The organism is Isoptericola sp. NPDC058082 (genome assembly GCF_042885055.1).
Taxonomy (GTDB): Bacteria; Actinomycetota; Actinomycetes; order Actinomycetales; family Cellulomonadaceae; genus Isoptericola.
In genome coordinates, this window is record NZ_JBHVSQ010000006.1 from 172,351 (window position 1) to 228,201 (window position 55,851).

Below are 55,851 nucleotides of genomic sequence, written 5' to 3' on the forward strand. Positions count from 1 at the left end.
TAGTCCTGGAGCCCGCGACGTAGTCGGATCCATCGCGAGGTAGTTCTGGCCGCGACGTCCTCGAGGTCTCGAACTACCTCGGCGAGTTCTGAACTACCTCGGCGCGATCGCGACTACCTCGGGGGTTCTCGACTACCTCGGCGCGATCGTGACCTCAACGTTGCAGACGCCTGTTGACGGGTGAAGTCCCGAGCCCTACGGTGAATCCATTCAACGCGGGGAATCGCTTTCCCGTACCGGGTCGACGACGCCGCCGTCCCGGAGGCTGACCGGGCCGACGACGTGTCCGGACATCGACGGAGATGGGACCGGGCCATGGCGCACGAGGGCACACGCGCGGACGCCGCGACCGCGGCGCGCACCGTGGCCTACGCCGACGGCGGCGCCCGGCTCGATCGGTGGTTCGGCTGGGTCGACACGCTGGCGTTCCTGGGCCTGCTCAACCTCCTCGTGCTCGCGGGCACCCTGGCCGGGGGAGCGGTGCTCGGCGTCGCGCCCGCGCTGGCGGCGGCGACCGTCGTCAGCCGCACGCGGCTGCGGGGCGACACCCAGCGCGCCGTGCGCGTCTTCGTCCGCACCTGGGTCTCCGGCTTCGGCCGCGCCAACCTCCTCGCGGCGCCGGGCCTGCTGGCCCTCGCGCTCACCGGCACGAGCCTGCTCCTGCTCGACGACGCGCCCACGGTGCTGCGCGTCGCGCTCGCCGTCGTCGCCGGCCTCGGCGTGGTCCACCTGCTGCTCTCCCTGACGATGGACGCCCACTACGACCTGCGCCGCGGCGACGTGCCGCGCCTGGCCTGGGCGTTCCTGCTGCGCGCCCCCGGGGCGCCCCTCCTGCTCGCGGCGACGACGGCGCTGGTCGGGGTCGTCACCGCGTTCGTGCCCGGACTCCTGCCCGTCGTCTCGATCGGCGCGTGGGCGTACCTGTGCACGGCCCTCTGCCTGTCCTTCTACGCCGCCAACGACCGCCGCCTCGGCGACCCGGCGGCGACCCTCCCCCTCGACGAGTGAACGACGACGTGCACTCCGACGAAAGGAACAGCATGCGCACACGACGGCTGGCCCCTCTGGCCCTTCTCGCGGTCGGGAGCCTCGCGCTCTCGGCCTGCGGCAGCGGCGGCTCCGGCGACGGCGGCGACGGTGGTGGCGGCGAGGCGCTCGACTCGCTGTCCATCATGGCGCCGTACTTCTCGACGACGCCGCCCGAGGACGACGACCCGGTGGGCGCGAAGCTCTCCGAGCTGGCGGGCCTGGACCTCGACATGCAGTGGGTGCCCAACGCGGAGTACGGCGACCGCACCAACGTGGTGCTGGCCGGCGACGAGATCCCCGACGTCATGGTGATCCAGCAGAAGAGCCAGGGCTTCGTGCAGACGGCCGAGGCCGGCGGCTTCTGGGACCTCACCGAGCACCTGGCCTCGGGCGACTACCCGAACCTCGTCACGGAGAACCCGGACGTCCAGGAGGCGTCGAGCGTCAACGGCAAGGTCTACGGCGTGTACCGGGCCCGCGACGTCGTGCGCACGTCCATCACGATCCGCAAGGACTGGCTGAAGAACCTCGGCCTCGAGGAGCCCACGAACACCGACGAGCTCATGGCGCTCGCCAAGGCGTTCACCGAGGACGACCCCGACGGCAACGGCAAGGACGACACCTACGGGATGATCATCCCCGCCTGGGGCGCGTCGATCGGCACGGGCAGCCCGTACGACGCGATCGAGACCTGGTTCGGCGCGGGCAACGTCTGGAAGGAGGACGGCGGCCAGCTCGTCCCGTCGTTCACCACCCCGGAGTGGAAGCAGGCGCTGGAGTACGAGAAGCAGCTCATCGAGAACGGCTACGTCAACAAGGACTACGCCACGCGGGACGGCTCCACGCAGTGGAACGAGCCGTTCGTCAACGGCAAGGGCGGCATCATCATCGACGTCCAGTCGCGCGCCTCCCAGCTCGCGGGCCTGTTCAAGGAGGCGGACCCGAAGACGTACGACCAGTTCGTCGCGCTCCAGGGCAACATCGCCGGCCCGAACGGCGACTTCGCGCTCCCGACGCCCGGCTACAGCGGCTTCCTCGCGGTCCCGAAGGCGTCGGTGCAGACGGAGGACCAGCTCGAGCAGGTGCTCACCGCGCTGGACAAGCTGGCCGCCAAGGACGCGCAGATCCTCGAGAACAACGGCATCGAGGGCGACAACTTCACGGTCGACGGCGAGTTCGCCGTCTTCGACACGTCGAAGCAGGACTACACGGACCTCGTCTCGGGCTCGTGGGCGCAGATCGGCACGAACATCGCCGGCTACGAGGCGTACAAGGCCAAGCCCGAGACGGAGTTCGACGCCGAGCTCGAGCAGGAGCGCATCGACCTGCAGGCCAAGGACCTCGAGAGGGCCGTCTTCAACCCGGGGGCGGCGCTCGTCTCCGAGACCTACATGACCAACGGCGTGCAGCTCGACCAGGTCATCGCCGACGCCCGCATCCAGTACATCAGCGGGCAGATCGACGAGGCGGGCCTCGACGCCGCGATCGCGCAGTGGAAGTCCAGCGGCGGCGACGCCGTGACCGCCGAGATGAACGAGCTCTACGGCCAGCTCGGCTGATCCCCTCCCGGCGCGGGGCCGGCCCGTCGGCCCGCCCCCGCGGGCCCTGCGGCCCGGCCCCGCGCCCCGTCCGAGAAGGAGGCTGCGATGACCGCCGTCGTCGACGTCGAGCAGGCCGGCACCCCCGTGCCCGCCGCCCCTCCCGCGCCCCGCCGGCCGCACCGCGGCTGGGCTCGGGTGGTGCGCTACCGGTGGCTGCTGGTGATGCTGCTGCCGGGCATCCTGTACTTCCTGCTGTTCCGCATCTGGCCGATGTGGGGCGCGCAGATCGCGTTCAAGAACTACGTGCCGTTCCTGGGGATCCAGGGGTCCGAGTGGGTGGGCTGGCACCACTTCCAGGAGTTCTTCTCCAACCCCGACTTCCCGCGGCTGCTGGGCAACACGCTGATCCTGGCGGCGCTGAGCCTGTTCGTCGCGTTCCCGCTGACCATCGTGCTGGCGCTGCTGCTCAACGAGGTGCGGCTGTCGGTGCTCAAGCGCACGGTGCAGACGCTGGTCTACATCCCGCACTTCCTGTCCTGGACCGTGGTCGTGTCGCTGACCGCGCTGCTGTTCGCGATCGGTACGGGCCCGCTGTCGTCCTTCCTGGACGGGCTCACCGGCACCGAGACGAACTACCTCGCCGACCCGGACTGGTTCCGGCCGCTGATCCTGCTGCAGACCGTCTGGAAGTCCACCGGCTGGGGCACGATCATCTTCCTCGCCGCCCTGGCCAGCGTGGACCAGGAGCAGTACGAGGCCGCCGTCATCGACGGCGCGGGCCGCTGGCAGCGCACCTGGCACATCACCCTGCCCGCGATCCGCCCGACGATCATCGTCATGCTCATCCTGCAGACCGGGGAGATCCTCAACACCGGCTTCGAGCAGATCTACCTGATGTCCAACGCGCTCAACCGCACCGTCGCGGACGTGTTCGACACGTACGTGTACTTCACCGGCATCCAGCAGGGCGCGTACTCCTACTCCACCGCGGTGGGCCTGTCGAAGGCGATCGTCGGGCTGGTGCTGATCTTCGGCACCAACTGGCTCGCCAAGCGCTTCAACCAGCAGGGGATCTTCTGATGGCCACGACCGAGACCGTTGTCCCCGCGCCCGCGCCCGTGCCGACGCCCCGCGCCCGGCGGGCCTCGAAGCCGTCCACCCAGCACCAGCGGTTCAACACCCGCGCGGGGCGGGCGTTCGACGTCGTCAACGTGGTGCTGCTCGTCGCCGTCGGGCTGCTCGCGCTGCTGCCGTTCCTGTACGTGCTCGCGGGCTCGTTCGCGACCGAGCTCGAGATCACCACGCGCCCGTTCTTCCTGTGGCCGCGCGAGTTCACGACCGACTCCTACGCCTCGATCCTGTCCTCGGACGCGTTCGTGCGCGCCTTCGTCACCACCGTGCTGGTCACGCTGGTGGGCACGCTCGTCCAGCTCGCCCTGACGGCGCTGATGGCCTACCCGCTGTCGAAGGTCGACCTGCCCGGGCGGCGCACCATCATGACCGTCGTCGTGTTCACGATGGTGTTCTCCGCGGGCATGATCCCCACGTTCCTCGTGGTCAAGGAGCTCGGCCTGCTCGACTCCTACTGGGCGCTGATCCTGCCCGCGGCGATCAACCCCTTCAGCCTCATCATCATCAAGAACTTCTTCCAGCAGCTGCCGCAGGAGCTGGAGGAGTCCGCCAAGATCGACGGCGCCCACGAGCTGCAGATCCTGCGGCACGTGGTGGTGCCGCTGTCCAAGCCGGTGCTCGCGACGTTCGCCCTGTTCTACGCGGTGGGGATCTGGAACGACTACATGTCCCCGCTGCTGTACCTGAACGACCAGGACATGTGGACCCTGCAGATGTTCCTGCGGCAGGTCACCGCGTCGGCGTCGATGTCCGCGCAGGACATGGGCACCGAGCTGCCCCCGCCCGCGCAGGGCATCAAGTTCGCGGTGGTCATCGTGGCCACCATCCCCGTGCTGCTGGCCTACCCGTTCCTCCAGAAGCACTTCGCCAAGGGAATGCTCATCGGGAGCGTGAAGGGCTGACATGACCATCCACCTCGCGGGCGACTCGACCGTCGCCCCCACCGACCACGGCCGCACCTCCGGGTACGCCGCGATCCCCCTGCTGGGCTGGGGCGACGAGCTCGCCCCGTTCACCGGCGACGTCGTCCGCAACCACGCGATCGGCGGCGCCACCACGGCGTCGTTCCGGGCCGAGGGGCGCTGGGACGCGCTGCTCGCCGAGCTGCGCCCCGGCGACACGGTGGTGATCCAGTTCGGCCACAACGACCAGAAGCAGCCGGACGAGCTCGCCGCCGAGGGCGGATACACCGACCGGCTCGCGCAGTTCGTGGCGGAGGCGCGCGCGAACGGGGGGCGGCCGGTGCTGGCCACGAGCGTCGAGCGCCGCCTCTACGACGGCGACGGCCCCGACGCGCCGCTGCGCTGGTCGCACGGGCCCTACCCCGCGGCGGTGCGGACGCTCGGGCACGAGCTCGACGTGCCGGTGCTCGACCTCACGGCGTTCACGCGCTGGCTGTACGGGTGGCTGGGTCGCGACGCCTCGGCCGCGCTGTTCCCGCACGGCGCGGCCGCGGCGGACGGGCTTCCCGTCGACGACGCGCTGAGCAAGGACAACACCCACTTCACGACGGCGGGGGCGCGCGCCGTCGCCCGTTACGTGGGCGAGGCGCTGGCGTCGCTCGACGGGGTGCACGACGCCGAGGAGCCGCTCGGGGCGTGGGTGATGCAGCCGTGACGGCGCCCGTCGCCGGCCAGCACGTCACGGTGGCGGGGACCTACCGCAACGCCCTGGCCGACCCCGCCGACCTCGCCGGGTGGGTGGCGGAGGGCCCGGTCGGCGTCGAGCACGGCGACGACGGCCTGGTGCTGCGCAGCACGGCCGACGAGGCCGCGCTGGTGGCCGACGGCCGCGGGGACCACGCGCACGTCACCTACTGGTGCCCGGAGGTCTTCGCGGCGGACGTCGAGATCTCCTGGGACTTCCGGCCGTTGGCCGGCGACGGCCTGGCGATGCTGTTCTTCGCCGCCACGGGCACCGACGGCCGCGACCTCTTCGACCCGTCGCTGGCCGAGCGCACCGGGTTCTACCCGCAGTACCACTCGGGCGACGTGTCGACGCTCCACGTGAGCTACCTGCGCCGCAAGTGGGCGTCCGAGAAGCGGTTCCGCACCTGCAACCTGCGCAAGAGCCCCGGCTTCCGCCTCGTCGCGCAGGGGGCCGACCCGCTGCCGGGCCCCGACGACGCCGACGGCCCCTACCGGGTGCGCGTGACCAAGCGCGGCGCCGACGTCGCCTTCGCGATCGACGACCTCACCCTCTTCACGTTCCACGACGACGCGCCGCTGGGCGCCGGCCGGATCGGCTTCCGGCAGATGGCCCCGCTCGTCGCCCACTACCGCAACCTCGAGGTGACCCCGCTGTCATGACCACCGCTACCGCCGTCCACACCGCCGACCCCGCCGACGCCCCGCGGGCGGTCGACGTCCCGCTGCGCTGGCTCGACGACGTCGCGCCGGACCTCACGGTCGGGGGCGTCACCTGCGGCGTCCCGTTCCGCCCGGGCGCGGTGCGCGACGCCGCGGCGCTCGCCGTCGTCGACGCCTGGGACCGCACCGTCCCGGCGCAGACGTGGCCGCTCGCGACGTGGCCCGACGGCAGCGTGAAGTGGTCGGGCGTCGCGCTCGGGGCGGCGACGCCGCCCAGCGCGTCGTACCGCGTGGTCGCCGCCGAACCGGGGGACGCGCAGGACGGCACCGGGCCCGCCGTCACGGTGACGGAGCACGCCGACGAGGTCGTCGTGGACACCGGCGCGTGCACGGTGGTCGTGGGGCGTTCCGGGCCGGACGTCGTGCGGTCCGTGCGGGTACGGGGCGCGGAGGTGGCCCGCGCGGGGCGGCTGGTGTCCAGCCGCCAGGACCGGCCGGAGCCCGACCACCGGGCGCGGCGCGGGTCGGTGGGCGTGGTGCGCGACGTCGTCGTGGAGCAGGCCGGCCCGGTGCGCGCCGTCGTGCGGGTGACGGGCGCGCACCGCGACGTCGACCGCGCCCACGAGGACGGCGCGCCCGCCTGGCTGCCGTTCACGCTGCGGCTGGTGCTCGCGGCCGGGGCGCCGACGTTCCGGCTGGTGCACTCGTTCGTGTGGGACGGCGACCCCGAGCGCGACTTCCTGTCGTCCCTCGGCCTGCGCTTCGACGTCCCGCTGCGTGCCGCGCCCTACGACCGGCACGTGCGCCTCGCGGGGGCGGACGGCGGGCTGGTGCGCGAGGCGGTGCAGGGGATCACCGGGCTGCGTCGTGACCCGGGCGAGGAGGTGCGTGCCGCGCAGGTCGCGGGCCGCGCCACCCCGCCGCCGGAGGAGTGGGACGAGAGCGTCTCCGGGCGCCTGCGGTGGGTGCCGACCTGGGAGGCCTGGTCGCTGCGCCAGCTCTCCGCCCACGGCTTCACGGTGCACAAGCGCACCGCCACCGACCGGCCGTGGATCGACGTCGCGCAGGGCACGCGGTCCGAGGGCCTGGGCTACCTGGGGGACACCGGCGGCGGCCTGGCCGTGGGGCTCACCGGGTTCTGGCAGTCGCACCCCACCGGGATCGACGTCGAGCGCGCGACCTCCGACGTCGGCTCCCTCACGACCTGGCTCTGGTCGCCCGACGCTGCGCCGATGGACCTGCGCTTCTACCACGACGGCCTCGGCCAGGACACGTACGACGACCAGCTCGACGCCCTCGAGATCACCTACGAGGACTACGAGCCGGGGTTCGGGAACGCGCACGGCATCGGCCGCACGCACGAGCTCACCGTCACCGCGTTCGCCTCCACGCCCGACGCCGACGCGCTGGCCCGCCTCGCCGCGGGCACCGCGGCCCGGCCCCAGCTCGTGCCCGCCCCCGAGGCGCTGCACGCCGCGCGCGTGCTCGGCGACTGGGACCTCGTCGACCGGGGCACCCCCGAGCGGGCGGCGCTGGAGGACCGGCTCGCCACGATGCTCGACTTCTACGTCGGACAGGTGGACCAGCGGTCCTGGTACGGGTTCTGGAGCTACGGCGACGTCATGCACGCCTACGACCCCGACCGGCACGTGTGGCGCTACGACGTGGGCGGCTACGCCTGGGACAACTCCGAGCTGTCGCCGGACCTGTGGCTGTGGACGTCGTTCCTGCGCACGGGCAGGGCCGACGTCTTCCGGCTCGCCGAGCGCATGACCCGCCACACGGGGGACGTGGACGTCTACCACGCGGGCCCCTGGCAGGGCCTGGGCAGCCGGCACAACGTGCAGCACTGGGGGTGCAGCGCCAAGCAGGTGCGCATCTCGACGCCGGCCTACCGGCGGCCGCACTACTTCCTCACGGGTGACGAGCACACGCGCGACCTGATGCTCGAGCTGCGCGACTCCGACCGGAGCTTCCTCGGGCTCGACCCGACGCGCAAGGTGCGGCCCGACGCCGCGACCTACCGTCCGCGGCCGGAGGCGCTCGCCGTCGGGCTCGGCACGGACTGGAGCGCCCTGGCCGCCACCTGGCTCGCGGACTGGGAGACCACGGGGAACGAGCGGTCGCGCGACCGGCTGGTCGGCACCATGACCGACATCGGCGCGCTGAGGCACGGCTTCTTCACCGGCGAGGCGCTGTACGACCTGGGCACCGGCCGGTTTGCCACCGACCGCGACCGGGTGACCGTGTCGCACCTGTCCGCGGTCTTCGGGCTCGTGGAGATCTGCTCGGAGCTCGTGTCGCTGGTCGACGCGGGCCTCGTCGACGCGCCCGGCTTCAAGGAGGCATGGCTGCAGTACTGCCGCCTGTACCTCGCGACGCCGGCGGAGCAGGAGGCCGAGCTCGGCGTCGCGCCGTCGGGCACGAACCTCGAGCAGGCGCACTCGCGCCTCGCCGCGTACGCCGCGGCGCAGCTCGGTGACGACGCCCTGGCCGACGTCGCGTGGCGGGCCTACTTCCGGGGCGGGGAGTTCATGGGGGAGGAGGCCTTCCACCCCGTGCCGGTGCTGCCGCCCGAGACCCTGGTGCGGATCGACGAGGCACGGACGCTGTCCACGAACGACGCCGCCCAGTGCAGCCTCGCCACGATCCAGAACCTCGCGCTCGTCGGCCACCGCCTCCCGCCGAGGTAGCTCCGGTCCCGCCGAGGTAGTTCGTGACACCGTGTCACGAACTACCTCGGCAGGAGGTGAACTACCTCGGCGTCCGGCCAGTACGCTGTGCGGCGGCAATCTTCACCGGACGTTCACGGGCGAGCGACAGCGGTGAGCACGACGGCCCGCACGCGGGCCCGACGGACGGAGCACCATGAGCCTCGGCTGGACCAAGCACGGTGACGGCAGGCACGTCGCCCCCGGCGACGTCGTCGCACCCGACGAGCGGCTGAGCTGGCCGCGCACCATCGGCATCGGCATGCAGCACGTGGTGGCGATGTTCGGCTCCACGTTCATCGTGCCGCTGATCACCGGGTTCTCGCCCGCGACGACGCTGTTCTTCTCGGCCATCGGCACGGCGCTGTTCCTGCTGATCACACGGAACCGCCTGCCCAGCTACCTGGGGTCGAGCTTCGCGTTCATCGCCCCCATCACCGCGGCGACGGCCTCGCACGGCGAGTCCGTGGCCGTGGGCGGCATCCTCGTCACGGGCGTCGTGCTCGCGGCGATCGGCGCGCTGGTGCACTTCGCCGGCGCCCGCTGGATCGACGTCGTCATGCCGCCGGTCGTCACCGGCACGATCGTCGCGCTCATCGGCCTGAACCTGGCGCCGGCGGCCTGGGGCACCTGCACGGAGTCCGTCGTGGACGGCGAGATCGTGCAGGCGTGCGACAGCGGCTTCCGCGCCGCGCCGCTCACGGCGACGATCACGCTGGCGGCGATCATCCTCGTCACCGTGCTGTTCAAGGGCATCATCGGCCGCCTGTCGATCCTGGTCGGCGTCGTGATCGGCTACGTGGCGGCGCTGCTCCAGGGCCAGGTGAACTTCGCCGAGGTCGCGAAGGCCGGCTGGTTCGGCTTCCCGCACTTCGTCACGCCGTCGTTCGACCCGGCGGTGCTGGGCCTCTTCGTGCCCGTGGTGCTGGTGCTCATCGCGGAGAACGTGGGGCACGTGAAGTCGGTCGCGGCGATGACCGGCAAGAACCTCGACGACGTCGCGGGCCGGGCGCTTTTCGCCGACGGTCTCGCGACCACGTTCGCGGGCGTCGGCGGCGGCTCCGGCACCACGACCTACGCCGAGAACATCGGCGTCATGGCCGCGACCCGCGTGTACTCGACGGCGGCGTACTGGGTGGCGGCGGCGACGGCGCTGCTGCTGTCGATGTCGCCCAAGTTCGGCGCGCTCGTCGCCACGATCCCCGCGGGCGTGCTCGGCGGGGCGACGACGATGCTCTACGGCATGATCGGCATCCTCGGCGCCCGCATCTGGGTGCAGGGCAAGGTGGACTTCGGCAACCCGGTGAACCTCACCACCGCCGCCGTCCCGCTGATCATCGGCATCGCGAACTTCACGTTCGCCGCCGGCGACCTCACCTTCGAGGGCATCGCGATCGGCACCGCGTCCGCGCTCGTGATCTACCACGGCATGCGCGCGATCGCCCGGTGGCGCGGCACCGGCCAGGAGCCGGCCTCGCCGGCGTCGGCCCCCGCCGCGGCCGACGTGACGGACTGACGTCCGCCCGGGTGGCCCGGCCCTACTTCTTGGGCAGGGTCACCTGGGGGATCGGCGTGATCTCGTCGGCGGGCTCGCACCCCTCGGCGTCCTTCATCGGGGTCTCGGCGTCGAGCAGCACGCTGTCCTCGCTGAGCGGCGGGCTGTACTCCTCGCCGACCAGGAGGTCGACGGTGTTGCCCTTGCGGTCGTCGAGCACGAGGCGGACGTCGGGGTACTGGGCCGCGAGGGTGTAGGCACGGGTGATGCCCTTGGTGCCGAAGCGCACCTCCGACTGCCCCAGCTGCTCCACCCAGTTGCCGGTGTCGACGATGTTGAAGCCGCGCTCGCTGAGCACGTCCTCGTTCGCGCCGGCGAGGGGCTCGCTGCCGTCGGCGGCGTTGTAGACGCGCACCTTGACCTTGGAGTACGCCACGGGCAGGGCGCCGTCGGGCTGGCCCTTGACCTGGGGCAGGCACGGCTCGGGCTGCGGGGCCTCGGCGACGGGCGTGTGGATGGGCCGCGAGAACGGCGAGCTGAACGCGCCCGAGTACATCGCGGCGGCCGCCAGGCCCGCGAGCAGCAGGAACGCGATGATGAGCCCGAAGACCACGGCCTGCCGCTCGTGCTCGCGCTTGCGGCGCGTCTCGCGGACCGGGTCGGGGGCAGGTGATGTCACGCGAAGAAACTACCCGAGTTCGCGGGAACGTTCGCGGGAGCGCCGCCGGTCGTGGCGGGAGTCACCGGAGCACGAGGACCCGGGCGTGCAGCACGGGCCGCTGCTGGAGCGCGGCCCGCACGGCGCGGTGCAGACCGTCCTCGAGGTACAGCACGCCCTGGTACTCGACGACGTGGGCGAAGAGATCGCCGAAGAAAGTGGAGTCCTCCGCGAGCAGGTGGTCGAGGTCCAGCGTGCGCTTGGTGGTGACGAGCTCGTCGAGCCGTACCTGGCGCGGCGGCACGTCCACCCAGTCCTTGGCGGTGACGTGCCCGTGGTCGGGGTAGGGACGGCCGTCCCCCACGGCCTTGAAGATCATGGCTGCCATCGTAGGGGTGGGCCTGTGACCGGCCGTCTCGTTGCCTCGCGATACGGACACGATCCCGTCACGATCCCGTCACGGGCGCCCGGCGGGGCCGCGACGCGTGCCCACCCTGGCCTCGGTCGGAACCCTGTGGCACGCTGGGACCGACAGCAGCGTGGGAGCGCTCTCATCGCGCGGGCGCCGATCAAAGGAGATCGCCGTGGTCCTCGGTTCCTCTCGTCGTCCCTCCAGCCCGACGGTCCGGGCGGTCGCCGTCCTCGCCGCGGCCGCGGGTCTCGCCCTGGGCGGGCTCTCGGCGTCCGCGGCGCCGCCACCGCGGCCGGACCCGCAGCTGTGGGTGGACCCGGACAGCTCGACGATCGGCCACGTCGAGGAGCTGGGTCTGACCGGGGACGCGCGCGACGACGCGCTCGCGCTCGCGGGCGTCCCCACGGCGACCTGGTTCACCGGGGGCACGCCGCGCGAGGTGAGGCAGGACGTCAAGGACGTCGTCGTGCACGCGCACGCCGACAAGGCGGTCCCCGTGCTGGTCGCCTACAACCTCCCCTTCCGTGACTGCGCGCAGTACTCCGCGGGCGGCGCCACGTCCCTCGCGGAGTACACCGCGTGGATCGACGGGTTCGCACGTGGGATCGGGAACAAGCGGGCGGTCGTGGTCCTCGAGCCGGACGGGCTCGGCATCATCCCCTGGTACACGACCGTCGAGGGGAACCAGGAGTGGTGCCAGCCGGAGGAGGCGGACCCGGCGACGGCCGCGGCGGAACGGTTCACCATGCTGCGCCACGCCGTCGACACCCTCGGCGCCCTGCCGGGCACGAAGGTCTACCTCGACGCCGGCAACAGCAAGTGGCTCAACGTGGGCGACAACGCCGACCGGCTCCTGAAGGCGGGCGTCGAGCGCGCGGACGGGTTCTTCCTCAACGCCTCGAACTACCAGTACACCGAGAACTCGGTGGCGTACGGGCGGTGGATCTCGTCGTGCCTCGCGCTCGTCACCCAGGCGGGCGGGGCGTTCGGCGACTGCGGGAACCAGTACTGGAACGGCGGCCCCGCGAACGGCTGGTCGGGCGTGGAGATGTCGCCGTACGGACGGTGGTCGGCCGACGCGGCCGACCCGGCCCTGAGCACGGCCGGCGTCGACTCCCGGTACGCCCAGCAGCTCGGTGACGTGCGGGCCACGACGCCGTTCGTCGTCGACACGTCGCGCAACGGGTTGGGGCCGTGGGATCCGGCGACGTCCGAGAACGTGTACGCGGACGCCGAGGACTGGTGCAACCCGCCCGCGCGCGGTCTGGGCCTGCGGCCCACGCTAAACACCGGCGAGCCGCTGGTGGACGCCTACCTGTGGATCAAGGTGCCGGGGGAGTCCGACGGCCAGTGCTTCCGCGGCACCGGCGGGCCGCTCGACCCCGAGCGCGGCACGGTGGACCCGCCCGCCGGGCAGTGGTTCGTGGAGCAGGCGGACGAGCTGGTCGAACTCGCGGTGCCCGCCCTCACCTGAGCGGGCCGCCCGGGGCGCGGCCGGGGCCCGGGCTACCGGCGCAGCTCCACCAGGTGCCGGGCCGAGTGCGCGACGAACGGGCCGTCGGCCACGATCCGTTCGTGCAGGTCGCGCAGCTCGGTCCGGTAGGCGTCGACGGTGAAGCCCGGCACCATCCACACCACCTTCCGCAGGAACCAGACGACGGCGCCGACGTCGTGGAACTCGATCCGCAGGCGTTCCGCCCGCAGGTCGACGAGCTCGAGCCCGGCCGCGCGGGCGGCGGCCGCCTCGTCCTGCGGGTCGCGGCCGCGCCGGACGTCCTCGGGCTGGGGGCCGAGGAAGAGCTCGACGAGCTCGAAGACGCTCGCGGGCCCGACGTGCTGGGCGAGGTAGGCGCCGCCCGGGCGCAGCACGCGGGCGATCTCCGCCCAGCGGGGGACGACGGGGTGCCGGCTCGTGACGAGGTCGAACGAGGCGTCGCCGAAGGGGAGCGGCGACTCGTCGTCGTGCGCGACCAGCGCGATGCCGTGCGGGTGCAGCCGCGCGGTCGCCGCCGCGACGTTCGGGGGCCACCCCTCGGTGGCGACGAGGAGACGGGGGAGCGACGGCGCGGCGGCCAGCACCTCGCCCCCGCCGGTCTGCAGGTCGAGCGCGGCGTCGACGGTGCCCAGTCGTTCGTGCAGGAGGCGGGAGTACCGCCAGCTCGGGCGCTCCTCCGTGGCGCGGCCCTCCAGCCAGGAGAAGTCCCAGCCGGACATCGGTGCGGCGTCGGCCTCGGCGACGAGCTCGTCGAACGTGCGGTCCATGCCGCACATCCTGCCCAGAGCCACCCTGCCCGGGCACGGGAATTCGGCGCGGACGGGGAGCCGGGTCAGGCCCGCGCGGCGGCCGGCCGCGGGGCGTCGTCGGCCTCGGACTGCCGGTCGTACCGGGTGCGGGCGACGGCGATCTCCCGCTGGTGCTCCTCCGTCCACGTGACGAGCGCCTTGATCGTGGAGTGCAGGCTCGCGCCGAGGGGCGTCAGGTCGTAGTCCACGCGGGGCGGGACGACGGGGTACACCGTGCGACGCACGAGGCCGTCGCGCTCGAGGTGCCGCAGCGTCTGGGTGAGCATCCGCTGGCTGATGCCGTCGATCTCGCGCTTGAGCTCGGTGAACCGCAGGCTGCGGCGCTCGAGCAGCGCGATCACCAGGAGCGACCACTTGTCGGCGACGCGGTCGAGGATCTGGCGCACCTCGCAGTCCTCGCGGGAGTCCCAGTTCATGACGTCGAACTCCCCGTCGGTTCCCTCGCAGGAACCGGGTGCGGGAAAAGTGCCTTCTTCCATACCCGTCGATGCTGCCCCAGGGTGAGGTCAGTTACAAGAGGGAACCGACAGGTCGAATAGGAACCGAACCCTCGGACAGAACGGAGCCGCCCATGTCACGACCCGCAACGGACGCCGCCGCGAGCCGCCCGGCGGCACCCGCCCGCCCACCGGGCCGACCGGCGGGCCGCGAGCTCGCGGTGCTGGTGGTCGTCAGCGGCGCGATCTTCCTCGAGGGGATCGACATCGGCATGCTCAACGTCGCGCTGCCGACGATCCGCGCCGACCTCGGGCTGTCCACGGCCACCCTCAGCGGCATCGTCAGCGCGTACGTCCTCGGCTACGGCGGGTTCATGCTCCTCGGCGGGCGGGCGGCCGACCTGCTCGGGCGCCGCCGGATGTTCCTCGTGTGGTTGGTCGTCTTCCTCGTGTTCTCCGGTCTCGGCGGGCTCGCGGACAGCGGCGGGGTGCTGCTGCTCTCCCGGTTCGTCACCGGCGTCGCCGCGGCGTTCCTCACCCCGGCCGGGCTGTCGTTGCTCACCACGACGTTCCCCGAGGGGCCCCGGCGCGACCGTGCGGTGCTCGTGTACTCGGGGATCGCGGCGGGTGGGTTCTCGCTGGGGGTCGTGGCCGGCGGGCTGCTGACGTCGCTCGGGTGGCGGTGGGTGTTCTTCGCCCCGGTCGTGCTCGCGGCCGTCCTGCTCGCGACCGCCGTTCGTGTCCTGCCCCGCGACCCCGCGCGTGCCACGACGCGGGCCGGCTTCGACCTGGCCGGCGCCGCGACGATCACGGCAGGCATGCTGCTCCTCGTCTACGGCGTCGTCCGGCTGGAGCACCCGGGCGACGGCGTGGCCACCACCGTCGGCGTCTTCCTCGGCTCCGCCGCGCTCCTGGCCGCCTTCGTCGCCGTCGAGCGCCGGTCGGCGTCGCCGCTGGTGCGGCTCGGGATCCTGCGCTCGTCGCCCCTGGTCCGGGCGAACCTGGGCGCGGCGCTGCTCACGGCGTCGTTCTTCGGCTTCCAGTTCGTCGTGACGCTCTACCTGCAGGAGCTGCGCGGCTGGAGCAGCCTGGAGGCCGGCCTCGCCTTCCTGGTCCTCGGTGCGGACGTCGTCCTGGCCCCGCTGCTCACCCCGGTGCTGGTACGTCGGTTCGGCAACGTCCGGGTCGTGGAGGGCGGGTTCGTCATCGCCACGGTCGCCTACGTGATCTTCCTGGGCGTCGGTGCCGACTGGCCGTACGCGGCGATGCTCCCGAGCTTCCTGCTCGTCGCGCTGGCCATCGGGCTCACCTACGGGCCGCTGGTGAGCGCGGCCACGGACGGCGTGGCGGCCGAGGAGCAGGGGCTGGCCGGCGGGCTCGTGAACACGTCCTTCCAGCTGGGCGCCGCGCTCGGCATCTCGGGCGTGACGGCCGTCCAGGTGGCGGCGCTCGGTGCGGAGACGTCGTCGGCCGCGCTCCTGGGGTCGTACCAGGCCGCACTGGTGGTACCGGCGGTCGCCGCGGCCGTCGGCGTCGTCGTCGCCGTGGTCGGGGTCCGGGCGGTGCGGGCCCGATGACGCGCGTCGTGACGGACTTCGCGGGGGTCCGCCCCCAGGTCGAGGCCTACGTGGGCGACATCATCTGGCGACCCGCCGACGAGAAGGGCGCGTGAACGACGACGGGGCCCGCACCGTGTGGTGCGAGCCCCGTCGGTCGGCGGAGGATGGGGGATTCGAACCCCCGAGGGCGTGAACCCAACACGCTTTCCAAGCGTGCGCCATAGGCCGCTAGGCGAATCCTCCTGGAGCGCGACCCGCATCCTGCGCGGGCAGCCCCAGAAGAATAGCCGACACCCCGCCGTGGCTCCGAATCCTGCGGGGGTGACGGCGGTCTCGCCCCCGAGTTTCGGGACGGGGCGGGGTCTCGGTTAGGCTGTCGGGCAGACCCCTCGTGCGGCACCATCTCGCCGAACTCCCCCAGGGCCGGAAGGCAGCAAGGGTAAGTGAGCTCTGGTGGGTGTGCGGGGGGTCCTCTACGTCCCGGCCGGTCGGCTGGTCCCGCCCTCGCAGCGTCGCGACAGTGCCGCGGGTCACAGAATCCATGATGTGGACGCAGAATCGTCCACTGCGTGAGATTCTCCCCGCGTCGGCTTGGTGAACCGGGCCGCGGGTGGTCACTCTGATGGCATGCCCCGCATCGCTCCCGCAGCCACCTCGACCGCGCGCACCCGCCGTCGCGGCGAGATGTGCCGCCCCGCGATGATCCCGGGCCGAATGTGTGAGCTCGGCTGACGCCGCACCGGCATCGCCCGACGACGTCGTCGTCGCCCTCCCCGGCCCGCCGGGGGACCACTCTTCCCGCCGCCTCGAGCTGATGGCCGTGGCTGCCGCACCCCACCCCTCACCGGCGCCGTACCCGGCGCCCGCCCGGAAGGACCCACCCGTGTCCCGTACCACCCGCACCCGCCTCCTCGCCGTCACCGCGATCGCGGCGGCCACCACCCTCACCCTGTCCGCCTGCGGCGGCGGCTCCGGCAACGCCGAGGGTGACGGCACGCTCCGCATCGGCGTCGTCGGCGCGTCCGACGACAAGTGGGCCGTCTTCACCGACAAGGCGAAGGAGGAGGGCCTCGACATCGAGCTGGTCGACCTGCAGGACTACACGCAGGCCAACCCCTCCCTCTCGCAGGGCGAGCTGGACGCGAACCAGTTCCAGCACCTGCAGTTCCTCGCCGGCTACAACGTCGACGCCGACGACGACCTGACGCCGATCGGCGCCACGGCCGTCTACCCGCTGGGCCTGTACTCGGAGAAGCACACCTCCGTCGACCAGATCCCCGCCGGCGGCGAGGTCGCCGTGCCGAACGACCCGACCAACCTGGCCCGCGCGCTCCTCGTGCTGCAGGACGCCGGCCTCATCGAGCTCAAGGACGGCGGCAGCGCCGTCTCCACCGAGGCCGACGTGCTGCCCAGCTCCAAGGTCACCGTGACGCCGGTCGCCGCCGAGCAGACGCCGATCCAGCTCAAGTCGGTGGACGCGTCCATCGTCAACAACGACTTCCTCGAGGACTCCGGGCTGTCCGCGGACGACGCCCTCTTCCAGGACGACCCCGACTCCGAGGCCGCCGCCCCCTACATCAACGTGTGGGTGGCGCGGGCCGAGGACTCCGGCGACCCCGACCTGGCGAAGCTGGTCGAGATCTCGCACTCCGACGAGGTCGTCGCGGCCGAGCAGAAGCAGTCCGGCGGCACCGCCGTCATCAAGGACAACTCGCCCGAGGAGCTGCAGGAGATCCTGGCCGGCCTCGAGGACGACATCCGCAACGCCTCCTGACCCGACGACGGCCGGGGAGCGCGGGCCAGCCCGCGCGCCCCGGCCGTCGTGCTGGGCACGATGGGCAGCACGACCGGTCGAGCGGACGACGGGCCGACCACGGGCGACGACGAGCGAGCGCAGACCAGTGAGGACGAACAGGTGAGCGACAACCAGGCCGGACCGGCCCCCGGGACGCCGGCGATCGAGCTGCGCGGGGTGTCGAAGACGTTCGGCGAGGGCGACCGAGCAGTGCACGCCGTCGACGACGTGTCCCTCACGGTGCGCGCGGGCGAGATCTTCGGCGTCATCGGCTACTCCGGCGCGGGCAAGTCCACGCTGGTGCGCCTCGTCAACGCGCTGGAGACCGTCACGTCGGGCTCGGTGCTCGTCGAGGGCACGGACCTCACCGGCCTGCCGGAGCGCAAGGTCCGCGGGATCCGCGCGCGGATCGGCATGATCTTCCAGCAGTTCAACCTGCTGAGCTCGCGCACCGTCGCGGGCAACGTCGCCTACCCGCTCAAGGTGGCGCGCTGGCCGAAGGAGAAGCGCGCGGCCCGGGTGGCCGAGCTGCTCGAGTTCGTGGGGCTGTCCGACAAGGCGCGGGCGTACCCGCGTCAGCTCTCCGGCGGGCAGAAGCAGCGCGTGGGCATCGCCCGCGCCCTGGCGACGTCGCCCACCATCCTGCTCGCCGACGAGGCGACGTCCGCCCTCGACCCCGAGACCACCCGCGACGTGCTGGCGCTGCTGCGCCGCGTCAACGCGGAGCTCGGCGTCACCATCGTCGTCATCACCCACGAGATGGACGTCGTGCGTTCCCTGTGCGACCGCGTCGCCGTCATGGAGCACGGCAAGGTGGTCGAGGTCGGCGACGTGTACGACGTCTTCTCCGCGCCCAGCGCCGACGCCGCCCAGCGGTTCGTCGGCACGTCCATGCACGACCGGCCCTCGCCCGACGCGCTCGCCCGCCTGCGCGAGCGTCACCCCGGACGGCTCGTCACCGTCGGCGTGCGGGAGGGCGCGAGCTCCGGCACCGAGCTGTTCCGCCTGCTGCGCGAGCACGAGGTGGACGGCGCCGTCGTCTTCGGCGGCATCAGCGAGGTCGGCCAGCGGCCGTTCGGCTCGCTCACCGTCGAGCTCGTCGCGCCCGACGACCGCATCGCGGCGCTCCTCGCCGCGCTGCGCGAGCGGGCCGACGTCGTGGACCTGGGCACGGCCGAGCACCCGGTCGACGACCCGCGGGCGATCCGGGCCGACCGCGGTCCACAGGGCGGCACACCTGCGCCGGACGAGGATGACGAGCTCGGCGACCCGTACCGCGAGGCGCGTGACGCGATCACCCGCCACGGCTTCTTCGGCAACCTGGGAGGTCGCTCATGAACCGCGACTGGTCCACCCTGTGGCCGCTGCTGTGGGAGGCGTTCGGCCAGACCCTGCAGATGGTCACGATCGCGCTGCTCACCGGCGGCATCGCCGGCCTGGCGCTGGGGCTCGCGCTCTACGTGACCCGGCCGGGCAACCTGCTGGCCAACAAGGCCGTGTTCGGCATCCTCAACGTGATCGTCAACATCGTCCGCCCGATCCCGTTCATCATCTTCGTGACGCTGCTCGGGCCCGTGACGCTGCAGGTCGTGGGCACGACGCTCGGCACCGAGGCGTTCATCTTCCCGTTGTCGGTCATGACGGCGTTCGGCACGTCGCGGATCGTGGAGCAGAACCTCGTCGGCATCGACCCCGGCGTCGTCGAGGCGGCCCGCGCGATGGGGGCGTCGTCGTGGCGCATCATCACCACGGTGCTGGTCCCCGAGGCCCTCGCCCCGCTGATCCTCGGCTACACCTTCCTGTTCATCGCGGTGCTCGACATGTCGGCGATCGCCGGCCTCATCGGCGGTGGCGGGCTCGGTGACTTCGCCCTGCGGTACGGCTACCAGCGCTACAACTGGATGGTCGTGCTGGTCACCGTCGCCGTGATCATCGTCATTGTGCAGGTCGTGCAGTGGGTGGGGAACCGCCTGGCGCGCAAGGTGCTGCACCGCTGACGGCCTCGACGTAGTACCTGGTGACGGTTCACCGGCCTGAATTGTCACCAGGTACTACGTCGATCCCCGGGGCTGGCGCGACGGGGCGTGGCCCGGGAACAATCGGGTCGTGCCTGACGACGACGGCGGTGCGCGCTCCAGGTGGGACAGAGTCGGTGCGGTGGTTCTCGGCGTCGTGGCCGGGATCGTCGTGCTGGTCGTCGTCGTGCCCGTCGTGGTCCTGTGGGCGGCGACGCGCTCGGCCGACGGAGGGCGGGTCGCCGAGGACCACGTGGACCGGATCGTCGAGGGGCTCGCCGACGACGTCAACGACCTGCGCGACCCGACCGGCGCCACGACCGCCCCCGACCGGATCGCAGCGTGGATCCCCGACCACGTGCGACTGCCCGACGACGTGCGCGACGCCGAGTACGTCGTCGCGCCGTTCGGGTGGGGTGACGACCCCACGTCGGTCGACGTCCTGATCCGTGCGGACGTCCCTGCGGAGCCCACCACCCTGTTCGGGAGGCAGCGCACGGCCGGGTCGGCGGAGTCGTGCTGGCGCCTGACCGTGCGCGTCGACCGGAGGATCGCCGACCGCGAGCATCTCGAGTGCGGCGGGTCGAGTCTGTCCGTCGAGCCGGTCCCGGTCCCGTCGCTGGGCCCGTACGCGGAGGGCGCGGTGCTGTCGGCGCTGGGCGCGCTGGGGGACGGGGCGTCCGCGGCAGACGCCGAGGCAACGCTGCGGGAGCAATTCGAGGAGCCGCTCACCGTGCGCGCCGAGCGTCAGGGTCGCGACCTGGTCGCGGCGGTGGGGTCGCCCGACGCCGGTGACTGCATCGTCGGGGTGCGCCCGGACGGCGCACCGGTGTGGCGCTTCTCCGACTTCGACCGGATCCTGCTCCAGCCGGGCGAGCTCGGGTGCGTGCCGAGCCTCTACACCCACCCCGTGACGACCCACTGACGCGCGTCGTCCACCGCCTGAGCAGCGGCCTCGTCGGTGTCGGCTGCGGCGTCTAGGGTTGGCCGGGTGACGACAGCCCTGTACCGCCGCTACCGGCCCGAGACGTTCGCCGAGGTGATCGGCCAGGAGCACGTCACCGCACCGCTCATGCAGGCCCTGCGCAGCGGGCGCGTCAACCACGCCTACCTCTTCTCCGGCCCGCGCGGCTGCGGCAAGACGACGTCCGCCCGCATCCTCGCGCGGACGCTCAACTGCGCGCGCAACACCCCGGAGACCCCGCTCGACACCCCGTGCGGCGAGTGCCCGTCGTGCGTCGAGCTGGCGCGCGGCGGCCCCGGCTCGCTCGACGTCGTCGAGATCGACGCGGCCAGCCACAACGGCGTCGACGACGCCCGCGACCTGCGCGAGCGCGCCACGTTCGCGCCCGCCCGCGACCGGTACAAGATCTTCATCCTCGACGAGGCGCACATGGTGACGCCGCAGGGCTTCAACGCCCTGCTCAAGATCGTCGAGGAGCCGCCGCCGCACGTGAAGTTCGTCTTCGCGACGACGGAGCCCGACAAGGTGATCGGCACCATCCGGTCGCGCACCCACCACTACCCGTTCCGGCTCGTGCCGCCGGACGTGCTGGGCCCCTATCTCGAGCAGCTCACCGCGGCCGAGGGGATCGAGCTGGGCGGAGGCGTCGTGCCGCTCGTGACCCGCGCGGGCGGCGGCTCCGTGCGTGACACCCTCTCCGTGCTGGACCAGCTCATCGCGGGCGCGACCGGCGGGGTCGTCGCGTACGACACCGCCGTCGGCCTCCTCGGGTTCACGCACGCCACCCTGCTCGACGACGTCGTCGACGCGCTCGCCGCCGGTGACGGCGCGTCGATCTTCCGCGTCGTCGACCAGGTGATCGCCACCGGGCACGAGCCGCGGCGGTTCGTCGAGGACGTACTGGAGCGGCTGCGCGACCTCATCGTCATCGCCGTCTCCGGCGACGCGGCCGAGGCCGTGCTGCGGGGGCTGCCCGCCGACCAGCTCGAGCGGATGCGCGCGCAGGCCGGGCGTCTCGGCGTGTCCGAGCTGTCGCGGGCGGCCGACCTCGTCAACGCCGCGCTCACCGAGATGACGGGCGCCACCTCGCCCCGGCTGCACCTCGAGCTGCTCTGCGCGCGCCTGCTGCTGCCCGGCGCCGACGACGGCGTGGAGGGTCTCGCCGCGCGCATCGACCGCCTCGAGCGGGGCAGGATCGCGGCCGGTCCGGCCGCTCCGGCAGGTCCGCCCGCTCACGGTGACGCCGCACCGACTCCCGCTCCGCCGGTGTCCGAGGGCGGGGGAGGAGGGCTGAGCGGGGCCGCCGCTGCCCGGGCCGCCCTGCAGGCGAGCCGGCGTCCGGTCGCCGAGCCCGAGAGCGCCGGCGAGCCCGAGCCCGCGGTGGCCGAGCCGGTCGGGGACACCTCGCCCGTCGAGCCTGAGCCTGCGGTGGTCGAGCCGGTCGATGCCGCGCCGTCCGCGGAGCCCGAGCCTGCGGTGGTCGAGCCGGTCGAGCCGGTCGATGCCGCGCCGTCCGCGGAGCCTGAGCCTGCGGTGGTCGAGCCGGTCGAGGCCGCGCCGTCCGCGGAGCCCGAGCCTGCGGTGGTCGAGCCCGTCGAGGCCGCCCCGGCGGTTCAGCCGGAGCCGGAGTCCGCGCCGTCCGCTCCCGCCAGCGCCGTGACCACCGAGGTGGTCCGACGCCGGTGGCGCGAGGTCCTGGGCGCCATCCAGAGCCCGCAGGCCGCCGCGTTCCTCGGCGAGAACGCCCAGGTGCTGACCCTCGAGCGTGACGTGCTGCGCCTCGGGTTCGCGCCGGCCGTCGTCGGGCTGGCGCGTCGCGGGCGTCCGGAGACCATCTCGGACGCCGTCTACCAGGCGCTCGGTGTCGCAGTGCAGGTCGAGATCGTCGAGAACGAGGCCGGCGCGCGTCCTCGGGAGGCCGGCAGTTCTCCTGCGCCGTCGGACCCGGGCGGAGACGCCGCTGAGGAGCCCGACGACTCCGAGCGGTCCGACGACTCCGAGCGGTCCGACGACGCCGCATGGCCCGACGTCCCGCCGCCCGGCGAGGGGCGTTCCGGCGGTGGGGGAGGCGGTGCCACCGACGGCGGGGAATCCGGCGCCCGCCCCTCCGCCGCCACCGTCGCGGCGAGCGAGCCGCGCCCGGACACCGCCGTCGCGGTCGTCGAGCCGCCCGCTCGTCGTGCGCCGCAGGACGCCCCGCAGCGGTCTCCGCAGCCGCAGCAGCAGGCGAGGCAGGTCGCCTCGGTCGACGAGGCGGATGCCGCCTGGCTCGCCGGCGTCTCCTTGCACGAGCCCCCGCCCGACGACGAGCCCGAGCCGCCGCTCGACGAGCCCGCCGCGGCCCGGGTCGGCCGGCCCGTCGCGTCGCCGCGGCCCCAGCCCGACGTGCCGGCGAGCGCGCCGGCCGCGAGCCCGCCCGCCCCGGCCGGTCCGGCAGTGTCCGCCCCGGCGGCCCCGCCTGCGCGCGAGACCCCGCGGCAGGCCGCCGAGCGCCGGGTGCGCGAGGCGCAGCAGTCGGAGGGCCGGTCGTCCTGGGCGCCCGCGTCCGGCCGGAACCCCGCGGACGACGAGCCCTCCGCCGACGACCCCGACATCACGTCCGCCGGGCTGGTCGGCGTGCAGCTCGTGGTGCAGGTGCTGGACGGCAAGGTCATCGAGGAGATCGCGGAGCAGCCCTGACATGACCGGTCACACCCCCACCGACAGCACGGAGCACGCCCGCCCGGGCGTCACCACCCTGCACATCGTCGCCGCCGTCATCGTGCGCGAGGACGGCCGCGCGCTGCTCGTGCGCAAGCGCGACACCACGGCGTTCATGCAGGTGGGCGGCAAGATCGAGCCGGGCGAGGAGCCTGTCGCCGCGCTCGTGCGCGAGTGCGCGGAGGAGATCGGGCTGGTCGTCGACCCGGCCGCCGCCCGCCCGCTCGGGCGCCGCACCGCCGTCGCCGCCAACGAGCCGGACCACGTGGTCGACGCGCACGTCTTCGAGGTGGTCCTGCCCGCCGGGTTCGACGTCGAGACGCGCGCCGAGCTCGCCGAGCACGTCTGGGTCGACCCGGCCGAACCGGCCGCGCCGCACCCGCTCGCGCCGCTGTCCGCCGACCTCATGGCCGACGTCGCCGCCCGATGACCGGTCGACCGCGCCGCGGGGCCGTCCACCACGTCGAGCTGTGGGTGCCCGACCTGGCGCGCGCCGAGCGCTCCTGGGGATGGCTCCTCGGCGAGCTCGGCTACCGGACGCACCAGGCGTGGGAGCACGGGCGGTCGTGGCTGCTCGACGACGGCTACGTCGTCGTCGAGCAGAGCCCCGCCCTGTCGGCCTCCACCCACGACCGTCGGCGGCCGGGCCTGAACCACCTGGCCCTGCACGCGGGCTCGCGCGCGCAGGTCGACGCGCTCGTCGCTGCCGCGCCCGCGCACGGGTGGTCGCTGCTCTTCGCCGATCGGCACCCGTTCGCCGGCGGCCCCGACCACTACGCCGCCTACCTCGAGGACGCGGACGGCTTCGAGGCCGAGCTCGTCGCGGGCTGACCGCCCGTCCCGGTGCTACCTCGCGGTCGCTCGGACTACCTCGCGGCCGCCCGGACTACCTCGGCAGGGTGGCGCGCAGGTCGTCGAGCCAGCCGGCGAGGTTGGCCATGGAGTCGGGCATGAACGGCACGTCGTCGATCATCCGCAGCAGGCGGGCGGGCGGCACCCACGCGCCCCACGCGACCTCCTCCTGCTGCCAGGTCACGGGCCCGTCGTAGGTGCACTCGTAGAGGAACTCGCGCATCCGGGTGCGGTCGTCGGCGTAGTCGGCGACGCCGAGCGGCACCAGCTCCACCCCGGTCACGCCGAGCTCCTCGGCCAGCTCGCGGCGCGCGGAGTCGGTCGGGTCCTCGCCGGCGCGCAGCACGCCGCCCGCGCAGAAGTCGTATCGGCCGGGATACAGGTCCTTCGTATCGGTGCGGCGGTGCACGTAGACGTCACCGGCCCGGTTGCGCACCACGACGGCGGTGGCCGCGTGCCGCAGGTTCTCCGCCCGCACGCGCGCCCGCGGCGCCGTGCCGCACGGGCGCCCCGACTCGTCGTACAGCGCCACGACCTCGGATCCCGCGACCTCGCCCATGCGAGCATCCTGCCGCAGACGACCCCTCAGGGGAGGGGCGGGACGTCGTCGTGGTCGAGCGGCGACCCGAAGATCCGCGCGGCGCGCTTGATCACCTCGAGCCCGTCCGTCACCTCGACCGCGGCGACGCCAGGGATGCTGCCGACGTCGCTCGTGAGGAACCGGTAGAGGGCCTCATCGTCGGCCACGGCGATCTCGCCGCACAGGTTGTGCTGCCCGGTCGTGGCGGCGACGCTCAGGACGTCGGGATGGGCGGCGAGCGTGCGTCCCGCGACCTCCAGCCGGGACGGCAGCACCCGGAGCCAGACAAGGGCTACCACGGGCCGCCCCACGAGCGCGGGGTCCACGACCGCGCGCACCCGCAGCGGACCGCGGCGCATGAGCGCCTCCACCCGCCGGCCGGCGGTGGCGGGCGCGACGGCGGCGCGCTCGCCGAGCTCGCGCCAGCTCAGCCGGCCGTCCGCCACGAGGGCGTCCACGAGCCGGGCGTCGACCTCGTCGAGGGACACGCTGCGCGGTTCCCGCCCCTCGTCCCAGGCGTCCCAGCGCCCGGTCCGCAGCCGGGCCGTCTCCTGCGGGGCGAGGATCCCCGCGGTCCACCCGTGCGGGGTGGCGAAGCGCCGCAGCACGCGGAGCGCGTCGCCCGTCACCACGCCGGTCATCGACCGCAGCCGGTGGTGGGTCACGCCCAGCAGCTCGCGGGCGTTGCGCACCGCGACCTGTGCCGCGCAGTCGAGCTCGCCGCCGGTGACCGCCACGTACCCGGCCTCGTCCCACGACGCGATCTGGCGCGCCACGTCGCGGCTGTGGCCGGGCGCGCAGCGCACCCGCAACCACACGGTGAGGCCCGCCCGGGCCCACTCCCGGTCGAGCACCCCCGTGACGCGCACGTCGCCCCGGGAGAGGAGCGCCGCCAGCCGGCGCGACGCGGTCGGCGAGGTGACACCGGCCGCCGTCGCGAGGGCCGCGACCGTCGCGCGTGGGTGGGCGAGCAGCGCGCCGACGATCCGTCGGTCGGGCCCCGTCAGGGCGGACGATCCGTGCACGGGGTCCCTCAAGACGGAGGTTCCGTTCGTCATCGCCCGGATTCTTGCAGCCGGGCGTGCCCCCGGCGAGTCTCGTGACGCATCAGCGGCGACGAGGGTGAGGAGCAGGGCGTGCGACCAGTGACGATCGCCGTCGTCGGGGCGGGGCACCGTGGCGCCGAGGCGTACGCGGACTACTGCCTGCGGCATCCCGACGAGGTGCAGGTCGTGGCGGTCGCCGAGCCCGACGACGGCCGTCGTGCCGCCCTCGTCGCCGCGCACGGGATCGCGGCGGACCGGGCCTACTCGGGGTGGGAGGACCTGCTGGCGGCGGACAGGATCGCGGACGCGGTGGTCGTGGCCACCCCGGACCGGCTGCGCACCGGGCCCCTGCTGGCCGCAGCCCGGCGGGGGTACGCCATCCTCGTGGAGAAGCCGGTGGCCACCTCCCCCGCCGAGCTGGAGGAGATCGTGCGGGCGGTGGGCGAGGCGGACGTCCCGGTCGGGGTGGCGCACGTGCTGCGCTACACGGCGTTCTTCCGGCACCTCAAGGAGCTGCTCGACGAGGGCGCGGTCGGTCGCGTCGTGCACCTGGAGCAGACCGAGGACCCGGGGTACTGGCACTTCGTGCACTCGTACGTGCGGGGAAGCTGGCGGCGCGCGGACACCTCGAGCCCGCTCCTGCTGGCCAAGGCGTGCCACGACCTCGACGTGATCACCTGGCTCCTCGGGGCCGAGCCGGCCACCGTGTACTCCACGGGGGCGCTCACGCAGTTCCGCCCGGAGAACGCGCCGGAGGGCGCCCCGGAGCGTTGCACGGACGGCTGCCCGGCGGCCGACGCCTGCCCGTTCCACGCCCCCCGGTTCTACGTGGAACGCCTGCGCGACCACCACGCCTGGCCGGTCACGGCGATCACCGGGGACACGTCCGCGGAGGCCCGGCTGCGCGCGCTGCGGGAGGGCCCGTACGGCCGCTGCGTCTACCGCTGCGACAACGACGCGGTGGACCACCAGGTGGTGGCACTGACCTACGCCGCAGGGGTCACGGCCACGCTGCGGGTGGGCGCGTTCACGGAGGCGAACACCCGCACGGTGCGCATCCTCGGGTCGCACGGCGAGATCGAGGGGCGCCTCGACACCGGGGAGGTCACGCTGCGCCGCTTCCTGCCGCGCCGGGGCGCGGAGCTCGGAGGGGCGCCCCGGTGGGACCGCGACGCCGAGGGCCGGTCCGGGCTCCCGGACGACGACGTCGTGACCGTCGTCACCGCGCCCGTGGACGACGTCGACCTGCTCGTCGAGCCGGGGCGCCGCGAGTCCGACGGTCACGCCGGCGGGGACGACGGGCTGATGCGCGAGTTCGTCGCCACGGTGCGCGACCGGCGGGTGCGACCGGGGGTGCGGGTGCCGACCCACCTCGCCGACGCCGCCGTCAGCCACCGGATCGCTTTCGCCGCGGAGCGCTCGCGCAGCACGGGGGAGGTGGTGCACCTGTGACCGGGGACGTGACCCGCGGCGCGGCCGGCGTCCGGCGGCTCGTGGAGCGTGCGACGGGCCGTCCGGCACGGGACGTGCGGCTCGACGTCGACCCGGGACTGGGGGAGGGGACGTTCCGGTACTCCGCCGCGGGCGGGACGCTCGAGGTGAGCGCGGGGGACGTCGCGACCCTGGGCGTGGGCTTCGCCCGCTACCTCGCCGACGTCGTGGGGCTCCAGGTCACCTGGGACGACCCTGTCGCGGCACGCGAGCGCCCCGACCGCTGGCCCGACGCCGCCCCCGCCACGTGCCGCACCGACGCTGCGGTGCGGTACTACCTCAACGTCGTCACCACCGGGTACTCGGCGCCGTTCTGGGGCTGGGAGCGCTGGGAGCGCGAGGTCGACTGGATGGCGCTGCACGGCGTCACCGCGCCGCTGCTCACCCTCGGGCACGAGGCGGTGCTGCACGCGGCGTTCGTCGACGCCGGGGCCACGCCCGAGCAGTCGCGGGAGTGGCTCGGCGGCGCCGCCTACCTGCCGTGGACCTTCATGGGCAGCCTCAGCGGGTTCGGCGGGCCGCTGCCCCGGCGGTGGTTCGAGCGGCGCGCCGCCCTGGCACGGCGGGTCGCGGCACGGATGCGGGAGCTCGGGATGCGGCCGGTGCTGCCGGCCTTCGGCGGGCACGTGCCGGACGCGCTCGCCCCCGCCGGCGCGCGCCGCACCCGGTGGCAGGGGTTCACGACGGCGCTCCTGGAGCCGGGCTCGGCCGAGCTGGGGGAGCTGGCCGGGAGCGTGCGACGCCACCAGCAGGCCATGGTCGGCACCGACCACCTCTACTCCGCCGACCCGCTCATCGAGTCCGAGCCGCCCTCGGCCGACCCGGACTACCTCCGGGAGCTGGGCCGCTCGCTGTGGGAGGGCATCCGCGGTGCGGACCCGGCGGCCACGTGGGTCATGCAGGCCTGGCCGTTCCACTACCACCGGGCGTTCTGGACGCGGGAGCGCGTCGACGCCTTCCTCGAGGCGGTGCCGGGCGACCGCCTGCTGCTCCTCGACCTGTGGGCCGAGCACGCGCCCGTCTGGTCGGACGACCGGGAGATCGCCCGCCGGCCCTGGGTGTGGTGCACGGTCCACAACTTCGGCGCCCGGTTCTCCCTGCACGGCGACCTGCGGGGGCTGCTCGACGGGTACGGCGCCGCGCGCCGCTCGGCGCCCGTGACGCTGCGGGGGGTCGGCCTGGCGCCGGAGGCCATCGAGCACAACCCGGCCTTCTACGAGCTCGCCACCCGGCTGCCCTGGATCGAGGACCTCGACGGGTTCGACGTCGACGGGTGGCTGGCGGGGTTCGTCGGGCGGCGCTACCGCCTCGCGGGGCACCCGCGCGTGCGCGACGCCGCGCAGGAGGCCTGGCGGGTGCTCGGCCGCACCGTGTACCGGCCGGGCGCGACGCGGTCCGCGCCGTCCCCCGTCATCGCGCGGCCCGTCGACCTCGCCCCGCCGTTCGCGACCCAGCGGCGCGCCGGGGAGGCGCTCGACCCCGACCGGCCGCCGTCGTCGAACGTGGACGTCGACGCGGACCCGCACGTCCTTGGCGATCTGCCCGAGCTCGCCCGCGCGGCCGCGCTGCTCACGGCCGTGGTCGAGGAGCTCGGGCCCCGCGGGCCGTGGGCGGAGGACCTGATCGACGTGACGACGCACGTCGCCGCGCAGCGGCTGCGCGCCCCGGTGCACCGCGCGGCCGCCGCGGGCGACGCCGCCGCCGTCCGGGCGGAGGGCGAGACCGTGCTCGCGGCCCTCGACGACCTGGCGGCGCTCGCGGGCACCAGCGGGAGCCGGCTCGCGGGCCGCTGGGTCGAGGACGCCGCCCGGTGGGGCGACGACGCGGGCGAGCGCGCCGTCCTCGCGCGCGACGCCCGACGCATCGTGACGGTCTGGGGCCGCGACGACTCGGGCCTGCACGACTACTCGGGACGGCACTGGGCGGGCCTCATGGACGGCCTGTACCGCCCGCGCTGGGCGGCGTGGTTCGCCGCGCTCGAGGCGGTCGCCGAGGGGGAGGACGCCGGGGCGGCCGTCGCACGGTTGCGGGCGGCCGTCGCCGACGCCGAGGAGACCTGGGTGGACGGCGACGTCCCGCTGCCGACCGCGCCGGGGGGCGACGTCGTCGTCGCCGCCGGCCGGCTCCTGGCGGCGCAGCAGGGAACGCACGACCGGACCGGCAGGGAGCCGGCGGAGCAGGAGGAGGCAACGAGATGACGACACCTAGGGTCATGCGCACCGCCCCGGCGTTCGCGGCGGCGGCGCTGCTGCTCGCGGCGTGCTCGGGCGGTGGTGGGGACGACGCCGCGGAGGACGTCGACACCCTCACGTTCTGGACGGCGCAGACGACACCGGAGCGGGTCGCGGCGCAGGAGGAGATCGCGTCCCGGTTCACGGAGGAGACGGGCATCGACGTCGAGGTCGTGCCCCTCGCGGGCGCGGACCAGAACACGACGCTGCTGGCCAACGCGGCGTCGGGGGAGGTACCGGACGTCATCCTGCACGGCTGGGAGCAGTCGCCGGCGTGGGTCGACCAGGGCATCCTCGACCAGGACGCCGCCGCCGAGCTCGTCGAGAGCCTCGGCCCGGACACGTTCGCCGACGGTGCCATGTCGATGGTCACGGTGGACGACCAGCCGTCCGGGGTCCCGATGGACGGCTGGGGCTACCTGCTGCTCTACCGCACCGACCAGTTCGAGAAGGCGGGCGTCGAGCCTCCGGAGTCGCTCGCCGACGTGGCCGACGCGGCCGAGGCGATGCGGGCGGCCGGCGACGGCGGCATCGCGCTCGGCACGCAGCCCGGCGACGCGTGGGCGGGGGAGACGCTCGAGGCGACGCTGCTGCCCAACGGGTGCCAGCTCGCGGAGGGCGGCACCGTGACGCTCGACTCGGACGCCTGCGTGGAGGGGCTCGAGCTCTACCAGCGCATGGCGGCGACGGCCGGCAAGGGCGAGCTCGACGTCGACGCCGCGCGCGCGTCGTACCTCGCGGGCGACTCGTCGATGGTGATGTTCTCCACGCACATCCTCGACGAGGTGGCGGGCTTCGACCCCAACAACCCGGTCACGTGCGACGAGTGCGCCGACGACCCGACGTACCTCTCCGCGAACACGGGCGTGGTGACCGGGCTGTTCGGCCCGAGCAACGACGACGCGGTCCAGTTCGGCAACGTGCTCCAGCTGTCGATCCCGGAGGGGGCGCAGACCGAGGCAGCGAAGCAGTACGTGGAGTTCCTCATGACGGAGGGCTACGCGGACTCCCTGGGCATGGCCACGGAGGGCCGGATCCCCACCCGGCTCGGCACCCCGGACGACCCCACCGAGTACGTGGACGCGTGGGCGACGCTGCCGTTCGGGGCCGACGGCGGGGACCGGTCGATCACGGACGTGTACGGGCAGGACGTGGCGAACGCGCTCGCGACGGGCGCGGAGCAGTACGTGCGCTGGGGCGCGGGCACGCCGGACGCGCTGCTGGCCTCCGTGACGATCCAGCAGCAGGTGGTGCCGCAGACCGTGGGCCCGCTGTTCTCGGACGGCGACCCCGCCCAGGTGGCGGACGACCTGCGGTCCGCCGTCGAGACGGTGCAGCAGGACCTCGAGTGACCCGCGTCGCCGCCCCGGTCCGGCGTCCTGCCCGGAGCACCCGCTCCCGGCAGGACGCCCGGGCGGGCGCCGCCCTGGTGGCGCCGACGGTGCTGGTGGTCGCTGCCGTGGTGGTGCTGCCGTTCCTCGCAGTGGTGGTGCTCGCATTCCAGGACATCAAGCTCGCCCAGCTGCCGCACCTGACCCTCGCGGACCTCGAGCTCGACCCGGAGAACGTCGTCGGGCTGTTCACGTCGGCCGGGTTCTGGACGGCGCTGCGCACCACGGTGGTGCTCTCGGTGGCGACGGCGGTGCTGTCGGTCGCGGCCGGCGTCGCGATGGCCCTCGCGCTGCGGCGGCCGTTCCCGGCCCGGGCGGTGGTGCGGGCGCTGGTGCTCGTGCCGTACGTGCTGCCCGTCGTCGCGTCGATGCAGACGTGGCGCACCCTGCTGAACACCCAGTACGGCTGGGTGAACGCGGTGGGCACGAGCCTGCTCGGCTGGGACGAGCCGGTCGCCTTCCTCACCACGCCCGACACGACGGTGCTCGGCGTCACCGTCCCCGTGGCGCTGGTCAGCGTCATCGTGGTCATGGTCTGGCACACCTTCCCGCTGGCCTACCTGTTCGCGGCGGCGCGGCTGCACGCGGTGTCCGGCGACCTGGAGGAGGCCGCGGCGCTCGACGGCGCGGGACCGTGGCAGCGGATCCGTCACGTCGTCCTGCCGGAGCTGGCGGGGGTGGTCTCGATCCTCCTGCTGCTCCGCTTCATCTGGACGTTCCAGACCTTCAACGAGGTGTACCTGCTCACCGGGGGCGCGGCCGGGACCGAGGTGCTCGCGGTGCGGGTCTACAACGAGCTGGTCACCCGCTCGGACATCGGGGCGGCGTCCGGCGTCGGGGTGGCGATCACGGCGATCCTCGCCGTGTTCATCGCGCTCTACCTGGTGCTGCAGCGGCGGAGGGAGACGGAGTGAGGCAGGGTCCGGTCGAGGCGGCGGCGAGCCGTCGGAGGCGTCGACGGTCCGGGGGCGAGCGGGTCGCCGGGGCGGTGCGCGTCGTCGTGATCGCGGCGGGCACGCTGTTCGCGGCGTTCCCGCTGTTCTACGCGCTGGGGCTGTCGTTGCGCCCGTTCGCGGACGTCGCGGCGCACCCGGCCGTGCCGTGGCCCACGCAGGTGGACGTGACCCCGTACCTCACGGCGCTGCGACCCCTGGACGCCGGAGGCTTCGGGCTCGGGGGGTTCATGGTGAACTCGCTCGTGCTGGCGTCGTCCACCACGCTCGCCACCCTGCTGGTCTGCGTGCTCGGGGCCTACGCCGTGACCCGGCTGAGGTTCCCCGGGCGGGGCGTGGTGGGCGCGGTGTTCCTCGGGGTGTACATCCTCCCGGGGATCGCCCTGGCCGTGCCCCTGTACGTGCTGTTCAGCCGGCTGGGTCTGCGCGGGTCCATCGCGAGCCTCGTGCTCATCTACATGGCGAGCACGGTGCCGCTGGCCGTCTACATGCTGCGCAACTACTTCGCGTCCGTGCCGGCGTCGGTCGAGGAGGCCGGCGCGCTCGACGGGGCGAGCCGCCTGCAGGTGATCGGCCGCCTCGTGCTTCCCATGACGATGCCCGGCATCGCCGCCACCGGCCTGTACATCTTCATGATCGCGTGGAACGAGTACCTGTACGCCCTGCTCTTCCTCGTCGACGACCGGTCGCGGTGGACGGTGTCGCTGGGCGTGGCGCAGCTCGCGACGTTCGACGTGCCGGTCACGGTGCTCATGGCCGGGTCGATCGCGATCACCGTCCCCGTCGTCATCGGCTTCTTCGCCGCGCAGCGGGCGATGGTCAGCGGGCTCACGCTGGGGGCGGAGAAGGGCTGAGCCGTCGCGCGACCGGCGTCAGCCGCGCCGCAGCGCCTCCGACAGCACCCGGCCCTGGGCCCCGGCCGGCGGGTCGACGCCCAGCAGCGCGGCGATCGTCGGGGCCACGTCGACGTGCCGCGGGTCGCGCGGGTGCCGCCCGGGCAGGACGCCGGACCCGGCGAGCACGAGCGGCACCTCCAGCTCGGTGGTGGAGCCGTGCCGGCCCGCGGGCGCGGCGGGCGTGCTCCCGAACGACCAGCCCGGCTCCGGCTCGACGACGAGGTCGCCGTGGCGTGGGCTCATGCGCATCCGCCGCTGGTCGCGGTCGTCGTACACCGCCCGGACCTGGGGCAGCGCCTCGAGCGCGCGCCGGACGCGGCGCTCGGCCGCCGGGTCGTCCGCGGCGTCGCCCAGCAGCGTGAGGTCGGCGACACCGCCCACGACGATCGCGACGTCGGTGCCGGGGGCGGGCGACCTCCCGGCCGTGAGGACCTCGCCCGTGTAGCCGGCGTCGGCGATCGCGGCGAGGCCCTCCGCGGCGAACCCCTTGTCGAAGGTGGTCATGCCGTGGTCGCCGGTGACGACGAAGGTCGTGCGGCCGTAGATCCCCGCGTCCTTCGTGGCCTGGACCAGCCGGCCGAGCTGGGCGTCGAGCTCGGTGAGCGCGGCGGGGATGCCGGGGTGCTCGTCGCCGCCGGCGTGCCCGAGCGCGTCGAGCGCGTCGCAGTACACCGCGGTCAGGGCCGGCAGCCCGTCGGCCCGGACCATCTCCCCGCCCGAGCTCACCGGCTCGCCGGCGAAGACCGCCACGGCGTCGTCGACGCGCCGGCTGCAGTCGCCACCCGGCTGGGTGTACAGGCCCTCGGGGTCGCCGTACGACACGCCATGGTCCTGCACGATGAACCACTGCGACGAGAAGACGGTGCCGCCGCCGGCGCGGACCGCCTCGGCGATCGTCGGCACCGCGAGGGCCCGCTGCTGCCCCTGGGCCGTGCCCGAGACGGGGTCGAACCAGTACGCGGAGTTGAGGTGCCGCTCCGGCCACGCCCCGGTGGCGACCGACGCCCACGACGGGTTCGTGATGGAGGTCATGGCCCCGGTGGACGTCGTGACGGACCCGCGGCGCAGCAGCGCCTCGAGGTGCGGCATCGGCGCACGGCCCAGGTACTCGGCGTCGAACCCGTCGAGGGCGAGGAGCACCACGTGGTCGGCGCGCGCAGGGCCGTGCGCCGAGGTGACGGCGTCCGACGACGGTGGCGCGGACGACGCGGCGGCGGCCGGGACGACGACGGCGAGCGCGGACAGGGCGGCGACGGTGGCGCCGGCGAGAGGCCGGGCCCAGCGGTGGGTCACCCGACCGACGCTAGGGCGTGGTCGCCCGGGGCGCGCGTCCTGGGCGCAGAGTTCCCGGACCCGTCACCCGGGGGACATCAGCCCGTCACCGGGACGGCATGACAGATGTCACGGCCCGTCCGTGCGCTCCTCACGGAACCCGGTGACGGGCGGCACTACCTGCGACGACGCGCCGCCGCGAGGGTGGAGGCATGACTTCGGAACCCATCGTCCACGTCCGCGGGGCACGCCGCCGGTACGGCGCGTTCGAGGCCGTCCGCGGGGTCGACCTCGACGTCCACCGCGGGGAGCTCGTCGCCCTGCTCGGCACCAACGGGGCGGGCAAGACGTCGTTCGTCGAGCTCGTCGAGGGGCTCGCGCCCGCCTCCGGCGGCACGGTGCGCGTGCTCGGTCGCGACCCGTACCGGGAGCGGCGGCACGTCGTCCGCTCCCTCGGGATCATGCTGCAGAGCGCCGGGTTCTCCGGCGACCTCACCGTCGCGGAGACGGCGCGCACCTGGGCGGGCACCCTGTCGCGGCCGCGCCCGGTCGCCGACGTCCTCGGCGCCGTGGGGCTGGAGCACCGCGCGGACGTGCGTGTCGCCAGCCTCTCGGGCGGGGAGAAACGCCGCCTGGACCTCGCGCTCGCCACGATGGGCGACCCCGAGCTCCTCTTCCTCGACGAGCCCACCACCGGCCTCGACCCGGAGAGCCGCCGCGCCACCTGGGCGCTGGTGCAGGGCATGCTCGACGCCGGCACCACGGTGCTGCTCACCACCCACTACCTGGAGGAGGCGGAGCAGCTCGCCGACCGCATCGCGATCATGCAGGCCGGCCGCGTGGTGCGGACGGGATCGGTCGCCGACGTCGTCGCCGCGGAGCCCGCCCGCGTGGAGGCCGTGGTGCGCAACGACGGCGGCCGGGCCGTCGCGCCCGCCGTGGCGGACCTGCCCGCGCTGGCGGGCGTCGTCGGCGTCCCCGACGTCGACCGCACGGGCCGCCTGCGCCTGCGCACCACGCGCCTCCAGGACGACCTGCTCACCCTGCTCCAGTGGGCCGAGGCGCGGCGCCTGCGGCTGGACGACCTCGACGCCCGGGCGGCGTCGCTCGAGCAGGCGTTCCTCGCCCTCGACGACGGCGCCGACGCGCACCGCACGACCGACACGGAGGCAGCGGCATGACCACGACGACCACCACCCCCGCCCGCCGGCGGGCCGCGACGGGCACGGGCGGCGGCGGCCGCCGCGTCGCGGCCCTCGCCCGCGCGGAGCTGCGCCTGCTCGTGCGCAACCGCACCGCGCTGTTCAACGCGCTCGCCCTGCCGCCGATGACGGTCGGGCTTTTCGCCGCGGTCGGCGGCATCGGCGACGAGGCCTCCGCCGCGACGGGCGCCGTCCTGCTGAACCTGCTGACGTTCATGGCGCTCGCGTTCGTCGTCTACTACAACCTCACCGTCGCGTTCGTGGCCCGGCGCGAGGAGCTGGTGCTCAAGCGCTACCTCGTGGGGGAGTGCTCCCGCGCGGAGCTCCTGGTCGGCACCGCGGTCCCGGCGCTCGTGGTGGCGCTGGCGCAGACGGTGCTGGGGACGGTCGCGGTGTCGGTGTTCCTCACGCCGCCCGCGTTCGTCAACCCGCTGCTGGTGGTCGTGGCCGTGCTCGGCGGGGCCGCGATGCTCACGCTGCTGGCCGCCGCGACGTCCGGCCTGTCCCGCACCGTGGAGTCCGCGCAGCTCACCACGCTGCCGCTGCTCGTCGTCGCGATCCCGTTCGCCGGCCTGTTCGGCGCGCCCGGTGCGTCGACCGGGGTGCTCGACACGATCGGCACGTTCACCCCGCTGCGCCCGATCACGGACCTCATGCTGCTCGGCGCCGGCGGGATCGACGGGGACGGGCAGGTGGTCACGTTCGCCGAGACGTTCGGCGCGGCCGCGCTGCCCGTGGCCGTGCTCGCCGCGTGGACGGTCGTGGGTGCGCTCGCCGCCCGGCGGTGGATGCGCTGGGAGCCGCGTCGGTGACCCACCTCCCGCCGGGGCGGCCGGACCCGGCATCGTGGCAGGCTGACGGCGTGAGAACACGTCGTCGGCCCGGCATGGCCCTGGCGGGTGGTGCGCGCGGGGTCGAGACGTACACCCGCGTGAGCCTCTACTCGTTCGTCCTCCTCGAGCCCTTCTTCTACCTGTACGCGGTGGCGGCGCTGGCCGGCACGGACGAGGTGCCCGCGGTCGGCGCGGCGGCGGTCCTGGCGTGCCTGGGCCTCGTCCACATGGCGCTGTGCCTCGGCACCATCCACGTCGGGTTCGACGAGCCGCTGACCACCGGGCGGCGCCCCCGCCCGGTGGTCGTGGCGCTGCTCGCGGTGACGGGCGCCGTCTGGCTCGTGTCCGTCCTCGTGCTGCCCGCGGCCGTCGGGGGCGGCCTCATGGGCGACCCGCGCAGCATGATGATCGCGGTGGCCGGGGCGGCGACCTGCGGGGCCCTCGCCGTCGCGACCCCGATCCGGCGCGTGCTGACCGTCGGTCTCGCAGTGCCGGTCGTCGTGATCGGCGTCCGGCTCGCCTCCGACGCGAGCGCCGGGACGGTCGCGTCCGCGCTCGGCACCGGCCTGGGCGCGTACGTCTTCCTCCTGTTCTGGGCGTCGACGGTGCGGCTGTCCATGTGGATCGTCGAGGTGGTGCGCGAGCTCGACACCGCGCGGCAGGCCTCGGCGCGGCTCGCCGTCGCGGAGGAGCGGCTGCGCATCGCGCGGGACATGCACGACGTCGTCGGACGCGCGCTGTCCGCCGTCGCGGTGAAGTCCGAGCTCGCGGCCGCGCTCGCGCGTCGCGGCGACCCGCGGGGTGCCGACGAGATGGACGACGTGCGCACGCTCGCCCAGGACTCCCTGCGCGAGGTGCGCGGCGTCGTCGCCGGCTACCGGGCGGCCGACCTGTCGACGGAGCTCGACGGGGCCCGGTCCGTGCTGCGCGCGGCGGGGGTGACCGTGCGGGTCGTGGGCGAGGTGCCGGAGCTGGCGGCTCCGCAGGCCGACGCCTTGGCCTGGGTGGTGCGCGAGGCCGTCACGAACATCGTGCGGCACTCGGCCGCGCGCGAGTGCCGGATCGATCTGGACAGGCAGGAGGAGACGGGGGAGATGGTGCTGAGGGTGAGCAACGACGGAGCCCGCGTGGGCGTCGCCGGGGTGGCCGGGCTGGAGGGCGGCGCCGGCCTGGTCGGGCTGCGGGAGCGGCTCGCCGCCGTCGGGGGAGCGCTCGACGTGGCGGCCGACGGCGACCGGTTCGTCCTCACGGCCCGCGTGCCGGGGGAGGTGGACGGGTGATCCGCGTGGTGCTCGCCGACGACGAGACGCTGATCCGGGACGCGGTCGCCCAGCTGCTCGCCCTGGAGGACGATCTCGAGGTCGTGGCGGTCGCGGGGAACGGGACGGAGGCCGTGGCGACGATCGAGCGGCACGCCCCCGACGTGGCGGTGCTCGACCTGCAGATGCCGGGCGCCGACGGGATCGAGGTCGCCGAGGCGGTCCGCAGGACGGTGCCGGCCTGCGGTGTCGTCATCGTCACGAGCCACGGCCGGCCCGGGCACCTCAAGAAGGCGCTCGCCGCGGGGGTGCGGGGCTTCCTGCCCAAGTCGGTGTCGGCGGCCGTGCTGGCGGGCGCCGTGCGACAGGTCGCGAGCGGCGGCCGGTACGTGGACCCGGAGCTCGCGGCCGACGCGATCTCCGCGGGCGACTCGCCCCTGACCGCCCGCGAGGCGGACGTGCTCGAGCTCGCCGCCGACGGCGCGCCCGTGGAGGAGATCGCCGAGCGGGCCGCGCTGGCCCCCGGCACGGTGCGCAACTACCTGTCGTCCGCCGTGGCCAAGCTGGGGGTCGCGAACCGGCACGAGGCCGTCCGGCTGGCGCGTGCCAAGGGCTGGCTCTGAGAGGCCGGACCGTCCCCGCCAGCCCGTAGGCTGGACCCTTGTGTACGAGGGCGCAGTCCAGGACCTGATCGACGAGCTCGGCCGCCTCCCCGGCGTCGGGCCCAAGAGCGCGCAGCGCATCGCGTTCCACCTGCTCGCGGCGGACGCCGCCGACGTGCGCCGGCTCGCCGACGCGCTCACCGAGGTCAAGGCGCGCGTGCAGTTCTGCGAGACGTGCGGCAACGTCGCGGAGTCGGAGAGATGCCGCATCTGCGCCGACCCGCGCCGCTCCGACGACGTGATCTGCGTCGTCGAGGAGCCCAAGGACGTCGTCGCGATCGAGCGCACCCGCGAGTTCCGGGGCAGGTACCACGTGCTCGGTGGCGCCATCAACCCGATCGAGAACGTCGGCCCCGACGACCTGCGCATCAGCCAGCTCATGACGCGCCTGGCCGACGGCACGGTCACCGAGGTCATCCTCGCCACCGACCCCAACATCGAGGGCGAGGCGACGGCCACGTACCTGTCGCGGCTCATCGCGCCCATGGGCGTCACCGTCTCCCGCCTCGCGTCGGGTCTGCCCGTCGGGGGAGACTTGGAGTACGCGGACGAGGTGACCCTCGGTCGCGCGTTCGAGGGCCGGCGGGTCGTCGGCGGCTGACCGGCTCCCGCACCCGTCGGTCGAGCCTGTCGAGACCACGACGCAGGAGGAGGGGACCCCGTGGGTGAGATCGAGGCCGGATCCGAGTTCCGGGACGTCGCCGAGCAGATGTCCGCGCAGGCGCGGACGTTCCTGTCGACGACGACGCAGGTCGCGTCCGGCGCCGCACCGGGCGCGGAGATCGCGCTGCTCATCCTCGCGACGTCGGACCTGCTGTCCGCGGGGGCGCGCCTCGCCGCGATCGTGGACGTCGTCCCCGCCGAGCGGTGGGAGCCCGACGCCGGGCCCGAGACCGACGTGGACCCGCTGCGCGACGCGCTCGCGCAGATGTTCGACGGCTTCGACGACTACGTCGAGGTGTCCGACCCGGCGCTGAGCGCCGACGTCGCGCCCGCGACGCTGTCCGGCGACCTGGCGTGCGTCGCCGAGGAGATCGCCAAGGGCCTGCAGCACTTCGACGACGGGCACGAGCTCGAGGGCCTGTGGTGGTGGCAGTTCAGCTACCTGTCCTCGTGGGGCGAGCGGGCGTCGTCGGCGCTGCGCGTGCTGCAGGGGGTGCTCGCGCACCTGCGGCTCGACGTCGCGGACGACGTCGCCGCCGAGGCGGAGTACGACGCCCTGCACTCCTGAGCCGGGGCGTCAGCCCGCGGCGGTCGCCGCGCGGGCGTAGTGCTCGCGCTGCGCGGGGTAGTACGACTCCCACGCCACCGTGTCCGCACCCCGCCCCGAGCGCACCGCGACGAGCCGGTCGAGGTAGTACTCCCACCCGGGACCGATCGAGGCGGCGTCGTCGTCCGGGCCCAGCCGCTGCCGGAACGTCAGCGTCGTCACCCCGTCCGCCTCTGCGAGGTCGAGCGCCAGGTGCCAGACCCCGCCCGGCGTGGCCGTGTCGACGGCGTACCGGCGCGGCGGCTCGCACCGCGTGATGACGCACTCGGCGGCCTCGGCGTCCGGGCCCTCGGCGGTCATGAAGAACTGGACCGTGCCGGTCGCCGGATCGCCCTCCCAGCGGCCGACCCACGCCTCGAGCAGGCCCGGCTCGGTGATGCTGGCCCACACGTCGGCGGCGTCGGCGTCGAACCTGCGCACGACGACGAGCTCGCGCCGGCCGGGCCCGTGCTCGACGGTGCCGGTCGCCGCGACGGCGGGGCGCTGCTCGTCCGTCATGCCTCCCAGGGTGGCACGGGGCGGCGGTCGTGGGGCGGTGGGCGGTGGGACAGGCGCCGGTCGGCGTCGGCGGGCATGACAGGATTCCCCGGTGCCCGACCTCGACACCCTCACCATCGTGCTGCTCGTGCTGGCCGGGCTCACGGCCGGCTGGGTCGACGCCGTCGTCGGCGGTGGCGGGCTGATCCAGCTGCCCGCGCTGCTGCTGGTGCCGGGGATCTCGCCGGTGCAGGCGCTGGCCACCAACAAGCTCGGCTCGATCATGGGCACGTCCACCAGCGCGATCACGTACTACCGCCGGGTGGGCCCGGACCTCACGACGGCGGGCCCGATGGCGCTCGCCGCGCTGGCCGGGGCCTTCGGCGGCGCCGCGCTGGCCAGCCGCATCCCCGCCGACCTGTTCAAGCCGATCATCCTCGTGGTGCTGATCGGGGTGGCCACGTACACGGTGCTCAAGCCGAAGCTGGGCGCGCACGACAACCTGCGCTGGGAGGGCAACCGGCACCGCTGGACGGCCGCCGGCATCGGCCTCGTCATCGGCGCGTACGACGGCCTGCTCGGCCCGGGCACCGGCACGTTCCTCGTCATCGCGCTGGTGAGCGTGCTCGGCTACGCCTTCCTGCCGGCGTCGGCGCTGGCGAAGATCGTCAACTTCGCGACCAACCTCGGCGCGCTGCTGTTCTTCGTGCCGCACGGCGCCGTGCTGTGGGGCCTGGGGCTGATGATCGGCGCCGCCAACCTCGTGGGCGCGTACGTCGGGGCGCGCATGGCCGTGGCGAAGGGCAGCGCCTTCGTGCGCGTCATCTTCGTCGTCGTCGTGGGCGCGCTGATCGTGAAGCTGGGCTACGACGTCGTCACCGGCGCCTAGCGGTGCGAGGGGCCCGCGGGGAACTCGTTCAGCAGGGCTGACGTGACCTTCACGTCCCGCAGCTCGGTCCAGCCGACCGCGCGGGTGAGCCGCCACCAGGCGTCCCTGGTGTACACCCGCTCCCTGCGGCCGTCGTGGATCCGGTAGAGGTAGCCGGTGCGCTCGGACCTGGCGAAGAACGAGATGGGCTCGACGTCGAAGGCGTTCCTGGCCCTGTCGGGGATCCGCGGGTCGGTGCAGTCGCCACCCCAGTGGCGCACGGTGCCGCAGGCGGTCGCCCACATGAGGTCGCCGTTGCCGTCCAGCATGACGTAGCGGCCGGACGGCACCCGGGCCCAACGGGAGTCGAAGTCGGTGCCCCGCTCCAGGCTCGTCAGGAACGTGTGGCTCGCGTACGAGGCCCGGCCGAGCCGCCCCGCCAGCGCCGCACGAGCCCTGGTGCTCGTGAGGAGATGCCGCGTGCCGCCGGAGACGAACCACACCTCGCCGCGGGAGAGGTGGGGGCGGTACTCGACGAGGTACCCGGTGCTCGTGTTCCACAGGTGTCGCCACCTGTCCTGGCCGCTCGCGACCTTGCTGCGGATCTCGGCCAGGCGCCGGTAGATCGAGGCCCCCGGACAGGCGGTGCTGCCCACGTCGCGGTGCCCGGAGATCCTGGCCTCGCGCGAGCCGTCGAGGGTGGTGTGGCCGCGGGCGGGGACGCCGTGCAGGGCGAGCTTCCAGGCCAGCAGGTCGATGACGCCGCGGACGGCCGCGTCGCTGACGGTGGCCTGCTCGTAGTCGCCGAGGACCGACACCCCGACGGTCTCGTCGTTGACCCCCACGGCGTGCGCGCCGACGATCTCGAGCTCGACGCCGCCGTCGCGGCCCTCCCAGGTGCGGCCCCACCGGTCGACGAGGAAGTTGTACCCGATGTCGCCCCAGCCGCGGGTCTTCGCGTGGTACGTGTAGATGCCGCGGATGATCGACGGCACCTGCGCGGACGTGTAGCTGTTGGTGCCGGCGGTGTGGTGGATGATCGCGCCCTTGACCTGGCCCTGCCGAGGGGTCCAGGTCATGAGGGACTCGTCGGCACCCCAGTCGGCGCGGGAGCGGATCGCGGGCCCGTCGTGCTGGTCCCCGGCCGCCACGGCGCCGGCGAGCGACACGGCGCCGCCGGCACCCTTCCCGAAGGGCGACAAGCCGCCGGCGTCGTCGAGCGACGAGTCCGCGGCGGCTCGGTCCACCGCGCCCTGGCCGGGGTCGACGGCGACGAGCTGGACGTCGTGCACGTCCTCGGCCGCCACGTTCTCGACCGCCACCTCGACCTGGTCCACGTCCCCGACGACGAGGGGGGCCGACCCTCCCTCGGCCGCGTCGGGGTCGAGCGCCTCGATCTCCAGGAGGCTCCACCCCGACCAGGTGGCGCCCCCGTCGTCCGAGGTGCGGGCCCTGATGACCAGGCCGGCGCCGGCGGGACCGGCCCAGGTGACCCCGACGGTCGCGAACCCGCTGACGTCGGAGGTGGCGGCGAGGACGTCCCCGCTGGTCGTGGTCCGCGCCGGATCCGAGCCGAGGGTGCGGGCGGTGGCCGGGTCGGGTGCCCCCGCCGGGGTCGTCCTGACGGTCGCCTCGACGGCGGACGGGTCGTCGCCTGCGGAGCCTCCGGCGGGCGTCGTGGCGGACCGCTCCGCGAGGTGCGGCGTCGCCACGGCCGCGGGAGCCCCGGTGGCGACGAGCGCGAGCACCACGGCGGTGGCGGCGGCGGATGTCCAGCGGTGTGCTGTCATCGGTCGGTCTCCTGGCACGGATGGCAGGTGGACGACGCCAACATAGACCGGCTCGTGCGGGCGTGCGACGCGGTGCACGGCGGCACGGGCCGGTCGACGTGTGGCGCCGCACCCCATCCGCCAGACGGCGGATGTCCAGATGGCGAGACGTTTCCCCCGATCTCGACCAATCCGCTCGGGGGGATCTAGTTTCCGGCGCGTGCCGACGACCCGTCCGCCCGTCTCCGAGGAGTCCTCATGACCGTGCCCGCGTTCTCCGTCCGCCCCGCCCACGCCCTGCTCGGGGCGGCGCTCGTCGTCGCCCTGTCGGCCTGTTCGGCGGCGTCGCAGGCCGACACGGGCTCCGGCGAGGACGCGTCCGTGGGGACGCTCCGCGTGGGCGCCACGTCCGTCACCGGGACGCCGGCCGGCTCCCTCGGCTGGGGCGACAAGGAGGGGATCCTGCTCGACGAGCTGAAGGACGCCGGCGTCGACAAGATCGAGTACTCCTTCTTCCAGTCGGGCAAGGACGTCGTCGCCGCGCTGCTGGGCGGCGCCGTCGACGTCGCCGCGGTGGGCGACAACCCGGCGCTCACGGCCCGCGGCAACGGGGCCGAGGTCGAGCTGCTCGCGCTCGACTCGATCAACGGCGACACCTGGCTGATCGGCGCGCCCGGGGGCCCCACCACGATCGAGGGCCTCGTCGGCAAGGACGTGACGGCGCCGCAGGGCACCATCCGCGACAGGTCCGCCCACCAGCTCGTCGAGGCCGCCGGCCTGGCCGACCAGATCGAGGTGAAGGACCTCGGCACCCCGGAGTCGATCGCCGGGCTCAGCTCCGGCTCCGTCGACGCCACCCTCGTGGGCGGTGCGAGCGCCGTCGAGCTCGCCCGCAAGGGGTTCCCCGTCATCGACCGCACGTCGGACCACGGCCTCGAGAGCACCGGCGCGACGATCGCGTCGACGGAGTTCGTCGACGCCCACCCCGGGTTCCGCGAGGCCTGGCAGGGCGCCGTCGTCGCGACGAACCAGAGCATCGTCGACCGCTTCGACGAGTACACGCAGTGGGTCGCCGAGACGGACGGCGTGGACGTCGACCTCGTGCGCGAGGCGACGCACGAGGACGAGTTCACCCTCGAGCCGTACCCCGACGCCGGCCTGGACCAGCTCCAGTCCGCGCACGACTTCCTGCACGACGACGGCGCGTTCGACGAGGCCTTCGACGTCCGCGAGTGGGCAGGGGTCTCCTGATGGCGGCGCCGACGCTCGAGAGCCGACCGGCCGCCGCGACCGCCCCCGCGGGCGGGGCCCCGGACGGCCTCGTGGACGTGACCGCCGGCGGGCGCCCCCGCCGCGGGCCCTGGTCGCGGGTGCCGCGCCGCGTCCGGAGGCTGACCGGGCCGGTGGTGCTCCTCCTGGCCTGGGCCGTCGCCAGCGAGCTGGGACTGCTGAACCGCGACCTGTTCCCGCCGCCGCTGGCGGTCGCCGCCCGCACGTGGGAGCTCGTCGCGTCGGGCGAGCTCCAGACGCACGTCGGGGCCTCGCTGGCGCGCGTCGTCGTCGGCACCGTGATCGGCGTGCTGGTCGGCGGCGCGCTCGCCGTCGTCGCCGGCCTGACCCGCACCGGGGAGGACCTCCTGGACTCCACGATGCAGATCCTCAAGGCCGTGCCGAACTTCGCCCTCCTGCCCCTGCTCATCATCTGGATGGGGATCGGCGAGGAGCCGAAGATCGTCCTCATCGTGCTCGGCGTGGGCATCGCCATCTACATCAACACCTACGGCGGCATCCGGAACGTGGACGCGCAGCTCGTCGAGGTGGCCCAGACGCTGGACGTCAGCCGGTGGCAGCTGGTGACGCAGGTGGTGCTGCCGGGGGCCGCGCCGGGATTCCTCGTGGGGCTGCGGCTCGGGCTCAGCAGCGCCTGGCTGAGCCTCATCTTCGCCGAGACGATCAACACCACGCAGGGCATCGGCTACCTGATGTCCCGCGCCCAGACGATGCTGCAGTTCGACGTGTCGGTGCTCATCATCCTCATCTACGCCGTCGCCGGGCTGCTCAGCTATGCGCTCGTGCGGCACCTCGAGCACCGGCTGCTCGCCTGGCGCGCGGGGTTCACGGGGGTGGCGGCATGACGGCGGCGCAGGACGCCGTCGTCGTGCGGGGCGCGCGACGCGCGTTCGGCGAGCAGGTGGTGCTCGACGGGCTGGACCTCGTCGTCCCGCGCGGCCAGTTCGTCGCGCTGCTGGGCCACAGCGGGTCCGGGAAGAGCACGCTGCTGCGCACCCTCGCCGGGCTCGACCCCGACGTGGGCGGCACCGTGCGCGTCGTGCCGTCGCCCGCCGTCGTCTTCCAGAACCCCCGGCTGCTGCCGTGGCGGCGCGTGCTGGCGAACGTCGTCTTCGGGCTCCGCGGGCCGGACGCCGCGGAGCGCGGCCGGGCCGCCCTGGCGGAGGTCGGGCTGGAGTCCAAGACCGACGCCTGGCCGCGGACGCTGTCGGGCGGCGAGGCGCAGCGGGTGTCGCTCGCCAGGGCCCTCGTGCGCGAGCCGCAGCTGCTGCTGCTCGACGAGCCGTTCGGCGCGCTCGACGCCCTCACACGGCTCAAGATGTACGGGCTGCTGCGCGACCTGTGGGAGCGGCACCGGCCCGCCGTGCTGCACGTGACGCACGACGTCGACGAGGCCGTGCTCCTCGCCGACCGGGTGGTCGTCCTGACGGCCGGTCGGATCTCGTTGGACCTGCCGGTGACGCTCGACGCGCCGCGATCCCGGTCCGTCGACGGGTTCGCGGCCCTGCGTGCCCGGCTGCTCGCCGAGCTCGGCGTCGACGAGAAGGTCGGCACGTGAGCGGGGCGGACGCCCTCGAGGCCTGGGCCGACGTGCTCGTCCTCGGCGGCGGCCCCGCCGGCACGTGGGCCGCTCTGGCGGCCGCCGGCGCGGGGGCCGAGGTCGTGCTCGCCGACAAGGGGTACTGCGGCACCAGCGGTGCCACGGCCTCGGGCGGCAACAACCTGTGGCTCGTCGAGCCCGGCGAGGCCCGCGTCCGGGCGGCCCGGGCGCGCGCCGAGAAGGGCGGCCACCTCACCGACGACACCTGGATGGCCCGGGTCCTGGAGACCACGTGGGAGCAGCTCGACGTGCTCGCCGCCAAGGGCTACCCCTTCCCGCACGACGCCGCGGGGGCGCCCGTGCGCAGCAGCCTCCAGGGGCCGGAGTACATGCGCCGGATGCGCCGGGCCGTCCACCGCGCGGGGGTCCGACTCCTCGACCACCACCCGGCGCTCGAGCTCGTCGCCGACCGGGACGGCGTCGTCAGCGGCGCGGCCGGCGTCGCCCGCCAGGACGGCGGACGGCCGTGGCGGGTGCGCGCCCGCGCGGTCGTCGTCGCCACCGGCGGGTGCGCCGCCCTCGCCGGCGGCTTCGGCACGAACGTCGACACGGGCGAGGGCGTCCTCATGGCGGTGGAGGCCGGGGCCGAGCTGTCCGGCATGGAGTTCTCCACGGCGTACGCGCTCGCCCCGGAGTGGGGCGTGCACACCAAGGGGCGGATGCTCCAGTGGGCCACCTTCTACGACGAGCGGGGCGAGGCGCTCGGCGCGGGCGACGACGGGCCGGGCCGGCAGCTCGCCCAGTCGCTCCTGGTGCAGGGGCAGCGCGTGTACGCGCGCCTCGACCGGGCGCCGCGCGAGATCCACCAGAAGATGCGCGACGCCCAGCCCAACTACTTCGTCCCCCTGGACAAGGCAGGGGTGGACCCGTTCACGACGGCGTACCCGCTGCGGATGGTCTACGAGGGCACCGTGCGGGGGACCGGCGGCCTGCGCGTCGTCACCGACGACTGCGCCACCACGGTGCCCGGCCTCTACGCCGCCGGCGACGCCGCGACCCGGGAGCTCGTCACCGGCGCGATCAGCGGCGGGGGCAGCCACAACGGCGCCTGGGCGATCTCGTCGGGCACCTGGGCGGGCCGGGGCGCCGCCCGCTTCGCCCTCGCCCGCGGCGGCGTACCGGACCGGGTCGACGCGCTCGGCCGGGCCGGGTTGCGGCCGTCGGACGGCGCGGCGGCCGACGTCGACGCCCGCGAGGTGATCGCCGCGGCCCAGCGGCACGTGCTGCCCCCGGCGCGCACCGTGCTGCGGACCGCCGCGGGCCTGCGCGCGTCGCAGACCGAGCTCGAGACGCTGTGGGGCGCCGCCGTCCCGGGGCTGGCGGGGGAGGGGCGGGAACGGCTGCGGGCGCGCGTCGCGGCGTCGCTCGTCGCGCACGCCCGCTGGGTCACGACCGCCGCGCTCGCGCGCGGGGAGTCGCGGGGGATGCACCGGCGGGTCGACGCGCCCGCCGCCGACCCGCGGCTGCGACACCGCCTCCTCACGGGAGGGCTGGACCGCGTCTGGACCCGTCCCGAGGGGCCTCCGGCCCCGCTGTCCGCCCCGCGGCCGGCCTCGCCGTCCACCACGAGAGAGGAGGTGCCCGCGTGATCGAGGTCGTCAGCGCCGCCCGGTGCATCTCGTGCGACATCTGCATCAGGGTGTGCCCCACCGACGTGTTCGACCGCGGCGAGGACGGGGTGCCCGTCGTCGCGCGCCAGTCGGACTGCCAGACCTGCTTCATGTGCGAGGCGTACTGCCCCACCGACGCCCTGTACGTGGCGCCCCTGGCCGGGCCCGCGCCGGCGGGAAGCCCGCACGCGGACGAGGACGTGCTCGCGGCGGCCGGGTCGCTGGGCGCCTACCGTGCGCTCCTCGGGTGGGGCGGCGGGCGCTCGGCGGGGAGCCGGCGGGACGCGAACGCCGAGCTGGCGGACCACCCGCCTCTGGCCGAGGCGCGGCTCGCCGCCCCCGCGCCGACGACCGACGCCACGTGGCACAGCGGGCCGTGAGGTGTTCACGACCTGGACCACGCCCACGGCACGAGGTGACGACGACGTAGCATCGACGGGCAAGCACACGCCCCGGCGGACCGTTGAGAGAGACGGAGGCCGGCCAGCAGAAGGTTGTGACAATGGCACTAGTCGTGCAGAAATACGGCGGATCATCCGTCTCCGACGCCCACAGCATCAAGCGCGTGGCGAAGCGGATCGCCGCGACCAAGCGAGCGGGGAACGACGTCGTCGTCGTGGTGAGCGCCATGGGCGACACCACGGACGAGCTCCTCGACCTCGCCGGGCAGATCACCCCCCTCCCCCCGCAGCGCGAGCTGGACATCCTCCTCACCTCCGGTGAGCGCATCTCGATGTCCCTGCTCGCGATGGCGATCACGAACCTCGGGGTCAAGGCGAAGTCCTTCACCGGCCAGCAGGCCGGTCTCATGACCGACGCGGTGCACGGCCGCGCACGGCTCGTGGACGTGGTGCCGCACCGCATCCGCGAGACGGTGGAGAAGGGGCAGGTCGCGATCGTCGCGGGCTTCCAGGGGGTCAGCTCCACCAACGACGTGACGACGCTCGGCCGCGGCGGCTCGGACACGACGGCGGTCGCGCTCGCGGCCGGCCTCGACGCCGACGTCTGCGAGATCTACACCGACGTCGACGGCGTGTTCACCGCCGACCCGCGCATCGTCCCGAACGCCCGCAAGATCGACCGCGTCACCTACGAGGAGATGCTCGAGCTCGCGGCGTCCGGCGCGAAGGTCCTGGCCCTGCGTGCCGTGGAGTACGCGCGCCGCTACGACGTGCCCGTGCACGTGCGCAGCTCGTTCAGCAACACCACCGGCACCCTCGTCACCGGCACGCACGGCGACGCGATCGACCCGAACGCCCCGGCGGCCGAGCAGGAGGAAACCCAGATGGAAGCCCCGATCATCTCCGGCGTCGCGCACGACCGCAGCGAGGCCAAGATCACCGTCGTCGGTGTGCCGGACAAGCCCGGCACCGCGGCCCGCATCTTCGAGGTCGTGGCCGGAGCGGGCGCGAACATCGACATGATCGTGCAGAACGTGTCGGCGGCCCACACCGGGCTCACGGACATCTCGTTCACGCTGCCGCACGCGGACAGCCCCAGCACCCTGGCCGCGCTCAACGCGCTCCAGGAGGAGCTCGGGTTCGCGTCGCTGCAGTACGACGACCAGATCGGCAAGCTGTCGCTGGTGGGCGCGGGGATGAAGTCGCACCCCGGCGTCTCGGCTCGCCTGTTCGGCGCCCTGCGCGACGCGGGCATCAACATCGAGATGATCTCCACCTCGGAGATCCGCATCTCGGTGGTCACCCGGGAGGACGCCCTGGACGACGCCGTGCGCGCCATCCACACCGCGTTCGACCTGGACTCCGCCGACGGCGAGGCCGTCGTCTACGCCGGCACGGGGCGGTGACGCGCTGATGGTCCAGATCAACACCACCGGCGTGAACGTCGCCGTCGTCGGCGCCACCGGCCAGGTCGGCGGCGTCCTGCGCCGCCTGCTCGCGGAGCGCGCGTTCCCGGTCAAGGAGCTGCGGTTCTTCGCCTCGGCGCGCTCGGCGGGCAGCACGCTGTCGTTCGAGGGCGTGGACGTCGCCGTCGAGGACGTCGCTGCCACGGCCACCGACGACCTGGCGGACGTGGACGTCGCGATCTTCTCGGCGGGCGGCGGCACGTCGCGCGAGCACGCGCCCCGGTTCGCCGAGGCGGGCGCCGTGGTCATCGACAACTCGTCCGCGTGGCGGCTCGACCCCGAGGTCCCGCTGGTCGTCTCCGAGGTGAACCCGGAGGCGATCGCCGACGCCGCCAAGGGCATCGTCGCCAACCCGAACTGCACCACGATGGCCGCGATGCCGGTGCTCAAGCCGCTGGCCGACGAGGCCGGGCTGGAGCGCCTGCGCGTCGCGACCTACCAGGCGGTGTCGGGCTCGGGGGTCGGCGGGGTCAAGGAGCTCGCCGACCAGGCGCGCGCCGCCGTCGCCGGCGACCTCGAGGGGCTGGCGCACTCCGGCGCGGCGGTCGACTTCCCGGCGCCCGAGAAGTACGTCGCGCCGATCGCGTTCGACGTGCTGCCGCTGGCGGGCAACCTCGTGGACGACGGCTCCGGCGAGACCGACGAGGAGCAGAAGCTCCGCAACGAGTCGCGCAAGATCCTCGGCCTGCCCGACCTTGCCGTCGCGGGGACCTGCGTCCGCGTGCCGGTGTTCTCCGGGCACTCGCTGGCGATCCACGCCGAGTTCGGCGCCGCCATCACCCCGGAGCGGGCGCGCGAGCTGCTGGCCGCCGCGCCGGGCGTCGAGCTGGCGGACGTCCCGACGCCGCTGGCCGCGGCGGGCGCCGACCCGTCGTTCGTCGGCCGCATCCGCACCGACCAGTCCGTGCCCGGCGGTCGCGGCCTCGTGCTGTTCGTGTCGAACGACAACCTGCGCAAGGGCGCGGCGCTCAACGCCGTGCAGATCGCGGAGATCGTCGCCGCGGACCTGGCCGAGCTCGACGCGCTCGACGACGTCGACGCGGCGGAGGCCGCGCCCGCGAGGTAGCGCGAGATCTGCCGAGGTAGTTCCGGTCCCCGCGAGGTAGCGCGAGATCTGCCGAGGTAGCTCGGGGCCCGACGACGAGCGATCGTCGGCGGGCCCCGGGCCGTCCCGGCCGTCAGTGCGCGTCGAGGATCAGGCGCGTCACGCCTTCGGGGTCCTCGAGCATGGCCACGTGCCCGACCCCGGACAGGTACTCGAGCCGGGCGCCGGGCACGGCCTCGTAGCGGTGCGCGGACGCCGGGTCCCAGCGCGGGTCGGCGTCGCCGAAGATCACCAGGGGCGACGTCCTCGCGGCGGTGAGCCGGTCCGGCACCGACCGCTCGGCGAGGTAGGCGGCGTAGCCGTCCATGACCTGCCGGAAGTCCCGGTAGCGGGTGCGGCGCACGCCGGCGAGGAAGCCGTCGGGCACCACCACGGGGCGTGCCGTGACCGAGCGGATCCCGCGGCGCAGCATCCCCGTGGTGCGCAGCGGCCAGAGCAGCGGGCCGAACGGTCGTCCCATGAGGACGCGCACGACCGCCGCCTCCGGGAGCATCGCGTCCGGAGCCGGCCCGGTGCTCAGCAGGACCAGCGCGCCGACCAGGTCCGCGCGTCGCTCGGCGAGCGCCGTCGCCACGTACCCGCCGCTGGAGTGCCCCACCACGGTCGCGGCGGTCGCGCCGAGCTCGTCGAGGAGCGCCGCGACCCGGTCGGCCTGCGCGGGGACGTCGTACGGGGGTGCCGGCGCCGAGCGACCGCAGCCGGGCAGGTCGATCGCGAGGACGCGGCGGGTCGCGGCGAGGGCCGGGATCGTGGGCGACCAGCTGGCGGCCGTCGCGCCCGACCCGTGCACCAGCAGCAGCGGCGGCGCGTCGGGCGGCCCGTCGACGACGACGTGGATGCCGGCCACGACCGCGTCGCGGCGGGGGCCGGTGGCAGGTTCCGTCACGGTTCCCAGCATCACCGGTCGCGTCCGGCGTCGCCGGGCGAAGGCTGCTCGACGACGACGGCGGCGAGGTCCGCCCCCGCCCGCAGCAGGGCCACGGACCGTCCGGCGATCCGCTCCAGCCGCTCCCGCAGCGCGGCCTCGGCGTCGACCGTGCCGTCGAGGCCGTCCAGCGCTCCCACGACGGCGCGCAGCGCGGGGATGCCGTACCCCGCGGACCGCAGGGCGGCGACCACCCGGGCGGTGGCGACCGCGGCCGCGTCGTAGACGCGCGCCCCGAGGGAGCCCACCCGCTCGGGCGTCAGCAGGTGCTCGGCCTCCCAGTGCCGCAGCGCGGAGGTGCGCACCCCGAGCGCGTCGGCCAGCTCGGTGATCGTGAGGACGGCGCCGCTCGACGGGTCCGCGGGCTCGGCCCGGATCGTCGCCAGCGCGTCGAGGGCCTGGAGGGTTCGGGCGCGCTCCGTGGCGAGCTGCGCGTGCAGCTCGCCGACCGCGGCGGCCGCGTCGACGAGGGGCGCGCCCCGGACCTCGATCATCGTGCGCCGCGCGACGACGGGCCCGACGGCCGTGGCGAGCCCCCGGTAGGCGCGCGCGGCCCGGACATGACGCGCTCCATAGGCACGGTACCCGTTCGGCTCGCGGTCGGCGGGAGGCAGGACACCGAGCCGTTCGAGGTCGCGCACCTGCTGCACCGAGTAGCCGGTGGCGCGCGCGACGTCGACGGTCCGCTGCGGACGATCCATCCCCACCCCACAGAAGCACTTCAAGGTCACGCTTGAACCATGACGACGCCTCCGAGTATGGACCAGATCATCGCGGCCGTGCGGCGGCTCGAGGGCGTGCTCGTCCTTCAGCCCCGCGCCGGCGACGGGACGCCCGAGCTCGCCTGGGGCGACGCGTTCTTCTACTACGCCCCCGACGGCCAGGTGCCGACCGCCGTGCAGCCGTACGGCACGGTCGTCACCAAGAACTACCCCGACGACGTCTCGTGCGACCTCGACCGACCCGACCGGTGGCGCGTGAACGTGCACGTGGGCCGCGACCGGCTGCGGCCGCTCGTCGGGGACCACGGGCCCGAGCGCGCCGTCGTCCCCGACGTCTTCCTCCCGCACCCGCTGTACGGCGACCTGGGGTGGGTGTGCGTCGTGAACCCGGGGGAGCGCACGGGCCGCAGGGTCGTGGAGCTGCTGCACGAGGCGCACGACGCCGCCCGCCGCCGGTCCGAGCGCCGCCGGTCGCTCGGCGCACCCGTCCGCCCGGCCGACCCGGCGAGGTAGCCCGCGCCGTGCCGAGGTAGCCCGGGCCGTGCCGAGGTAGTTCCGGACCTGCCGAGGTAGTCCAGGGCGTGCCGAGGTGGTTCGCGCCCCGGCGGGCGGTCGCTCGGGCGGCGAGGACGCGGGCAGGCTCATTGACTGGACAGATGTCATGGTCCGCGGACACCTGGTCGAGCCTCGCGTTCGTCGTCGCGGGCGCCTGGATCGTGACGACGGCGCACCGGAGCGCTGCGGGGGCGTCGTCGCGTGTGGCGCTCGGCGTCCTCGCGATGCTGGTCGGCGTCGGGTCGGTGGTGCAGCACGGCCCCGCGCCCTCGTGGAACCCCGTGGTGCACGACCCGCCGTTGCTGGGCGCGTACGCGCTCGTCGCGGCGGATGCCGTCGCCGACCTCGCCGGGCGGCGGCTGCGGGTCCGGTGGTGGCTCGTCCCGATGCTGGCAGACGTCGTGCTGGCGGCCCTCTGGCCCGGGGCGTCCGTCGTCGCGCAGGGAGCGGTGGCGGCCGTCGCCGTCGTGGCCGTGCTGCTGCGCGCCCGGGCCCGGCCGCGCCTACGGCCCCGCCTGCTCCTGGCGCTGGCCGTGCTCGGCGTCGGCACGGTCGTCGGGACGCTCTCGCACGCCGCCTGGCACGTGCTCGCGGCGTCCGCGATCGCGGTGGTCGCGCCCGCGGTCGGACGGCGCTCGCCGCACTGAGCGGGACGGACCTGCCGGAAAGGGTTGCGCGCCGGCATGGGTCTATGGTTCATTAGTCGAGTAATGAACCCCAGAACCACTGAACCTGCCGTGAGGAGGCCCGCGTGTTCGACGGACCCGAACCCATCTACGTGCAGATCGCCCAGATGATCCGCGCGCAGGTGCTCGCCGGTGAGCTCGCGGAGGAGGAGCAGGTCATGTCGACCACTCAGTTCGCCACGACGTTCCGCATCAACCCCGCCACCGCCGCCAAGGCCTTCACCGGCCTGGTGGACGAGGGCGTCCTGTACAAGCGCCGCGGGCTGGGGATGTTCGTCGCCCCCGGGGCGCGCGAGCGGCTGCTGGACCAGCACCGCAAGGCGTACTTCGACGACGTGCTCGGCCCGGCGCTCGCCCAGGCCGACCTGCTCGGCATCCCGACCGACGACCTCGTCGCGTACGTCCTCGGCACCGGCCACCGGAAGCCCGGCGGCCCCACGACCACCACGGAGGAGTCATGACCCCCGCACCCTTCGGCGCCCGTCTCGACGACGTCGTCGTCCGGTTCGGAGCGCAGCGCCGCCTGACCATGGACGGCGCGGCCGTCAAGGACGAGGGCGGCACCGCCCTGGACGGCGTCACCCTGGACCTGCGTCCCGGCGTGATCACCGGGATCCTCGGGCGCAACGGCGCCGGCAAGTCCACGCTGCTCTCGCTGCTCGCCGCGTTCAACCGGCCCACCGAGGGCACGGTCCGCGTCGGCACGGGCGAGCTGCTCGAGGACCCGTGGGAGAACCCGTGGGTGACCGCGAACGTGCAGTTCGTCCGCGAGAGCGGCGACCTCATGGACGACGAGCGGGTCTCCGAGACCCTCAAGTACTACGCCGACCTGCGCCCGTACTGGGACGCCGACCTGGCCGCGCGCCTGCTCGACCTGTTCGAGGTGAACCCGCGCAAGAAGCCGACGGCGCTCTCGCGCGGCAAGCGGTCCGCCGTCGGGGCCGTCATCGGGCTCGCGGCGCGCGCCCCGCTGACGATCCTCGACGAGGTCTACCTCGGGATGGACGCGCCCACCCGGTACGCGTTCTACGACGAGATCCTCGCCGACTACGCCGAGCACCCGCGCACGATCCTGCTGTCCAGCCACCTGGTCGAGGAGGTCGAGCGGCTCTTCGAGGACGTCGTCGTGCTGCACCGCGGTGCCGTGCTGCTCGCGGAGACCGCGGAGGAGATGCAGTCCCGCGGGTTCAGCCTCACGGGCCCGGTCGCCGCGGTCGAGGAGCTCGCCCGCGGCCGGCGCGAGCTGCACCGCCAGCGCCTCGGCGCGACGGTGCAGGTCACCGTCGAGGGAGCCCCGGACGACGGCGCCGCAGCCGCGGCGCGCGCGGCCGGCGTCGAGCTCGGCTCCCTGCCGCTGCAGGACCTGTTCGTGCGGCTCACGCAGCCGCAGGACGGCGAGCGGGCGGGGGAACCGCGATGAGCGCCGTCGTCACCCGCGCCGACCGCGACGCGTTCGTGGCCCGGGTGCACGCCCGCTCGGTGCGCAGGGTCGCGCGGTCCGTCGGCCAGGCGTCGCTCGTCATCGGGGGCGTGTTCTGGGCGATCTTCCTCGTCACGACCGTCGGCGTGCCGCTGGTCGTGCACCAGGCGGGCGGCGTGATGGGCGGGGGAGTGATGACCGGCGCCGAGTATGCGGCCCCATGGTTCGCGCTCTCTCTCGGCATGATCGCGCTCGCCTCGCTCGTCGTTCCGCACCTGGCCGCCGGCGGCACGCGCCGGTCGTTGGCCGTGGGCGGCCTGCTGGCTGCGCTGGTCGCCGGCGTCGCCTACGGCGTCGCGTACGCGCTGATGCTGCTCGTGGAGCGCAGCCTCTTCGGGGCGCTCGGCTGGGAGTGGGAGCAGCTCGGCAGCGGGCTCGACGCCGGCAGCGCGTGGCTCGTGGTCACCGGCGTGGGCGAGGCGATCACCGTCGTCGTGTACATGCTGGTCGGGATGGCCGCCCAGGCCGCATACCGGACCTGCGGCGTGTGGCGCGGCACGGCGCTCCTGCTGCCGGGCCTGGCCCTGCTGTTCCTCGTGGACCACGCCACCCGCAACGGGGCGTTCGCGGACGCCCTCGGCGGCCTCGGGCTCGGCGGGGGCCAGGCGCCCGCGGCGCTCGGTCTCCTGCAGGCGGTCGTCGTCCTCGCCCTGGCCGTCGGCTGGATGTGGTGGCAGGTGCGTTCCCTCCGACTGCGGCCGACGAGGTGAGCGAGATGACGACCACGACGGCCCTCTCGACACCCGATGCCGGCACGCTCCAGCGGGTCGCGTCGGCGGCGGTCCGCCGCCGGTTCGTCCGGAGGCTGCTGGCCGCGGGCGCCTGGTTCTGGGGCATCTGGGCCTTCGTCGTCGCCGTGGTCCCGGCCGCCGTGGACCGGTGGGGCGGAGAGCTCGTCGGCCTGACCTACGAGCTGGCGGGCGCTCCGGCGCGATGGGTCGCCCTCGCGGTCGCGGCCATCTACTGCGGAGCCTGGCTCCGCGGGCACCTCGCGGCGGGCGGGACCCGCCGGTCGCTCGTCATCGGTGTCCTGCAGGGAGCAGCGATCGTCGGCCCCGTGTTCGGCGTGCTGACGGTCCTGCTCACCCTCGCCGAGGAGCGGGTCTTCCGTGCCATCGACGAGCCGTGGCCGGGAGGTGCCACACCGCTGCCGCTCGACACGGTCGCCGGGATCGTCATCACGATCGTCGGCGAGACGCTCGTCGTCCCGACCTATGCGCTCGTGGGCGCCGCGGCGATCGGCTACTACCGGGCGCTGCCGGTGCGCCTGTACCTCCTGGGCCCCCTGCACGCCGTCCCGCTGCTGGTCCCGCTCGCGATCGTCGACCTGTCGACGCGCACCGGTCTGCTCGGCATCCCGCTGCGCGGCGGGTACGACGACCCCGTCGTCGCGGCGCTCGTCGTCGCGGCCGGCGGCGTCCTCGCCGTCGCGGTCGCCGGCGTCGGAGCTCTCCGGCTGATGGCCCGCGTGCGGGTCCGGCCGTGAACCACCCGAACCTCGCTGTCCGAGAACACCGAGGACCCCTGAACCGCACGACCGAGAGGAGCACCGAGATGGCCGACCCCATCGTGGAGGTCAGAAACCTCCGCAAGACGTACGGACCGAAGGTGGCCGTGGACGACGTGTCGTTCGCCGTCCAGCCCGGCGAGATCTTCGGCATTCTCGGCCCCAACGGGGCCGGCAAGACGACCACCGTGGAGACGCTCGCCGGCCTGCGGCAGGCCGACGGCGGCACCGTGCGCGTGCGCGGCATCGACACGCAGCGCGACCCGGCGGCGGTCAAGGACATCCTGGGCGTCCAGCTCCAGGAGGCCACGCTGCACGACAAGATCACCGTGGGCGAGGCCCTGGACCTGTTCGCCGGGTTCTACACCGACCCGGTCGCCCCGGCGGACCTC

54 protein-coding genes, 1 tRNA gene and 1 other RNA gene (1 of these 56 only partly in view) are annotated in these 55,851 nt (G+C 74.3%); 44 read left to right on the top strand and 12 right to left on the bottom strand.

Going from position 1 to position 55,851, the window contains the following annotated elements; translation table 11 throughout:
- The first annotated feature begins 315 nt into the window (after positions 1–315).
- The 8 genes from ACFVS0_RS10915 (at position 316) to ACFVS0_RS10950 (ending at position 10,237) form a co-directional block, all read left to right on the top strand.
- A complete protein-coding gene (locus tag ACFVS0_RS10915; protein ID WP_430564532.1) occupies positions 316–1,008 on the top strand; it encodes a DUF624 domain-containing protein in 693 nt (230 codons plus the stop codon).
- A 32-nt stretch (positions 1,009–1,040) separates the two neighbouring features.
- Complete coding sequence (locus ACFVS0_RS10920; protein ID WP_430585158.1) at positions 1,041–2,588, top strand: extracellular solute-binding protein; 1,548 nt, start codon at positions 1,041–1,043, stop codon at positions 2,586–2,588.
- A gap of 87 nt (positions 2,589–2,675) precedes the next feature.
- A complete protein-coding gene (locus tag ACFVS0_RS10925) occupies positions 2,676–3,650 on the top strand; it encodes an ABC transporter permease (protein WP_430551336.1) in 975 nt (324 codons plus the stop codon).
- The gene (locus ACFVS0_RS10930) at positions 3,650–4,603 is read left to right on the top strand and encodes a carbohydrate ABC transporter permease (protein WP_430564534.1); all 954 of its coding nucleotides are present in this window, start codon (positions 3,650–3,652) and stop codon (positions 4,601–4,603) included. The genes ACFVS0_RS10925 and ACFVS0_RS10930 overlap by 1 nt, the downstream gene beginning before the upstream one ends.
- A 1-nt stretch (position 4,604) precedes the next feature.
- The gene (locus ACFVS0_RS10935) at positions 4,605–5,318 is read left to right on the top strand and encodes a rhamnogalacturonan acetylesterase (protein ID WP_430564535.1); all 714 of its coding nucleotides are present in this window, start codon (positions 4,605–4,607) and stop codon (positions 5,316–5,318) included.
- Positions 5,315–6,010, top strand: coding sequence for a DUF1961 family protein (locus tag ACFVS0_RS10940; RefSeq protein ID WP_430587970.1), 696 nt, complete (start codon positions 5,315–5,317; stop codon positions 6,008–6,010). Before ACFVS0_RS10935 ends, ACFVS0_RS10940 begins: the two co-directional genes overlap by 4 nt.
- The gene (locus tag ACFVS0_RS10945) at positions 6,007–8,703 is read left to right on the top strand and encodes a Tat pathway signal sequence domain protein (protein WP_430587971.1); all 2,697 of its coding nucleotides are present in this window, start codon (positions 6,007–6,009) and stop codon (positions 8,701–8,703) included. Before ACFVS0_RS10940 ends, ACFVS0_RS10945 begins: the two co-directional genes overlap by 4 nt.
- 175 nt (positions 8,704–8,878) lie before the next feature.
- Complete coding sequence (locus ACFVS0_RS10950) at positions 8,879–10,237, top strand: uracil-xanthine permease family protein (protein WP_430587972.1); 1,359 nt, start codon at positions 8,879–8,881, stop codon at positions 10,235–10,237.
- 22 nt (positions 10,238–10,259) lie between these two features.
- Here ACFVS0_RS10950 and ACFVS0_RS10955 read toward each other — a convergent pair whose 3' ends face one another.
- Complete coding sequence (locus ACFVS0_RS10955; RefSeq protein WP_430551330.1) at positions 10,260–10,895, bottom strand: LytR C-terminal domain-containing protein; 636 nt, start codon at positions 10,893–10,895, stop codon at positions 10,260–10,262.
- A 61-nt stretch (positions 10,896–10,956) separates the two neighbouring features.
- On the bottom strand, positions 10,957–11,253 hold the full coding sequence (locus ACFVS0_RS10960; RefSeq protein ID WP_380320948.1) for a type II toxin-antitoxin system VapB family antitoxin: 297 nt from the start codon (positions 11,251–11,253) through the stop codon (positions 10,957–10,959).
- A gap of 205 nt (positions 11,254–11,458) precedes the next feature.
- Between ACFVS0_RS10960 and ACFVS0_RS10965 the strand changes: the two genes are divergently transcribed.
- Positions 11,459–12,760 (top strand): glycoside hydrolase family 6 protein, encoded by a 1,302-nt coding sequence (locus ACFVS0_RS10965; protein WP_430587973.1) that lies wholly within the window; start codon positions 11,459–11,461, stop codon positions 12,758–12,760.
- A 32-nt stretch (positions 12,761–12,792) separates the two neighbouring features.
- On the opposite strand, the gene ACFVS0_RS10970 is transcribed toward ACFVS0_RS10965, so the two are convergent.
- Positions 12,793–13,548, bottom strand: a complete 756-nt coding sequence (locus ACFVS0_RS10970) for a class I SAM-dependent methyltransferase (protein ID WP_430587974.1) — start codon at positions 13,546–13,548, stop codon at positions 12,793–12,795.
- A 65-nt stretch (positions 13,549–13,613) separates the two neighbouring features.
- On the bottom strand, positions 13,614–14,006 hold the full coding sequence (locus tag ACFVS0_RS10975) for a winged helix-turn-helix transcriptional regulator (RefSeq protein WP_430551327.1): 393 nt from the start codon (positions 14,004–14,006) through the stop codon (positions 13,614–13,616).
- A gap of 155 nt (positions 14,007–14,161) precedes the next feature.
- Between ACFVS0_RS10975 and ACFVS0_RS10980 the strand changes: the two genes are divergently transcribed.
- Positions 14,162–15,604 (top strand): MFS transporter, encoded by a 1,443-nt coding sequence (locus ACFVS0_RS10980; RefSeq protein ID WP_430587975.1) that lies wholly within the window; start codon positions 14,162–14,164, stop codon positions 15,602–15,604.
- A 140-nt stretch (positions 15,605–15,744) separates the two neighbouring features.
- Here the strand turns inward: ACFVS0_RS10980 and ACFVS0_RS10985 are convergent.
- Positions 15,745–15,829, bottom strand: a tRNA-Ser gene (locus ACFVS0_RS10985).
- A gap of 137 nt (positions 15,830–15,966) precedes the next feature.
- Here ACFVS0_RS10985 and ffs point away from each other — a divergent pair.
- The 8 genes from ffs (at position 15,967) to ACFVS0_RS11025 (ending at position 23,891) form a co-directional block, all read left to right on the top strand.
- An RNA gene (gene ffs, locus ACFVS0_RS10990) (signal recognition particle sRNA small type) lies at positions 15,967–16,063 on the top strand.
- 406 nt (positions 16,064–16,469) lie between these two features.
- Positions 16,470–17,360 carry a MetQ/NlpA family ABC transporter substrate-binding protein gene (locus tag ACFVS0_RS10995; protein ID WP_430564541.1) on the top strand — a complete coding sequence of 297 codons (891 nt, stop codon included), beginning with the start codon at positions 16,470–16,472 and terminating at the stop codon, positions 17,358–17,360.
- 60 nt (positions 17,361–17,420) lie between these two features.
- Positions 17,421–18,719: a methionine ABC transporter ATP-binding protein gene (locus ACFVS0_RS11000; RefSeq protein ID WP_430587976.1), complete on the top strand. Its 1,299-nt coding sequence runs from the start codon at positions 17,421–17,423 to the stop codon at positions 18,717–18,719.
- Positions 18,716–19,378, top strand: a complete 663-nt coding sequence (locus ACFVS0_RS11005) for a methionine ABC transporter permease (RefSeq protein WP_430551323.1) — start codon at positions 18,716–18,718, stop codon at positions 19,376–19,378. Before ACFVS0_RS11000 ends, ACFVS0_RS11005 begins: the two co-directional genes overlap by 4 nt.
- A 160-nt stretch (positions 19,379–19,538) precedes the next feature.
- On the top strand, positions 19,539–20,321 hold the full coding sequence (locus ACFVS0_RS11010) for a hypothetical protein (protein WP_430587977.1): 783 nt from the start codon (positions 19,539–19,541) through the stop codon (positions 20,319–20,321).
- A gap of 66 nt (positions 20,322–20,387) precedes the next feature.
- Positions 20,388–23,039: a DNA polymerase III subunit gamma and tau gene (locus ACFVS0_RS11015; RefSeq protein WP_430587978.1), complete on the top strand. Its 2,652-nt coding sequence runs from the start codon at positions 20,388–20,390 to the stop codon at positions 23,037–23,039.
- A gap of 1 nt (position 23,040) precedes the next feature.
- Positions 23,041–23,490, top strand: coding sequence for an NUDIX domain-containing protein (locus ACFVS0_RS11020; protein WP_430587979.1), 450 nt, complete (start codon positions 23,041–23,043; stop codon positions 23,488–23,490).
- On the top strand, positions 23,487–23,891 hold the full coding sequence (locus tag ACFVS0_RS11025; protein ID WP_430551319.1) for a VOC family protein: 405 nt from the start codon (positions 23,487–23,489) through the stop codon (positions 23,889–23,891). Before ACFVS0_RS11020 ends, ACFVS0_RS11025 begins: the two co-directional genes overlap by 4 nt.
- A gap of 55 nt (positions 23,892–23,946) precedes the next feature.
- Here the strand turns inward: ACFVS0_RS11025 and ACFVS0_RS11030 are convergent, their stop codons facing one another.
- Both ACFVS0_RS11030 and ACFVS0_RS11035 read right to left on the bottom strand, forming a co-directional pair.
- Complete coding sequence (locus ACFVS0_RS11030) at positions 23,947–24,471, bottom strand: NUDIX hydrolase (RefSeq protein ID WP_430587980.1); 525 nt, start codon at positions 24,469–24,471, stop codon at positions 23,947–23,949.
- Positions 24,472–24,497: 26 nt separating this feature from the next.
- Positions 24,498–25,517 (bottom strand): Lrp/AsnC family transcriptional regulator, encoded by a 1,020-nt coding sequence (locus ACFVS0_RS11035; protein WP_430587981.1) that lies wholly within the window; start codon positions 25,515–25,517, stop codon positions 24,498–24,500.
- A 111-nt stretch (positions 25,518–25,628) separates the two neighbouring features.
- On the opposite strand from ACFVS0_RS11035, the gene ACFVS0_RS11040 reads away from it, so the two are divergent.
- Genes ACFVS0_RS11040 through ACFVS0_RS11060 form a run of 5 tightly spaced genes read left to right on the top strand, consistent with a single transcriptional unit; the run spans position 25,629 to position 32,458 of the window.
- The gene (locus tag ACFVS0_RS11040; protein ID WP_430587982.1) at positions 25,629–26,990 is read left to right on the top strand and encodes a Gfo/Idh/MocA family protein; all 1,362 of its coding nucleotides are present in this window, start codon (positions 25,629–25,631) and stop codon (positions 26,988–26,990) included.
- Positions 26,987–29,227 carry an alpha-N-acetylglucosaminidase TIM-barrel domain-containing protein gene (locus ACFVS0_RS11045; RefSeq protein WP_430587983.1) on the top strand — a complete coding sequence of 747 codons (2,241 nt, stop codon included), beginning with the start codon at positions 26,987–26,989 and terminating at the stop codon, positions 29,225–29,227. The genes ACFVS0_RS11040 and ACFVS0_RS11045 overlap by 4 nt, the downstream gene beginning before the upstream one ends.
- A complete protein-coding gene (locus tag ACFVS0_RS11050; RefSeq protein WP_430587984.1) occupies positions 29,224–30,612 on the top strand; it encodes an ABC transporter substrate-binding protein in 1,389 nt (462 codons plus the stop codon). Before ACFVS0_RS11045 ends, ACFVS0_RS11050 begins: the two co-directional genes overlap by 4 nt.
- Positions 30,609–31,565 carry a carbohydrate ABC transporter permease gene (locus ACFVS0_RS11055; protein WP_430587985.1) on the top strand — a complete coding sequence of 319 codons (957 nt, stop codon included), beginning with the start codon at positions 30,609–30,611 and terminating at the stop codon, positions 31,563–31,565. Before ACFVS0_RS11050 ends, ACFVS0_RS11055 begins: the two co-directional genes overlap by 4 nt.
- Positions 31,562–32,458, top strand: a complete 897-nt coding sequence (locus ACFVS0_RS11060) for a carbohydrate ABC transporter permease (RefSeq protein WP_430551312.1) — start codon at positions 31,562–31,564, stop codon at positions 32,456–32,458. The genes ACFVS0_RS11055 and ACFVS0_RS11060 overlap by 4 nt, the downstream gene beginning before the upstream one ends.
- An 18-nt stretch (positions 32,459–32,476) precedes the next feature.
- Here ACFVS0_RS11060 and ACFVS0_RS11065 read toward each other — a convergent pair whose 3' ends face one another.
- The gene (locus ACFVS0_RS11065; RefSeq protein WP_430587986.1) at positions 32,477–33,793 is read right to left on the bottom strand and encodes an alkaline phosphatase family protein; all 1,317 of its coding nucleotides are present in this window, start codon (positions 33,791–33,793) and stop codon (positions 32,477–32,479) included.
- Positions 33,794–33,984: 191 nt separating this feature from the next.
- On the opposite strand from ACFVS0_RS11065, the gene ACFVS0_RS11070 reads away from it, so the two are divergent.
- Genes ACFVS0_RS11070 through ACFVS0_RS11095 form a run of 6 tightly spaced genes read left to right on the top strand, consistent with a single transcriptional unit; the run spans position 33,985 to position 38,959 of the window.
- On the top strand, positions 33,985–34,953 hold the full coding sequence (locus ACFVS0_RS11070; protein WP_430551310.1) for an ABC transporter ATP-binding protein: 969 nt from the start codon (positions 33,985–33,987) through the stop codon (positions 34,951–34,953).
- On the top strand, positions 34,950–35,786 hold the full coding sequence (locus ACFVS0_RS11075) for an ABC transporter permease (protein WP_430587987.1): 837 nt from the start codon (positions 34,950–34,952) through the stop codon (positions 35,784–35,786). The genes ACFVS0_RS11070 and ACFVS0_RS11075 overlap by 4 nt, the downstream gene beginning before the upstream one ends.
- A gap of 50 nt (positions 35,787–35,836) precedes the next feature.
- The gene (locus ACFVS0_RS11080) at positions 35,837–37,087 is read left to right on the top strand and encodes a sensor histidine kinase (protein ID WP_430587988.1); all 1,251 of its coding nucleotides are present in this window, start codon (positions 35,837–35,839) and stop codon (positions 37,085–37,087) included.
- A complete protein-coding gene (locus ACFVS0_RS11085) occupies positions 37,084–37,689 on the top strand; it encodes a response regulator (protein WP_430587989.1) in 606 nt (201 codons plus the stop codon). The genes ACFVS0_RS11080 and ACFVS0_RS11085 overlap by 4 nt, the downstream gene beginning before the upstream one ends.
- Positions 37,690–37,729: 40 nt before the next feature.
- Positions 37,730–38,329, top strand: a complete 600-nt coding sequence (gene recR, locus ACFVS0_RS11090) for a recombination mediator RecR (RefSeq protein ID WP_429766609.1) — start codon at positions 37,730–37,732, stop codon at positions 38,327–38,329.
- 60 nt (positions 38,330–38,389) lie between these two features.
- Positions 38,390–38,959: a DUF5063 domain-containing protein gene (locus ACFVS0_RS11095; RefSeq protein ID WP_430551306.1), complete on the top strand. Its 570-nt coding sequence runs from the start codon at positions 38,390–38,392 to the stop codon at positions 38,957–38,959.
- A gap of 9 nt (positions 38,960–38,968) precedes the next feature.
- On the opposite strand, the gene ACFVS0_RS11100 is transcribed toward ACFVS0_RS11095, so the two are convergent.
- Entirely contained in the window at positions 38,969–39,496 is a 528-nt protein-coding gene (locus ACFVS0_RS11100; RefSeq protein ID WP_430587990.1) for an SRPBCC family protein, read from the bottom strand.
- Positions 39,497–39,587: 91 nt separating this feature from the next.
- On the opposite strand from ACFVS0_RS11100, the gene ACFVS0_RS11105 reads away from it, so the two are divergent.
- Positions 39,588–40,364 carry a TSUP family transporter gene (locus ACFVS0_RS11105; RefSeq protein ID WP_430551304.1) on the top strand — a complete coding sequence of 259 codons (777 nt, stop codon included), beginning with the start codon at positions 39,588–39,590 and terminating at the stop codon, positions 40,362–40,364.
- On the opposite strand, the gene ACFVS0_RS11110 is transcribed toward ACFVS0_RS11105, so the two are convergent.
- Complete coding sequence (locus ACFVS0_RS11110; protein ID WP_430587991.1) at positions 40,361–42,133, bottom strand: peptidoglycan recognition protein; 1,773 nt, start codon at positions 42,131–42,133, stop codon at positions 40,361–40,363. The genes ACFVS0_RS11105 and ACFVS0_RS11110 overlap by 4 nt on opposite strands.
- Before the next feature lie 237 nt (positions 42,134–42,370).
- Here ACFVS0_RS11110 and ACFVS0_RS11115 point away from each other — a divergent pair, with 237 nt between their 5' ends.
- From ACFVS0_RS11115 to ACFVS0_RS11145, 7 genes are all read left to right on the top strand, one after another.
- Complete coding sequence (locus tag ACFVS0_RS11115; protein WP_430551302.1) at positions 42,371–43,363, top strand: ABC transporter substrate-binding protein; 993 nt, start codon at positions 42,371–42,373, stop codon at positions 43,361–43,363.
- Entirely contained in the window at positions 43,363–44,247 is an 885-nt protein-coding gene (locus ACFVS0_RS11120) for an ABC transporter permease (RefSeq protein ID WP_430587992.1), read from the top strand. Before ACFVS0_RS11115 ends, ACFVS0_RS11120 begins: the two co-directional genes overlap by 1 nt.
- Positions 44,244–44,960 (top strand): ABC transporter ATP-binding protein, encoded by a 717-nt coding sequence (locus ACFVS0_RS11125; protein ID WP_430551300.1) that lies wholly within the window; start codon positions 44,244–44,246, stop codon positions 44,958–44,960. The genes ACFVS0_RS11120 and ACFVS0_RS11125 overlap by 4 nt, the downstream gene beginning before the upstream one ends.
- A complete protein-coding gene (locus ACFVS0_RS11130; RefSeq protein ID WP_430587993.1) occupies positions 44,957–46,591 on the top strand; it encodes an FAD-binding protein in 1,635 nt (544 codons plus the stop codon). The genes ACFVS0_RS11125 and ACFVS0_RS11130 overlap by 4 nt, the downstream gene beginning before the upstream one ends.
- Positions 46,588–46,992 carry a 4Fe-4S dicluster domain-containing protein gene (locus ACFVS0_RS11135; RefSeq protein WP_430587994.1) on the top strand — a complete coding sequence of 135 codons (405 nt, stop codon included), beginning with the start codon at positions 46,588–46,590 and terminating at the stop codon, positions 46,990–46,992. Before ACFVS0_RS11130 ends, ACFVS0_RS11135 begins: the two co-directional genes overlap by 4 nt.
- A 122-nt stretch (positions 46,993–47,114) precedes the next feature.
- Positions 47,115–48,419 carry an aspartate kinase gene (locus ACFVS0_RS11140; protein WP_429734073.1) on the top strand — a complete coding sequence of 435 codons (1,305 nt, stop codon included), beginning with the start codon at positions 47,115–47,117 and terminating at the stop codon, positions 48,417–48,419.
- Between the two features lie 7 nt (positions 48,420–48,426).
- Positions 48,427–49,545: an aspartate-semialdehyde dehydrogenase gene (locus tag ACFVS0_RS11145; protein WP_430587995.1), complete on the top strand. Its 1,119-nt coding sequence runs from the start codon at positions 48,427–48,429 to the stop codon at positions 49,543–49,545.
- 112 nt (positions 49,546–49,657) lie between these two features.
- Here the strand turns inward: ACFVS0_RS11145 and ACFVS0_RS11150 are convergent, their stop codons facing one another.
- A complete protein-coding gene (locus ACFVS0_RS11150) occupies positions 49,658–50,470 on the bottom strand; it encodes an alpha/beta fold hydrolase (RefSeq protein ID WP_430587996.1) in 813 nt (270 codons plus the stop codon).
- A gap of 11 nt (positions 50,471–50,481) precedes the next feature.
- Positions 50,482–51,210, bottom strand: coding sequence for a MerR family transcriptional regulator (locus tag ACFVS0_RS11155; RefSeq protein WP_430587997.1), 729 nt, complete (start codon positions 51,208–51,210; stop codon positions 50,482–50,484).
- A 39-nt stretch (positions 51,211–51,249) separates the two neighbouring features.
- Here ACFVS0_RS11155 and ACFVS0_RS11160 point away from each other — a divergent pair, with 39 nt between their 5' ends.
- The 7 genes from ACFVS0_RS11160 to ACFVS0_RS11190 form a co-directional block, all read left to right on the top strand.
- Positions 51,250–51,744: a DUF6194 family protein gene (locus ACFVS0_RS11160; RefSeq protein ID WP_430587998.1), complete on the top strand. Its 495-nt coding sequence runs from the start codon at positions 51,250–51,252 to the stop codon at positions 51,742–51,744.
- 143 nt (positions 51,745–51,887) lie between these two features.
- Complete coding sequence (locus ACFVS0_RS11165; RefSeq protein WP_430587999.1) at positions 51,888–52,433, top strand: hypothetical protein; 546 nt, start codon at positions 51,888–51,890, stop codon at positions 52,431–52,433.
- A gap of 104 nt (positions 52,434–52,537) precedes the next feature.
- A complete protein-coding gene (locus ACFVS0_RS11170; protein ID WP_430551292.1) occupies positions 52,538–52,933 on the top strand; it encodes a GntR family transcriptional regulator in 396 nt (131 codons plus the stop codon).
- On the top strand, positions 52,930–53,892 hold the full coding sequence (locus ACFVS0_RS11175) for an ATP-binding cassette domain-containing protein (RefSeq protein ID WP_430551291.1): 963 nt from the start codon (positions 52,930–52,932) through the stop codon (positions 53,890–53,892). The genes ACFVS0_RS11170 and ACFVS0_RS11175 overlap by 4 nt, the downstream gene beginning before the upstream one ends.
- Positions 53,889–54,662 carry a hypothetical protein gene (locus tag ACFVS0_RS11180; protein WP_430564879.1) on the top strand — a complete coding sequence of 258 codons (774 nt, stop codon included), beginning with the start codon at positions 53,889–53,891 and terminating at the stop codon, positions 54,660–54,662. Before ACFVS0_RS11175 ends, ACFVS0_RS11180 begins: the two co-directional genes overlap by 4 nt.
- Before the next feature lie 5 nt (positions 54,663–54,667).
- The gene (locus ACFVS0_RS11185) at positions 54,668–55,438 is read left to right on the top strand and encodes a hypothetical protein (RefSeq protein WP_430588000.1); all 771 of its coding nucleotides are present in this window, start codon (positions 54,668–54,670) and stop codon (positions 55,436–55,438) included.
- Positions 55,439–55,506: 68 nt separating this feature from the next.
- On the top strand, positions 55,507–55,851 hold the 5' portion of the coding sequence (locus ACFVS0_RS11190; RefSeq protein ID WP_430588001.1) for an ABC transporter ATP-binding protein. Its footprint extends 663 nt past the window's final position; 345 of the gene's 1,008 nt are visible here — the first part of the coding sequence; its start codon is at positions 55,507–55,509; its stop codon lies beyond the right edge, outside the window.

Coding starts and splice junctions, on each gene's coding strand:
- ACFVS0_RS10915 (WP_430564532.1), top strand. CDS start 316: ATGGCGCACGAGGGCACACGCGCGGACGCCGCGACCGCGGCGCGCACC.
- ACFVS0_RS10920 (WP_430585158.1), top strand. CDS start 1,041: ATGCGCACACGACGGCTGGCCCCTCTGGCCCTTCTCGCGGTCGGGAGC.
- ACFVS0_RS10925 (WP_430551336.1), top strand. CDS start 2,676: ATGACCGCCGTCGTCGACGTCGAGCAGGCCGGCACCCCCGTGCCCGCC.
- ACFVS0_RS10930 (WP_430564534.1), top strand. CDS start 3,650: ATGGCCACGACCGAGACCGTTGTCCCCGCGCCCGCGCCCGTGCCGACG.
- ACFVS0_RS10935 (WP_430564535.1), top strand. CDS start 4,605: ATGACCATCCACCTCGCGGGCGACTCGACCGTCGCCCCCACCGACCAC.
- ACFVS0_RS10945 (WP_430587971.1), top strand. CDS start 6,007: ATGACCACCGCTACCGCCGTCCACACCGCCGACCCCGCCGACGCCCCG.
- ACFVS0_RS10950 (WP_430587972.1), top strand. CDS start 8,879: ATGAGCCTCGGCTGGACCAAGCACGGTGACGGCAGGCACGTCGCCCCC.
- ACFVS0_RS10960 (WP_380320948.1), bottom strand. CDS start 11,253: ATGATCTTCAAGGCCGTGGGGGACGGCCGTCCCTACCCCGACCACGGG.
- ACFVS0_RS10970 (WP_430587974.1), bottom strand. CDS start 13,548: ATGGACCGCACGTTCGACGAGCTCGTCGCCGAGGCCGACGCCGCACCG.
- ACFVS0_RS10975 (WP_430551327.1), bottom strand. CDS start 14,006: ATGAACTGGGACTCCCGCGAGGACTGCGAGGTGCGCCAGATCCTCGAC.
- ACFVS0_RS10980 (WP_430587975.1), top strand. CDS start 14,162: ATGTCACGACCCGCAACGGACGCCGCCGCGAGCCGCCCGGCGGCACCC.
- ACFVS0_RS11000 (WP_430587976.1), top strand. CDS start 17,421: ATGGGCAGCACGACCGGTCGAGCGGACGACGGGCCGACCACGGGCGAC.
- ACFVS0_RS11005 (WP_430551323.1), top strand. CDS start 18,716: ATGAACCGCGACTGGTCCACCCTGTGGCCGCTGCTGTGGGAGGCGTTC.
- ACFVS0_RS11020 (WP_430587979.1), top strand. CDS start 23,041: ATGACCGGTCACACCCCCACCGACAGCACGGAGCACGCCCGCCCGGGC.
- ACFVS0_RS11025 (WP_430551319.1), top strand. CDS start 23,487: ATGACCGGTCGACCGCGCCGCGGGGCCGTCCACCACGTCGAGCTGTGG.
- ACFVS0_RS11030 (WP_430587980.1), bottom strand. CDS start 24,471: ATGGGCGAGGTCGCGGGATCCGAGGTCGTGGCGCTGTACGACGAGTCG.
- ACFVS0_RS11050 (WP_430587984.1), top strand. CDS start 29,224: ATGACGACACCTAGGGTCATGCGCACCGCCCCGGCGTTCGCGGCGGCG.
- ACFVS0_RS11070 (WP_430551310.1), top strand. CDS start 33,985: ATGACTTCGGAACCCATCGTCCACGTCCGCGGGGCACGCCGCCGGTAC.
- ACFVS0_RS11075 (WP_430587987.1), top strand. CDS start 34,950: ATGACCACGACGACCACCACCCCCGCCCGCCGGCGGGCCGCGACGGGC.
- ACFVS0_RS11100 (WP_430587990.1), bottom strand. CDS start 39,496: ATGACGGACGAGCAGCGCCCCGCCGTCGCGGCGACCGGCACCGTCGAG.
- ACFVS0_RS11110 (WP_430587991.1), bottom strand. CDS start 42,133: ATGACAGCACACCGCTGGACATCCGCCGCCGCCACCGCCGTGGTGCTC.
- ACFVS0_RS11115 (WP_430551302.1), top strand. CDS start 42,371: ATGACCGTGCCCGCGTTCTCCGTCCGCCCCGCCCACGCCCTGCTCGGG.
- ACFVS0_RS11120 (WP_430587992.1), top strand. CDS start 43,363: ATGGCGGCGCCGACGCTCGAGAGCCGACCGGCCGCCGCGACCGCCCCC.
- ACFVS0_RS11125 (WP_430551300.1), top strand. CDS start 44,244: ATGACGGCGGCGCAGGACGCCGTCGTCGTGCGGGGCGCGCGACGCGCG.
- ACFVS0_RS11140 (WP_429734073.1), top strand. CDS start 47,115: ATGGCACTAGTCGTGCAGAAATACGGCGGATCATCCGTCTCCGACGCC.
- ACFVS0_RS11145 (WP_430587995.1), top strand. CDS start 48,427: ATGGTCCAGATCAACACCACCGGCGTGAACGTCGCCGTCGTCGGCGCC.
- ACFVS0_RS11155 (WP_430587997.1), bottom strand. CDS start 51,210: ATGGATCGTCCGCAGCGGACCGTCGACGTCGCGCGCGCCACCGGCTAC.
- ACFVS0_RS11160 (WP_430587998.1), top strand. CDS start 51,250: ATGACGACGCCTCCGAGTATGGACCAGATCATCGCGGCCGTGCGGCGG.
- ACFVS0_RS11165 (WP_430587999.1), top strand. CDS start 51,888: ATGTCATGGTCCGCGGACACCTGGTCGAGCCTCGCGTTCGTCGTCGCG.
- ACFVS0_RS11175 (WP_430551291.1), top strand. CDS start 52,930: ATGACCCCCGCACCCTTCGGCGCCCGTCTCGACGACGTCGTCGTCCGG.
- ACFVS0_RS11180 (WP_430564879.1), top strand. CDS start 53,889: ATGAGCGCCGTCGTCACCCGCGCCGACCGCGACGCGTTCGTGGCCCGG.
- ACFVS0_RS11185 (WP_430588000.1), top strand. CDS start 54,668: ATGACGACCACGACGGCCCTCTCGACACCCGATGCCGGCACGCTCCAG.